At 54.2% G+C, this 57,671-nt stretch carries 52 protein-coding genes (1 of these 52 cut by a window edge); 25 read left to right on the top strand and 27 right to left on the bottom strand.

The features are described from left to right. The 5 genes from XX99_RS20985 to XX99_RS20965 all read left to right on the top strand — a co-directional run. Nucleotides 1-456, top strand: the 3' end of a protein-coding gene (locus XX99_RS20985; RefSeq protein WP_050061368.1) for a hypothetical protein. The gene continues 597 nt to the left of window position 1, outside the view; only the last 456 of its 1,053 coding nucleotides appear in the window; its start codon lies beyond the left edge, outside the window; it ends in the stop codon at nt 454-456. Then, the gene (locus tag XX99_RS20980; RefSeq protein ID WP_050061367.1) at nt 453-1,463 is read left to right on the top strand and encodes a hypothetical protein; all 1,011 of its coding nucleotides are present in this window, start codon (nt 453-455) and stop codon (nt 1,461-1,463) included. Before XX99_RS20985 ends, XX99_RS20980 begins: the two co-directional genes overlap by 4 nt. Nucleotides 1,464-1,762: 299 nt before the next feature. Then, complete coding sequence (locus XX99_RS20975) at nt 1,763-2,050, top strand: hypothetical protein (RefSeq protein WP_050061366.1); 288 nt, start codon at nt 1,763-1,765, stop codon at nt 2,048-2,050. 12 nt (nt 2,051-2,062) lie between these two features. Next, nucleotides 2,063-4,099, top strand: coding sequence for a type IV secretory system conjugative DNA transfer family protein (locus XX99_RS20970; RefSeq protein ID WP_050061365.1), 2,037 nt, complete (start codon nt 2,063-2,065; stop codon nt 4,097-4,099). Next, nucleotides 4,096-5,016 (top strand): CpaF family protein, encoded by a 921-nt coding sequence (locus XX99_RS20965; RefSeq protein ID WP_050061364.1) that lies wholly within the window; start codon nt 4,096-4,098, stop codon nt 5,014-5,016. Before XX99_RS20970 ends, XX99_RS20965 begins: the two co-directional genes overlap by 4 nt. Nucleotides 5,017-5,035: 19 nt before the next feature. On the opposite strand, the gene XX99_RS20960 is transcribed toward XX99_RS20965, so the two are convergent. The 16 genes from XX99_RS20960 to XX99_RS20885 form a co-directional block, all read right to left on the bottom strand. Then, complete coding sequence (locus XX99_RS20960; protein WP_050061363.1) at nt 5,036-5,668, bottom strand: hypothetical protein; 633 nt, start codon at nt 5,666-5,668, stop codon at nt 5,036-5,038. Between the two features lie 56 nt (nt 5,669-5,724). Continuing rightward, on the bottom strand, nt 5,725-6,621 hold the full coding sequence (locus XX99_RS20955; RefSeq protein ID WP_050061362.1) for a LysR family transcriptional regulator: 897 nt from the start codon (nt 6,619-6,621) through the stop codon (nt 5,725-5,727). A gap of 233 nt (nt 6,622-6,854) precedes the next feature. Then, nucleotides 6,855-7,547 (bottom strand): YbhB/YbcL family Raf kinase inhibitor-like protein, encoded by a 693-nt coding sequence (locus XX99_RS20950; RefSeq protein WP_197081918.1) that lies wholly within the window; start codon nt 7,545-7,547, stop codon nt 6,855-6,857. Continuing rightward, entirely contained in the window at nt 7,540-9,696 is a 2,157-nt protein-coding gene (locus XX99_RS20945; protein WP_050061361.1) for an FUSC family protein, read from the bottom strand. Before XX99_RS20945 ends, XX99_RS20950 begins: the two co-directional genes overlap by 8 nt. A gap of 2 nt (nt 9,697-9,698) precedes the next feature. Next, nucleotides 9,699-10,916, bottom strand: a complete 1,218-nt coding sequence (locus XX99_RS20940) for an efflux RND transporter periplasmic adaptor subunit (RefSeq protein ID WP_050061360.1) — start codon at nt 10,914-10,916, stop codon at nt 9,699-9,701. 16 nt (nt 10,917-10,932) lie between these two features. Beyond that, nucleotides 10,933-11,196 (bottom strand): YtcA family lipoprotein, encoded by a 264-nt coding sequence (locus XX99_RS28705; protein WP_050061359.1) that lies wholly within the window; start codon nt 11,194-11,196, stop codon nt 10,933-10,935. Then, nucleotides 11,193-12,551, bottom strand: a complete 1,359-nt coding sequence (locus tag XX99_RS20930) for a TolC family protein (RefSeq protein ID WP_050061358.1) — start codon at nt 12,549-12,551, stop codon at nt 11,193-11,195. Before XX99_RS20930 ends, XX99_RS28705 begins: the two co-directional genes overlap by 4 nt. A 213-nt stretch (nt 12,552-12,764) precedes the next feature. Further along, a complete protein-coding gene (locus XX99_RS20925) occupies nt 12,765-14,084 on the bottom strand; it encodes a threonine/serine exporter family protein (protein ID WP_050061357.1) in 1,320 nt (439 codons plus the stop codon). Nucleotides 14,085-14,151: 67 nt separating this feature from the next. Further along, nucleotides 14,152-14,574, bottom strand: a complete 423-nt coding sequence (locus XX99_RS27810) for an SRPBCC family protein (RefSeq protein WP_184085221.1) — start codon at nt 14,572-14,574, stop codon at nt 14,152-14,154. 251 nt (nt 14,575-14,825) lie between these two features. After that, nucleotides 14,826-15,212 carry a VOC family protein gene (locus XX99_RS20915; protein WP_050061355.1) on the bottom strand — a complete coding sequence of 129 codons (387 nt, stop codon included), beginning with the start codon at nt 15,210-15,212 and terminating at the stop codon, nt 14,826-14,828. A 607-nt stretch (nt 15,213-15,819) separates the two neighbouring features. Beyond that, nucleotides 15,820-16,620: a sensor histidine kinase gene (locus tag XX99_RS20910; protein WP_184085224.1), complete on the bottom strand. Its 801-nt coding sequence runs from the start codon at nt 16,618-16,620 to the stop codon at nt 15,820-15,822. 321 nt (nt 16,621-16,941) lie between these two features. Further along, nucleotides 16,942-17,364, bottom strand: a complete 423-nt coding sequence (locus tag XX99_RS20905) for an SRPBCC family protein (RefSeq protein WP_050061353.1) — start codon at nt 17,362-17,364, stop codon at nt 16,942-16,944. A gap of 71 nt (nt 17,365-17,435) precedes the next feature. After that, nucleotides 17,436-18,080, bottom strand: coding sequence for a UbiX family flavin prenyltransferase (locus tag XX99_RS20900; protein WP_050061352.1), 645 nt, complete (start codon nt 18,078-18,080; stop codon nt 17,436-17,438). Next, entirely contained in the window at nt 18,077-18,445 is a 369-nt protein-coding gene (locus XX99_RS20895) for a VOC family protein (RefSeq protein ID WP_050061351.1), read from the bottom strand. The genes XX99_RS20900 and XX99_RS20895 overlap by 4 nt, the downstream gene beginning before the upstream one ends. Next, nucleotides 18,442-19,557: an LLM class flavin-dependent oxidoreductase gene (locus XX99_RS20890; protein WP_050061350.1), complete on the bottom strand. Its 1,116-nt coding sequence runs from the start codon at nt 19,555-19,557 to the stop codon at nt 18,442-18,444. The genes XX99_RS20895 and XX99_RS20890 overlap by 4 nt, the downstream gene beginning before the upstream one ends. Nucleotides 19,558-19,587: 30 nt before the next feature. After that, complete coding sequence (locus XX99_RS20885) at nt 19,588-21,186, bottom strand: UbiD family decarboxylase (RefSeq protein WP_050061349.1); 1,599 nt, start codon at nt 21,184-21,186, stop codon at nt 19,588-19,590. A 658-nt stretch (nt 21,187-21,844) separates the two neighbouring features. On the opposite strand from XX99_RS20885, the gene XX99_RS20875 reads away from it, so the two are divergent. Further along, complete coding sequence (locus tag XX99_RS20875) at nt 21,845-25,135, top strand: protein kinase domain-containing protein (RefSeq protein ID WP_050061347.1); 3,291 nt, start codon at nt 21,845-21,847, stop codon at nt 25,133-25,135. A gap of 160 nt (nt 25,136-25,295) precedes the next feature. Next, the gene (locus XX99_RS20870; RefSeq protein ID WP_050061346.1) at nt 25,296-26,192 is read left to right on the top strand and encodes a sensor histidine kinase; all 897 of its coding nucleotides are present in this window, start codon (nt 25,296-25,298) and stop codon (nt 26,190-26,192) included. A 132-nt stretch (nt 26,193-26,324) separates the two neighbouring features. Here XX99_RS20870 and XX99_RS20865 read toward each other — a convergent pair whose 3' ends face one another. Continuing rightward, the gene (locus tag XX99_RS20865; protein ID WP_050061345.1) at nt 26,325-27,251 is read right to left on the bottom strand and encodes an AraC family transcriptional regulator; all 927 of its coding nucleotides are present in this window, start codon (nt 27,249-27,251) and stop codon (nt 26,325-26,327) included. 348 nt (nt 27,252-27,599) lie between these two features. Here XX99_RS20865 and XX99_RS20860 point away from each other — a divergent pair, with 348 nt between their 5' ends. The 6 genes from XX99_RS20860 to XX99_RS20835 all read left to right on the top strand — a co-directional run bounded on the left by XX99_RS20860 (nt 27,600) and on the right by XX99_RS20835 (nt 33,360). Further along, nucleotides 27,600-28,445 (top strand): alpha/beta fold hydrolase, encoded by an 846-nt coding sequence (locus tag XX99_RS20860; RefSeq protein WP_050061414.1) that lies wholly within the window; start codon nt 27,600-27,602, stop codon nt 28,443-28,445. A 133-nt stretch (nt 28,446-28,578) separates the two neighbouring features. After that, nucleotides 28,579-29,064: a Dps family protein gene (locus XX99_RS20855; RefSeq protein ID WP_231581542.1), complete on the top strand. Its 486-nt coding sequence runs from the start codon at nt 28,579-28,581 to the stop codon at nt 29,062-29,064. 45 nt (nt 29,065-29,109) lie between these two features. Continuing rightward, entirely contained in the window at nt 29,110-29,718 is a 609-nt protein-coding gene (locus tag XX99_RS20850; RefSeq protein WP_050061343.1) for an FMN-dependent NADH-azoreductase, read from the top strand. An 11-nt stretch (nt 29,719-29,729) separates the two neighbouring features. Next, nucleotides 29,730-30,107, top strand: a complete 378-nt coding sequence (locus XX99_RS20845) for a VOC family protein (RefSeq protein ID WP_050061342.1) — start codon at nt 29,730-29,732, stop codon at nt 30,105-30,107. Nucleotides 30,108-30,274: 167 nt separating this feature from the next. Continuing rightward, on the top strand, nt 30,275-31,066 hold the full coding sequence (locus tag XX99_RS20840) for an alpha/beta fold hydrolase (RefSeq protein WP_050061341.1): 792 nt from the start codon (nt 30,275-30,277) through the stop codon (nt 31,064-31,066). Between the two features lie 398 nt (nt 31,067-31,464). Further along, entirely contained in the window at nt 31,465-33,360 is a 1,896-nt protein-coding gene (locus XX99_RS20835; RefSeq protein WP_156186121.1) for a hypothetical protein, read from the top strand. A gap of 167 nt (nt 33,361-33,527) precedes the next feature. Here XX99_RS20835 and XX99_RS20830 read toward each other — a convergent pair whose 3' ends face one another. From XX99_RS20830 to XX99_RS20795, 8 genes are all read right to left on the bottom strand, one after another. After that, nucleotides 33,528-33,923 carry a nuclear transport factor 2 family protein gene (locus XX99_RS20830; RefSeq protein ID WP_050061339.1) on the bottom strand — a complete coding sequence of 132 codons (396 nt, stop codon included), beginning with the start codon at nt 33,921-33,923 and terminating at the stop codon, nt 33,528-33,530. Nucleotides 33,924-34,066: 143 nt separating this feature from the next. After that, nucleotides 34,067-34,561 (bottom strand): DUF302 domain-containing protein, encoded by a 495-nt coding sequence (locus XX99_RS20825; RefSeq protein ID WP_050061338.1) that lies wholly within the window; start codon nt 34,559-34,561, stop codon nt 34,067-34,069. A gap of 82 nt (nt 34,562-34,643) precedes the next feature. After that, nucleotides 34,644-35,660 carry a ketopantoate reductase family protein gene (locus XX99_RS20820; RefSeq protein ID WP_231581541.1) on the bottom strand — a complete coding sequence of 339 codons (1,017 nt, stop codon included), beginning with the start codon at nt 35,658-35,660 and terminating at the stop codon, nt 34,644-34,646. Nucleotides 35,661-35,673: 13 nt separating this feature from the next. Continuing rightward, the gene (locus XX99_RS20815; protein ID WP_050061336.1) at nt 35,674-36,699 is read right to left on the bottom strand and encodes an NADP-dependent oxidoreductase; all 1,026 of its coding nucleotides are present in this window, start codon (nt 36,697-36,699) and stop codon (nt 35,674-35,676) included. Next, the gene (locus XX99_RS20810; RefSeq protein ID WP_050061335.1) at nt 36,696-37,526 is read right to left on the bottom strand and encodes an enoyl-CoA hydratase/isomerase family protein; all 831 of its coding nucleotides are present in this window, start codon (nt 37,524-37,526) and stop codon (nt 36,696-36,698) included. Before XX99_RS20810 ends, XX99_RS20815 begins: the two co-directional genes overlap by 4 nt. Nucleotides 37,527-37,598: 72 nt before the next feature. Next, complete coding sequence (locus XX99_RS20805; RefSeq protein ID WP_050061334.1) at nt 37,599-38,603, bottom strand: zinc-dependent alcohol dehydrogenase family protein; 1,005 nt, start codon at nt 38,601-38,603, stop codon at nt 37,599-37,601. Nucleotides 38,604-38,666: 63 nt separating this feature from the next. Continuing rightward, complete coding sequence (locus tag XX99_RS28430; RefSeq protein ID WP_050061333.1) at nt 38,667-40,358, bottom strand: FAD-dependent oxidoreductase; 1,692 nt, start codon at nt 40,356-40,358, stop codon at nt 38,667-38,669. 84 nt (nt 40,359-40,442) lie between these two features. Next, complete coding sequence (locus XX99_RS20795) at nt 40,443-41,261, bottom strand: SDR family NAD(P)-dependent oxidoreductase (protein WP_050061332.1); 819 nt, start codon at nt 41,259-41,261, stop codon at nt 40,443-40,445. A 261-nt stretch (nt 41,262-41,522) separates the two neighbouring features. Between XX99_RS20795 and XX99_RS20790 the strand changes: the two genes are divergently transcribed. Both XX99_RS20790 and XX99_RS20785 read left to right on the top strand, forming a co-directional pair. Beyond that, nucleotides 41,523-42,311, top strand: coding sequence for an MBL fold metallo-hydrolase (locus XX99_RS20790; protein WP_050061331.1), 789 nt, complete (start codon nt 41,523-41,525; stop codon nt 42,309-42,311). Between the two features lie 91 nt (nt 42,312-42,402). Next, nucleotides 42,403-42,912 (top strand): nuclear transport factor 2 family protein, encoded by a 510-nt coding sequence (locus tag XX99_RS20785; protein ID WP_156186120.1) that lies wholly within the window; start codon nt 42,403-42,405, stop codon nt 42,910-42,912. 108 nt (nt 42,913-43,020) lie between these two features. On the opposite strand, the gene XX99_RS20780 is transcribed toward XX99_RS20785, so the two are convergent. Beyond that, nucleotides 43,021-43,446, bottom strand: a complete 426-nt coding sequence (locus XX99_RS20780; RefSeq protein ID WP_050061329.1) for a hypothetical protein — start codon at nt 43,444-43,446, stop codon at nt 43,021-43,023. Between the two features lie 433 nt (nt 43,447-43,879). Here XX99_RS20780 and XX99_RS20775 point away from each other — a divergent pair, with 433 nt between their 5' ends. The 10 genes from XX99_RS20775 to XX99_RS20720 all read left to right on the top strand — a co-directional run bounded on the left by XX99_RS20775 (nt 43,880) and on the right by XX99_RS20720 (nt 55,316). Then, on the top strand, nt 43,880-44,479 hold the full coding sequence (locus XX99_RS20775) for a hypothetical protein (protein WP_050061328.1): 600 nt from the start codon (nt 43,880-43,882) through the stop codon (nt 44,477-44,479). A gap of 85 nt (nt 44,480-44,564) precedes the next feature. Continuing rightward, the gene (locus tag XX99_RS20770) at nt 44,565-45,140 is read left to right on the top strand and encodes a hypothetical protein (protein ID WP_050061327.1); all 576 of its coding nucleotides are present in this window, start codon (nt 44,565-44,567) and stop codon (nt 45,138-45,140) included. Nucleotides 45,141-45,206: 66 nt separating this feature from the next. After that, entirely contained in the window at nt 45,207-45,593 is a 387-nt protein-coding gene (locus tag XX99_RS20765) for a nuclear transport factor 2 family protein (protein WP_050061326.1), read from the top strand. A 78-nt stretch (nt 45,594-45,671) separates the two neighbouring features. Then, complete coding sequence (locus XX99_RS20760; protein WP_050061325.1) at nt 45,672-46,496, top strand: SDR family oxidoreductase; 825 nt, start codon at nt 45,672-45,674, stop codon at nt 46,494-46,496. 139 nt (nt 46,497-46,635) lie between these two features. After that, on the top strand, nt 46,636-47,676 hold the full coding sequence (locus XX99_RS20755; RefSeq protein ID WP_050061324.1) for an alpha/beta fold hydrolase: 1,041 nt from the start codon (nt 46,636-46,638) through the stop codon (nt 47,674-47,676). Nucleotides 47,677-47,835: 159 nt separating this feature from the next. Next, entirely contained in the window at nt 47,836-48,747 is a 912-nt protein-coding gene (locus XX99_RS20750; protein WP_050061323.1) for a helix-turn-helix domain-containing protein, read from the top strand. Nucleotides 48,748-48,904: 157 nt separating this feature from the next. After that, nucleotides 48,905-51,691 carry an ATP-binding protein gene (locus XX99_RS20745; protein WP_050061322.1) on the top strand — a complete coding sequence of 929 codons (2,787 nt, stop codon included), beginning with the start codon at nt 48,905-48,907 and terminating at the stop codon, nt 51,689-51,691. Between the two features lie 8 nt (nt 51,692-51,699). Further along, nucleotides 51,700-52,950 (top strand): phthiocerol/phthiodiolone dimycocerosyl transferase family protein, encoded by a 1,251-nt coding sequence (locus tag XX99_RS20740; RefSeq protein ID WP_050061321.1) that lies wholly within the window; start codon nt 51,700-51,702, stop codon nt 52,948-52,950. Then, nucleotides 52,951-53,424: a nuclear transport factor 2 family protein gene (locus tag XX99_RS20735; RefSeq protein ID WP_231581540.1), complete on the top strand. Its 474-nt coding sequence runs from the start codon at nt 52,951-52,953 to the stop codon at nt 53,422-53,424. 1,337 nt (nt 53,425-54,761) lie between these two features. After that, entirely contained in the window at nt 54,762-55,316 is a 555-nt protein-coding gene (locus tag XX99_RS20720) for a hypothetical protein (protein WP_050061317.1), read from the top strand. A 71-nt stretch (nt 55,317-55,387) separates the two neighbouring features. On the opposite strand, the gene XX99_RS20715 is transcribed toward XX99_RS20720, so the two are convergent. Next, nucleotides 55,388-57,671: efflux RND transporter permease subunit (locus tag XX99_RS20715; protein WP_231581539.1), on the bottom strand; the 2,284-nt coding region annotated here is incomplete at its 5' end.

Raw genomic sequence — 57,671 nt, 5'->3', positions numbered from 1 at the left:
CACGACTCACAGATTTATCGCGCGTATCAGAAGGAAGCCGAACGCATCGAGGGCAGGGGCGGCAGCAACCTGCGCGTGCGCCTCGACTTCGAGATCAAGTCTGATGTGCAGAAGGCCATCTATGCCGAGCGCAAAGCCGATCCGAAGCGCGACATGGCAGAGATTAAAGAGGAAGTGGCCGAGCGATTCGAGCTCCCCTTGGTCGATGGAAAGATTCAGATTCCCGACGCGCGGATCGACTACGACCTCCCGCGCCAAGAGGGGCAAGATGCCAGCCAAGGGTCGCGCACCGGCCATGAGGACATCGAGGTTCTTACCGCCGCGTATCACGCGGGTCACCTGCGCGCTAAAGCGCAGGCAGGCTTCCGCAACTACGCCTCGGCCTCCGACCGCGCCTCGCTCACGGCCAAGATCGAAGACGACCACGGTTTGATGGAGGACATTCTGGACCTATGACAATCGACTACGACCCAATCTCATCCCTCGAAGCTGTCGGCTATCTCGAACGCGAAGCATCGTTCCTATATCTGGTCGCCGTACACTCTGGCTACTTCCTGCGGCGGCAGTACAGCCAGTTTGTCCAGTGCGATCGCGGGGCCATGCCCACGCGTTTCCTTGAAAAAGCGTCCCGACTTCACCATCTCCGCGTGATCGAGTGCGGCCAGGGACGGCACATCTATCACCTTGCCTCGAAGCCGGTCTATGAAGCGGTGGGGCGCCCCGACTCGCAGAACCGCCGCATCAAGGGCGATAACTATATTAAGTCCCGGCTCATGGTGCTCGACATCGTCCTCGCACATCTGAGCGCGAACATCCTGGAAGACGAGGCAAGCAAGGTCGATTTCTTCACGACGCAGTGCGGTGTCCGTTCCGAGCTACTGCCCCGGAGCTACGCCGGACGCCTGATGTATTTCCCCGATGGCTTCCCCATCCTGGTCTCGAACACCGGCGTCCCCAGCTTCGTCTTCTTCGACGAAGGCCAGGTGACGGCAACTCGCTTCGAGCGCTACCTCAAACAGTACCAGCCGCTGTTTGCCGCGCTCGGCGAGTTTGAGCTGGTCTTTGTTGCGGACAATGAGAGCAACTCCGCGCGGGCGAAAGCTGCCTTCGGTCGCTTTCTTCCTGCGGACCAGATGCGCGGTGTGACGCCAATGACGCCGCTCGGTGTTGATCACTTCATCCGGTTTCTCGCGGTCCGGCAACAGTCCGAGGTGGGTGGGCAAGGTGTTCTTTCGAGTGATCTTAAGACCCTGCGCGAGGGAGAGGGGCTGTACACCTCGCTCGAACACCAGGCACTCTACGCGGCATGGAAGATGGGAAGCTCCAGTGAGGAGAAAATACGGCAGCGTTTTCTTCAGACATCCATGCGTGCAACGTTCTCCACCGTGGTTCTTCCATATAGCTATCCGACTTCGGCGGTGCAACATAACCAGCCAGTACACGAGGGCGAGTGGGCACGGTAGCGGGCACGCGAACGGACACGCGGGAAAGGAGCTTACTAATGCAGGTACAACGAGTTACGCAGATAGGCGGGGTTAGGGAAAGTATGTGCGTGAGGTGGGAGCGACCCCGGTGCTTCGCACCTCCCGCGTCGGCTCCGCCGCGCTGGTCGCTCCCACCTCACGCACACCAAGTATCCAGCGCAGATATTCCGGTCATCCGCGCTGGATACAAACCGGATCAGTTCAGCATTCGTCGCTGATCCATATCGCAGCCGGAACGGATACATAACAGATTCCAACTTGATCCACAGGAGAACTCCATGAGCAAACTGAAACTGGAACACGGCATCAGCAGGATTCGGCGTGCCAAGCTGCAATCCTCCATCGATCAGACCATCGCCGACGACGTCGAGTTGATGGCCGAGTGGTCGAACAACGAAACCAACTATGTCGTCAACGAGCTGCTGCGCTTCGCACTCACCCAGGAAGAGGACTTCCAGAAGTACAAGGTCAGCGCCTCCACTAATACTTCTCGCCCCGCCGCCATCGCGAAGCCGTCTCCGGCAAAGTCCGAACCGTCGCCAACGAGCGCATCAACCCACGCGTAGGAGGTTCATCATATGCGCGAGTCTCCACGTCTTCAGAAGTTCGTCCGGCTGCTGGTCGAGTATCGCCTGCTGCTCTCCATCGGCCTCAGCCTGGCCTGCGGCATCGTTCTCCATACCCTCTATCCGGCCCGTATAGACGATCCATTGCTGCACCTGATCGCATACGAGCAGCCAACGACCTTCCGCATAATGGTGCAAGGCTACGATCTGTTCCTCTACACCACGCCGTTTCTGTTCTTCTCCCTCCTGTTCTCGCTGGCCTACGTTCACCTCTATAGGAAAGATTCGGAACTGGAGTTTGGGGTCCTTCCTACTTATTCCGATCCCCGCACGCGTCGGAAACTCTCTCTTGTTCTGGGGGAGGTGCATCGGCAGCTCGTGCCCAACCCCGGCCCGTTTCCATACTGGCTCACGATCCCTGAGCGCGGTCTCTACACCGGCATCGCATCCTTCGGCTCTATAGGGAGTGGCAAAACTTATGGGCTGATTTTACCGGCGATGCGCCAGTTGTTCGCATATCGCGCCGACGACCCGGAACGAAAGCTCTCCGGTATCGTCCTCGAAGTCAAAGGCGATCTCTGCCGCCAGCTTCAGCGCATCCTTAAATGGTGCGGACGCGAACAGGACTATGTCGAGGTCTCGCTTACCGGTGACATCCGCTACAACCCGTTGAACAACTCGCTCGATCCTTACGCGCAGGCGTTCAACATCGCCTCCATCATCACCTCGATATGGGGCAAGGGCCGGGAACCCTTCTGGCAGCAGTCCTATACCGACCTCATGCGCTACGTCATCCTGTTGCACCGCATCCGCGATGGATACCTCACGATGGTCGATCTCTTCCGCACCGTCATCAGCGCCGGGACGCTCGAACAGATGCTGAACGAGGTTGGCTCACGCTTCAGCACGGCCAGCTACATCGGCATCAGTAGAGACGCATATCGAGAATATGAATCCTTCCTATCTCCGCTTGGCTTCGAGTGGCGCCAGGACGTGGACCTCTACCTTGTTGGCTGGACCGACGAGTTAGAACAGTTGCTTGTCCAGCAGACCTCTGCGGAGTTCGGAGTCTATACCCGCAAACCATATCGACCGGATCAGCGCGACCGCTTCGAGAGCGTCCGGTATTGGTATTGGGAGCACTGGAAGTTCTTTCGCTCCGAGGTCAAGACCTCGATCATCCAGGGCATCGTCGTCTTCCTCTCCTTATTTGAAACAGACCCGCAGGTACGCCGTGTCTTCTGCCCGCCAAAAGATATGTACGAAGGCAAGCCCTGCGCTGCGGACCCCAATGGTAGGGTCCTTCCAGCGTTCGATGACCTTATCGAATCGGGCGCGGTCGTGGGCCTGAACTTTCCCGTCGCCCTGAACCCGGCACTGGCGAAGACCATCGGCACCATGATGAAGGTGGACTATCAACGGGCTGTGCAGCTACGCATCCCCAGGATGGACGCCGAACCTGACAGGCATTACCGCCCGACCGTCTTCATCTGCGACGAATACCAGAACTTCGCCACGGTCGGCGGCGACAATCCCAATGGCGATGAACGTTTCCTCAGTCTCTCCCGCCAGCCGAAGTGCATCCCCATCGTCGCTACGCAGAGCGTGTCGAGTCTCAAGGAAGCGTTAACCAATGACGGTGTGAAGACTCTGCTGCAGGCGTTCCGCACCAAAGTCTTCCTTACCACCTCCGACCCAGAGACCGCACGCTACGCATCGGAGCTGTGCGGCAAAGAGGACCGCACCCATATCAGTTACATCGTCTCCGAATCCAGCACCAATGCCAATGTCGGTCTGCTCTCGGGCCGGACGTCATCCAGCAAAGGCTCAGTCTCCGCCTCGAAGCAGTACCAAAAACATAAAGAACCGCTCTTCGAGGAAAAAGTCTTCTTCGACCTGAAGAATGCACAATCCATCGTCGTAGCCTTCGACGGCATCAGCCCATTGCCGCCGACCTACTGCTACCTCAAACCCGACTTCCTGCCTATCGATATGAGCTGGTTCGACCAGGAACAGATCGCATTCGACCCGGAGAGGATACCTGCATGAGTTTTGAAATTATCATCCCGTTCCTAAAGCCGATTGAGCATCTGCTGATGAATACGACCATCTCCGAGATCATGGTCAATCCTGACGGCTCGGTCTGGATCGAAGAGAAGGGTCACATTGTGTTGCAGCATGGCGTCCGGTTTGATGACGGAGCGTTGTTAACAGGTCTTGAAGTGATCGCCAATCGCTTCGGCAAGAAGCTCGACGCCGACTCACCTATCATGAACCTACGTCTGCCGGATGGCAGCCGCATGGCGGCGCTCATCCCTCCGGTAGTCAACCCAAGTCCGATGATGACCATCCGCAAGTTCACCTCGCGGAACTTCACCATTGATGACCTGATCAACCGGAAGGCACTGACGGAAGCACAGGCCGAGACTCTGACGAACTCTGTGAAGCGCGGAGACAATCTCCTGATCTCAGGAAGTACCTCATCGGGCAAGACGACGCTCACCAATGTACTCGCCGATTTCATCCCAGACGACGACCGCATCCTGATCCTCGAAGATGTCGCCGAACTATATATAAAGAAGCCGCACGTCATCTCCGCCGAAGCCCAGCTCGATACCCACAAGAGTCAGATTGGATTCGCGGATTTGCTTAAGGCCGCGCTCCGGCATCGCCCCGACCGCATCATCGTCGGCGAGATTCGCGGTCCCGAGGCGCGCGTCTTCCTCGATGCTTTGAATACAGGGCATCGTGGGTCGATCACAACCATCCATGCCAATAGCGCCACTGATGCACTGCGGCGCCTGGCGCAGCTTGCCATGCGTGGTTCAGGAGGAGGTGTTCCCTTGCACGACGTCGAGGAGGAGTGTGACCGGTCCATCGACGTGATCGTGCAAGTGGTGAACCAGGACGGATGGCGTCACGTCGCGGAGATTCGCACGCCGCATGAATTCATCGCCGAGAAGTAAGGTAACAACCGGGTCGATGTCATTGTCCTAGAACTTCCCAGCCTTGATTGGTCAACTGGAGGTCTGCGATTTCGTTCGACCTCGATATTCCATTAATGATCGATCGCATGTCCCCAAACTCGCGCTGTACATCGGGTCGCTCCGCCCAGGGTGCCAGGTCTGCGATTTTGTAGGTGTACGTGACCTCGGTTTGCGTCGCAGCACCCATCGTCACAGGCTCTGTCCATTTCACAATTGACTCGACCGTTTTCTCTCCGTAGCAGAAGCTGGCTGTTTGCCCGAACATGCCGGAGGTCTGCCGGAAATATTTCTGTCCTTCGGATGTGAGCTCGTAGCGTTTAACGGGTTGCGGAGGAGCCAGGCCACGTAAGGTATTTGTCATCCCATGAACGACCGCTGTCGTATTGCTCGAACGCACCAGGCCCGCCTGTTCCAACACTGCCATCTGTGAAGCAGTACCAGCCTGAAGTCTCTGCTCAGTCTCGGTCACATCCACCGGAAACTGCTTACCAGTTTCTGTACAGGCTTCGCCATGTTTCGTCAGATAGCGGTTGATGGCGATTTTGAAGTTTGTATCATTCGGTTTATTCACACTGCTGCATGCGGTTAGGATGAGCAAACCTGCAACAGGGGAGAGAAAGAAGCGTCGCATAGATGTCCTCCGAAGTATTGGTTTAGTTGTCGTTAATTGCAGTTGGACTGCCTGGGTCAATTTGGATTTGCACGCAGAGACGCAGTCTCTGCCCATGCCAAATCCACGAAGTCGCTGATCAGTTTCTGGCTGTGATCTCGGCGAGTGAATATCCCACTCTTTACTGTGAGCAGTCGGTCGGAGATCGGTCTTACCACAACATCGTAGCGATATGCCGAAGCGGAGAATCTTGTCATGAGTGAGATGCCAGTCCCTTGTGTCACGAGCCATAGAGCTTCCTTTACTGAGTAAGCATCAGTTGCGAATTTGAGAGATACACCGAGGCTCTCGAAGTGCGTCACGATGTCCTGATGCCTGCCAGGGAGTCCTTTGCGTGATAGAGACACCAGATTCTCTCTCTCAAGGTCTTCTGGCCGAATCGTCGATCTGGTCGCAAGGCGGTGTCCGACAGGCAGACATGCCATAAGAGGCTCTTCAAAGAGCAGACGAGTTGACAAGTCAGGTTCTAGGACCGGAAGGATTCCAAATCCGACATGGAGGTCTCCCTGTAAAACTCCGGCGACTGCTTGGTACGTCATCAGGCTCTCTCTCGTCACCGTCAAAGAGCCCATGCTTTCTGGTCGGATACGCCGTACTATATCGAGCAGCTTAGTGTTTAGGTACGTCGAGTAGCCGACGCGCAGATCGTTCGTGAGTACCCGGACGAACGCCTGCACGCGATCCATGCCGATCCATGCCTGTCTGACTGATTCCTGCGCCGACGGGAGATAGAGACTGCCAGCTTCGGTCGGCACCATTCGCTTTCCCATGACCCGAAACACAGAAGTCCCAATTTCGGCTTCCACACTCTGAACGCGTTTACGCACGGCGGATCTACCTATCCCGAGATATTTACTGGCTGCTTCGAAGGAGCCTTTTTCCGCTACTGCGAGGACGGCGATCTGACCGTCCATAGTTACTCTTAGCCGCCGCATAATCGGACCCCAACTGCAAGTACGGGCCAGCTACTGGTCTGTCGTAGAAAGGCCCGACATGCTTATCGCAATAGCACGCATAGGCGTTATTGCTCATCATGCAAAGAAATTGCTAACTAACGTGCTCCTACCCGAAATAGGCATCCAATGCTTCCGCATGGAGCCTTTCTTTAGTGGCTGTTTGCTCACTCTGCATCTCTTCGCAAAGGTCTTCAACCTCTCATATCCAGCGTTCGTTGGCTAACCTCCGGATTGAGAGAATAAGTTCCAGTCAATGACGCACTGCCCAAAACATGTCCGTTCAACGCGCTCCGGGCACTCTGCCCGGTGATTTCTCCCTTTATCTCAAGGTGGGATACGTCGAGCGCGAATAACGTGAAAACGTAGTGGTGGATGAGAAGATCATTCCATGGAGGACATGGCCCGTCGTAGCCGTGGTATGCCCCCTTCATGTTTTCATCGGAAGCGAACCACTTCGTGTAATCGTTAATTCCGTGAAGGGCGTTTTGTGGGGCTTCGGGTCCCGGCTTTCCATGTGGAGTGATTCCGTTGCTGTGACTGCCAGCGGGGATTTCGCGTACGTTGGCCGGTAAGTCCACTAGTATCCAATGAAAGAAGGTGTCACGGGGCTGAGAGATTGGTATTGAGCGTCCTTCTTTATTCACGTCCTCGACAAGCACGGGAACATCATAATCGTGACAAATCAAAGCAAAGGACATCGTTCCCGGAGGCACGTCGCTCCACATAAGGTGAGGATTGCGGTTTGCGCTGAGAGCGATATGGTGTTGAGGGTCGATGACCGCAAAGGCAAACTCTCCGGGAATGGGCTCTCCATCTTTGAAACTGTGGCTAATCAATTGCATTTCTCTAATCCTCTCTTTCCTTGGTGATGTGATCTCAGGCATGGGTTTGCTCCGCAACTTCGATGTATTCCATCTCTTGATCGAGAGATCGCGCGATCTCGATTATTCGGCGCGACAAAGACAAGAACGTCTGCATCCGGTTTTCCGTCGAATAGCCGGACTGTTCGGATTGGTATTCACTGACGGCTCGCTCCAATTGCAAAAGAAGCACCTCTGCATCCTCGTCCACGTGATCGGCGCGACCATCGACACGGTCAGCCATAGCCGCAAAGATTCCAGCGATTCTTGCATCGAATGTCTTTTGAAGATTGTCAACAGACGCGGGCAATTCGAAGCCAGGGAGCCGGAGCCGGTATTTCAATAGATTGACACGTGCGAGGAACAATAGACGGAGTCGAAGTTGCCAGCCAAGCAATTGGCGTCTGAGTGCAAGATCACGATCACGCGACGGTCCGAACTCGAGTGTCACGCCGTCCGCGAGCTGCCGCAGCTTCTCAAAATTGGAGTTGATCGTTTCCCGAAGAGTATAGGTTCGTTCTATTCCCTCCCGCCGATCGCTCGTAACAGGCTCCTGCATGAGCTTTCCCATTAGCCTCAGTGTAGAGACAAACGTGTTTTTCATTGCCATTGCAGCCGTTCGGCCGGCCAATTTGTCAAAGATTAACCACATCGCGGATAAACCGAGGAGAATTCCGACGACTCGGTCTCGGGCTACGATCAGCGAAGTCTGGAACCTAAATTCTTCCAGGTTTATCAGGTAGAACGCGATAGTCATCTGGTTCCCAAAGTAAGATACCCGCGGGCTGGCCGTAGCAAACCAAGCGCCCACGATCGATACTGCGATAAACAGCAGGAGAAAACCGGTGATAGAGTCCATTGCTGGCAAAACAAACATCTGGGCACCGAATCCAAGGAGGATTCCGCCTACGATCGCACCGCTGAACCGGAGAACTTGCTTTTGCCGCGACGCGCCAACTGTCGTTAGTGCAGTGAGGAAACAAGTGGTTACTGCTGTGCTGATACCGGCCCAGTCGATTAGGTTGTAGGCGAGATAGCATGTGCAGGCTGCGAGCCCTCCGCCTATAGCGAAGCGGATGTGGTCGGGGTTTGAAAATGCATCAGGTAAGAACAGCTTATGATGTGGTTCATCTTTCTGTATCAGCGCCAAATAATCTGGCGCCTCTGCGCCCGAAAGAGTCTCGATAATCAGTGCCGTAGTAAGTTCCATCTCAGACAGAAGCGGCACGATGTCGGCATTGTCAGTCGTTCCCTGAATTGGTCTCGGCAAGGTGATTGAGTTCCCGAGCAAATAATCGACCATGGTTTGTAGATGACTGGCCAACCTCTTCATCTGCGTTCGGGAAGCTGGGGAAGGATTGCCCAGTATTTGAGGGACGGTCGAGGCAAGGTCGACCAGCCTTCCGACGAGTGCGACAACAGCTCCCATCTGCTGCACGTAGCCCCGGGAGTAACCTGAGCGCTGGAGATCGCGCCGCATACGCGATGTTCCTAGCATGCTCAATCTTTCTACATTCGATTCACTGGGGCTGTCCGAGATGTCCGCGGAAAACGATCGCAATAGGGACGCGGTTCCCTCGAGCCGTTCGATCAGCGACACGGTCACAACGTCGATCGGCTGAAGGCGGGCATAGACTATCTCAATTACAGCCGTGATGATGGTGGCAAAAGAGATGACGCCGATAGCCCAGAGTGTACTTTCCACCTTTTTCTCAGAAGAGACATGTTGATCCCAAAGCGGTGTGGTGATGATGATGAGATATCCGAAGCGAGCAGCCGCGCCGGAATTTGACATCGCGCTGAGAGCAAAGAAAATCAAAAAGAATATACACAGTACCCAAACCAGACGTAATATAGGCTCCCCGGAAACGATGATCGCCCCCAGCAAGACGATCGCTACTGCTGCGGCAAAGCCGAGAACCAAAACCTTGACGGCCTCAACAGTTGTTTCGGGACTTTCGCGCGTAATTGTGAGCGCAAAGATAGCTCCATACGCGCCATAAGGAATGCGGAAGATCATCGTTATCAGCATTACGATGGTAGCTGCAATCACCATGCGAGCCACCAGCGCTCCTCGCCCTGGATAAGGTGCGAGTTCCTCGCGGAGCAAACTCCTGAGCCATGCCAAGGGCGTGGCTTGTGCAACAGCGGAACGTTGTGCATCGACGATCATATTCAGTACCCGCGAATCGTGGTTACTGCGGTTTCCCCGATTCGAAATAGATCCCGGGGTGGATTCTCAACACGTATCCGCACCGGATACCGTGCGGCCAGGTGTACCCAGTTAAGTGTGCGTTGGACGTCGGGTAATCCGGGCCCAAGATGACCCAGCACATCCGCGTCCGGCGTCACGCCGAAGCCGATGCTGTCTACTACACCTTGAAAGCGCTCGTGAGGCCGCGACAAGATATAGACATCAGCAGCCATGCCGGGACGGATGTGACGAAGTTGCCCTTCTCGGAAGTTTGCCAAGACCCACCATTTACGTGCATCGATCAAAACAAAAACCTGTTGCCCAACATGGGCATACTCTCCTTCTGAGATGGTGAGATTAGTAACAAAAGCGTCGAAAGGCGCATAGATGGCGCAATTATCGAGGTTGTATCGAGCAGTTTTTGTTTCCGCTGCACGTTCGCCGCGCTGGCTTATCAATGGATCGAGGGTTAGAACGGAATGTTGTGCTTGCTGATGCTGCGCGTGGCTTTGTTCGACCGCGGCAACAGCGTGCGAGTATTGGGCTGCTGCCGACTTAACTTCGGCCTGCGCCATCACCAGCTGTGACTGAGCTTGCTTCAGCGCTTCTGCCTGTGCGGTCTCAACGCTACGTGCGCGATCGACCTGGTCCACCGTTACGAACTGCCGTTGGAGCAACGGCTCCAGCCGCTGCAGATTGTCACTCGCATAGGTCCATTCTGCCTTTGCCCTTGCAACACCCTGCTCGGCGTGAGTTACGTCGGCGTTGGCTTCCTCGATCGCTGCAGCCCAGTGCTTGACATCCGCTTCGGCAGTGTCAATGCCTGCCTTCGCTACGGAAACGCCACTTACCTGCGCTGCAATGCGGCGTTGTTCGTCCTGAATCTGTCCTTCCAGAATTGCCTGTAGTGACAAAGTACGCTCATATGCATATTGGTACGGCCGTGAATCAATCGCAAAGAGCAAATCGCCCTTCTTTACAAACTGATTGTCGCGGACATTCAGCTGTAGAATCGGCCCTTCCACCTGAGGAGCTATGCCGATGAAGTTGGCGAATACCTCCGCATCATCAGTGCGCGGGTGATGATCCGAGCGCCATAGGACAGTAAGTCCAAGCAACAATGCAAAGGCCATAATAATGAACGTGCCCCATCTCTCGAGTGGACGGTAGGCAGTCTTTTCCAACGTCGGTGGTACCATGTTCCCTCCTCAAGAATCAATAAAAAATCAGCCAGATACCAAAGGTGAAGGCAGCCGCTAGGCAGGGATACGCCAAGAACGGGAAGGGTAGGTTGACTCGCAGTCGCAACAAAATTATTCGTGCGATCAGCGACAGCAGTCCTCCTGTTGCGATACAGACAAGCCACGCTGGAAACAGCGAGCCCATGACGTCATACGCGGGAGCCTGCGAACAGCCGTCGAGACAGACGCAGTAGAAAACTATTACCCAGATCCGCCGTGCCCCCGGTGTTCGCTTCATGGGTGTGACCTCGAGTATTTGGGCTGAATCGTTTCCGCTGTTTCGAAGGCAAGTGCGGCGAGTGCTGTGAGGACCTGCGTGCGTGCAAGCACGTCCGTTGAGCGGGCGCGAGCTAGTGTTTGCTGCGCTTCAGTTACATCGAGCAAGTTGCGGACACCGGCATGATAGGAGGTGAACTCGGCGGTGTACGACTGATCGGCTGCTGTCAACAGAGCAGATGCCGCCTCACGTTGGCGGAATGCGGTCTTGAGATTTGAATAGGCGGTCCAGACTTCGTTTTCCACTTTGTCCCGTGTCACCGCAGCGTTTGCCTGCTCAGCATGAAGCTGAGCGGCAGCTTCTGCTGTCCGGTGCCTGCGCGCGCCACCATCGAACAAGTTCCATTCCAACTGAAAGCTGACATCTCCATTCAAACCAGCTGTAAATCCCCAAGGAAAGGTTTGCTGAAGACTATACAAGGCCTGCGGATCGGGATAGGCGTGGACTCGCAGCGAGGGATAATATGCCGCTCGCGTCTCTTTTAAACGCGCTGTCGCCGAGCGAATCGCTGCAATCCGCTGCATCAGGTCTGGACGTTGCTCCAGCGCGCGATCGATGAGGCTGTCAACTGAACTTTCCACGGAATCTGGAATATTGAGCTCATCGATTGGCTGCACAATGATGGTCGAAGCTGGAGAGTTTCCCAATACGGTTAGGAGGTTTCCGCGGGCTACCTCCTCGGCGCCAATTGCAGCCTGCAAATCGTAGGCCGATTGTGCAGTGACGGCACGCGCTTCGAGCACGTCAGGCGATGTAGCCAACCCGTTTCCCAGCCGAGCCTCGGCTGCCTGCTGGACCGCCTGTGCATTCGCCAAAGCTGCTTGGGCAGCCGCCACCTGCCCGGTCGCGTTGAGTAGTTGGTAGTAAGAAGTCGACGCTTCGTAGATCAGCCGCCTATGCACATCGTTGAACGAAAAGTTGGCCGCTAACAAGTCCCCTCGTGCGGCATCGATACGACCAGATCGTGCCCCAAAATCGAAAATGGTGTAATTCAAATCCAGCGGCACTTCTATGGCCGCATTTGTCTGGCGATAAAAGCGTGTGTCCAGATATACCTGGTCACGGTTCGCATCTGCGATCGCCAGAGTCGCGAGAGTTGGGTAGAGTTCGCTTTTTGCAACTCCAAGTGCCTCTGCCTGAGTACGAGCTCGCTCCCAGGCGAGCCGTGTTTCTGGGTTGTTAGACTCCGCAAGGTCTATAAGCTCAGCAAGCGAGTACGTCTTTTTCGTATCCGGCGCAAGTATGGCATCCGGTGTTAAATGTGCTTGCTTTGCAACACTCAATTCGATCGGTGCGTGCCACGGCGCATTCGGCAATTCGGGTGCACTCTGAGCTATTCCGGACCTAACCATAGCTAAGGCCGCCAGCACGATAACAATGAGTACGCCGCTACCAAACCTACACGTACGTCCTTTGTGAAGCAGTGCATTCATGCTCATAAGTTGATAAGTCCATCACGCTTAGTAAAGAATTCGAGCGTAAGGTCGCCTCGTGTTCTCGACAGCACTGCGGCAAATGCATGGTATTGTCTAGGCCGCATCTACGCTCCGTCCATGGCATTTTGCTTGCGGTGAAAAGATTGGTCGAAATCCATGCGGATGCGGCTTGACAGAAAAGAACAGGGGAATTGCGAGACCGACGGAGATGGCGAGCGCAAGCAAAGCAGTAGTTCCAAGTGCGGCTAAAGTTTCTGCCTGTAATTCGGCGGAGGCGTGCCCTTGCAGGTGCGTGATTTGAAGAAAGCCGATGACAAACCGAAACGCGAATACGCCGGGAACCATGGCAAGAACGGCGGGGAAAGCAAACGTAGAGGCCGGTGTCGCATATTGTCTTGCAAACAACTGTGCCATCGTTCCCGATACGCTGGACGCGACCAGAGTAGCGCACACCATATCCAGACCGACGTGCATCAGGGCGTTGCGCAAAGTGTGCCCACATAGTCCGCAGATAATGCAGCCCCATGCAACGCGGTAGCCGACATTGAATAGAAACACGAACCCAACTGTGGTGATCGCCGTGAACAAGGCATCTTCTAGGAGTGGCAGAAGCGTCATTGAGCCCACAACCGGAATTCGTACTCCTGTAATCCAAGTGGCCACAAAGAGGCCTAAGGCTATACTTCCGGTGACGCAGGTGAAGAACGTTAGTCGAGATTCGGCAAGATGAATATTATTTCCTAGCGCGTCGCGTATTCCATTGATCAGGGGAACGCCGGGTACCAAGAGCATTGCGGGCGCGACAAGCGACAGATAGTCGTTATAACTATGGTGAATGTGAATTCCGATTCCGCCCACGATGCCACTGCTGAGAGCCGCTAAGAAAGGCACGACCAGACCATTAAGACCGAGTTGAACGAATCGTTGACGCACCAACGTTCCAACGGTGGCAGCAATAAAGACAATCGAGAAAATGTACCAGTCTCCTCCGAATATGTGTGAGAGGGATGCAGCAGACATGCCGATCCCAACGGCGATGACATTTGCTGAATAGAGTGCTTTGATATTTTGTAACTTCTCGAGGCGGCATATCACGCTGCGCCACTCAGAGGGATCGTTTTTAATTGTTTCTATTGCTTGATTCACACAATCGATCAGGGTCATGTTGACGATGGGCGCCGGCAAGTGGTGCCCGATCCGAATAGCTGCGACCCCGTCCACCTCCGTATGGACAATCAATGTTTCAAGCGTGATGATGATGTTAACTTCGTAACCTAGAGCACTGCCGGCGTCCGTGAGTGACTTGTAGATCTGTCTCGTCTCTGCGCCATTCACGAGTAGAAGTGCGGCAATCATAAGAGACAACTCTCCCGCTTCAGCTGCTCTGATCGCATTCGCCGCGCTTGCACTCATTTCCGAGGCTCCGATTGAAACAGGGACGTGAGGGAGATAGTGTTTTCCCTTCAGTCCCTTTCGATGTTTAGCTGAATGCGGGGTCCGGGTGGCCCGACTCCGCGTACTGCTTCAGGTGCCCCATGAGAATGCCCCAGAGCGTATTGCACGTCTTGATCGCTCCATGTCCGTCAGGCCAGTTATCGTGGTCGCAATCCACCGAGGCTTGATGGGGACCTTTCTCCTCGATACTGAACGACACCGAGGTGCCACGAGCTGCTCCGGGCCCTTCCAGACACTCCCATTTCACATGCGTAAAAGGCTTGATCTCGACAAATTTCCATCGAAATGACTTCTTCCCGCTGAAAAGAAAGGTGGCTTCCTGTCCTTTGGCCGTATTACCTTCTATTGTTGGCGTATACCATCCTTTAAGTCCTTCAATTGTCGATATGGCGTTGAAGATCTTGGCAGCCGGAGCGTTAACTGTGATTTTGTGCTGAGTCGATGCCATGTGAGTTCTCCTTTGACCTAACTGGTCAGTGTTGGTGTTGAAATGTTTAATCTGTAGAAATTTCGCTCTAGTCCTTGCAATGTGGGTGTATGGCTCGGTTGGAGTACCCGAGACCGACAGACGATGTCCCTCGCCAACGGGGGCCAAGTAGTGATCGAACTCGATTCCGTCCATGTCAGAAACACGATTGACCGTTTGACGACACCTTCCGAATGAAGTGCACTGCTTCACAAAGGCCGAATCACAAAGCATCACCCAGGAACATAGTTCGCAATTTCGATCAAGTTACGATCTGGATCTCGTAGATACACAGAGAGCAGCTTGCCGACAGCACCAATTTGCTCTACAGGCCCCACTTCAACAGACACCCCTTTGGCCTCAAGCTCGCGCCGGACGGTTTCGATTGGAGTTTCTGCGATGAAGCAGAGATCGACAGACCCTGGCGTGGGTGCAGCTGCTTTCGGTTCGAACTCGTTGCCGCGTTGATGGAGGTTGAGCTTCTGCTCCCCAAAATGAAGCGCCGTTCGTCCCTGTTTGAAAACAACAACCTCGAAACCTAACACGTTCTCGTAAAAATCGCAGGTTTGTTGGATGTCTTTGACAGTCAGTACCACATGGTCGATGCGATCGATATTCATGTTTGTCCTCACGGGCTCCTTGACCGAGTTTCTGTGGGTTACCTAAGGGACCAATCAGGAGGCCGCTCAGGAGTGCTTTGCTAAATTGGGTTCTCTTTAAAGAGGTGTGCTACAAGCAGCAAAATCAAGATAGGCGCAAACCTGAGCAAACTCGCCGCCAGCAAACCGGCAGACTCAGCAGCGCCGGTGCAACGTTTTGCCATAGATACCCAAAGAATTCTTTTCTCTCGCCAGATTCGTGGATCTTGAATGGGTCTGTGAATACTCTCTATTGTCGTCACCACAAGAAACCTCCGGCACGTATTGTGGCCTCAGTCTGAACGCGAACTGCGATGAAATAAATGCATCGAAGGTCAATTGAATGTCAAATCGACCTCAACCCATAAGTCATTGATTTAACATGGATTGCTTCGAGATCCATATAAAGCAAGCCCAACTTAGTACATACGAATTAAGCCACAGGCCCGGTTTGGATAGTTCGATCTTGATCGTGAGGAATCAAAAACTATGCTGTATGAGGCAGGTAATAGCGGGCGCAGAGTGTTTCCTCAGTAAGCCATTCAGGGTGCCTCTAATACTGATCGAGGTATCAAGCACGAGGCGTGTTTCAGAATTGGGAAAATCGCTTTAAAAGTCTTAAAGCGAAAATCGTACAACCCGGAGAACTGCTTTCAATACGAAGGCTGCCTCCGTACTCATGTGCGACATAACTTGCGATTGTGATACCCAGGCCAGTACCGTCCTGCTTATCCGACTTCCCAAACGGTTGGAAAAGATCTTGTAGCATCCCAGCAGGAACACCTGGACCATTGTCTTTCACAACAATGCAAACGAATTGATGTTCATCATGAAACGAAATCTCGACCTTCCCCGGCCCACTGGCTCGCTGCGCCGCGAAACAGGCATTTAGCATCAGGTTATAAACGGCACTGCTGACGATTGTCTGGTTGAACCGGGCATAGACCGATGGGGACTCACAAATGGTGATAGTTACCCCCTCCGCATGTGGATGGGGTCGAATTGCTGAAACCGTTCGCTCAATGAGATCGTTGAATGATTCCACGGTGTTCTGCACTGAAAGATCACTTTTTGCGTGAAAGAGGATGAAATCGAGCACCCTTGTTGCATCTGCGATTGCCAGCTTGACTTCTTCAAAGAGCTGTTTGCGGTCTTCTTCTAGAGTTTCCGGCTCGCTCAAGAATTCAGCGTTACAATAGACGACCGTAAGATGATGTCGAATATCGTGTGATAGCAACGACGCTATCAATGTTGCTGAAGATCCGTAACGTGTCGCATTCATGGAGCATCGAGTGTGTTGCATCCCTTCTAACCGCGATACATTGGCGGAGGTAAGGATATTCATGGTATCTAGACTGCTTTTGCCATTGACTGACGTGAGCTGATGCATGGATCGACTCCCTTTGTCAGATCGGCAAGTGTCCAACATTGGAAACCATGCCGTTCAAAACGCTCAAAGAAATTTCTTTTCGCTCGTTCAAGATTCATCCCCACCCTCATATCAGAACCAGCGACCTCGAGAGTCACGGGCCGGATCGAACCAGCGTCCCTGCTCAGCCGGCAAAGCCCTCACGTCTTCCCATCGAATGGCGGGATTACACGACAGTCACATCAACTAAGGCGGCACTATGTGCAACGACATGGCGAGTAGCGTTTATCGCTGAGCGGTGGATGGTGACCGCACCATCCACCGCGTCAAATGGGAATTGAGCTAGTTAAAGGCTGGAGAGGGCACTCTGGTCTCGGAGTATTCCTTGAGGTGCCCCATCAGGATGCCCCAAAGTGTATTACAGGTCTTGAGTGCTCCGTGACCATCCGGCCAGTCCTCGTGATCACATTCGACAACTGTCTGATGCTTGCTCTTCTCCGACACCTTGAAAGTCACGGTCGTGCCCGCCGCTGCTCCAGGGCCTTCGACGCAGGTCCAACGGACCAGTGAATTTGGTTTCAGATCCGTGAATCTCCATTTGAACGGTTCTTTGTCCTTGAAGGTGAAGGTCGCTTCCTCGTTCTTGCCAACGCGTCCTTCTACATTTGGGGTGTACCAGCCTTTGAGGCCGTCGATAGTGGCGAGAGCCTGATATACCTGCTCTTGAGGAGCATCAATGGTAATTTTATGCGCAGTCGTTGCCATGTCCTTGTATCCTTTCGATTGTTTGTTGATTGTTGATCCAGCGATTGACAACTATTTGGGTGGAAATTACATCAGTCCGCAGCTACTGCCGTTGCGGTCTCGCAACAACGGCTCTCGAAGCCAGGCGTCTTCAGTGCTGTGTTGCCGACGGCTCCCTGCCAGCGAGGAAACAAATCCTGATCAAGTTCGATTCCCATCAGATCCAGCGCACGGTTGACGGTTTGGTCGACTACGTCGGCCAGAGTCTGGGGGCGGTGATAAAAAGCAGGGACCGGCGGCATTACGATCGCGCCCATTTCCGCTACCTGCACCAGGAGGCGTAGATGACCGAGATGCATCGGCGTTTCCCTCACGAGGAGGACGAGAGGACGGCGCTCCTTGAGAATGACGTCCGCTGCTCGCAAAAGAAGGTTCTCAGAATAAGAAGTGGCGATGCCTGAGACAGTCTTCATGGAACAAGGCGCAACGATCATGCCAGCTGCTCGAAAAGAACCCGAAGAAATAGATGCGGCGATGTCTCCCGGCTTGTGGACACTATGTGCCATCGCTTCGATCTGCTCGATAGTAAAATCTGTCTCTAGTGCGATGGTTCTGCGTGCTGCAGGAGTTAACACCAGATGTGTTTCGACATCGCGGAGATTCTTCAGTACTTCGAGCAGCCGGATTCCATAGGTCGCGCCGGTTGCTCCGGATATTCCAATAATTACTCGCTTCATGCTGCACCTCCTTCATTCCATTGCAAGAATGTGACGGGTACGCCGTCCGGATCGCGGACTTGGAAGAGAGTAGCTCCCCAAGAGGTAGCCTCAGGTTTAGGTGCGCTGACGGCGATGCGTTCATGTGCTGCTTCGATATCGGAAACTTCGACCACAATCTGAAATCGCTCGCTCGGGTAAAACACCCATAAGGGATGCCGTTCTCTGGCGTTATCCAGAATCTCCAGCCGCATTCCACCGATATCGAAACGATGGCCGCGACCATGTTCGCGGTCCCACTGTTCAACAATGGGAAAGCCCAAGCTCGTCTCGTAGAAGTGCGACACTTCGTCGAAATTGTTGGTAACTAAAGCCAAATAGCTCATGCTCGTTCTCCTGCGAATGCGCTGAAATGAGTGTCCCCTGTCTGGAACCGGGGCAGGACCTCGTCGACGAGAAGACGCAGGCTCCGCTCCCACGCCGATCGCTCATCTCCCGCGTCATAGGAAGTCATCAGCAAATAACCAAAGCCTCCGGTAGCGGTCTGCAGGGTACGAATTCGCTCCGCAACTGTCTCTGGGGAACCGACGAACCAGAGGTGATTGGTCAGGTAGTCAAGATCGATTGCCGAATCGGGCATCGAAGGATCGAGTTTCAGCATTGGACCTAGGCCTAACCCGAGATAGAGGGGGAGCAGAAACTCCTTCCAGCACCGGCCCATGATGCCGTTGATCGCGAGGTCCCTCGCCTCCCGGTCAGTTGGAGCGACATACACGTCGCGGATTACTCTCCATTCATTTCGATCCGCAGTTCTACCCGCGCTCGACGCGCCATCAACTACGGCGTCCCAATGTCGTGCTGTGATGGAAGCGTCGGGGCTAATGCTCAAACTGACAGGGATGTAGCCCTTCTCTCCGGCGAGCTTATGATTTGCCGATCCCGGGGTCAGACCCGCAATGGCAATCGGAGGATGTGGCTCTTGATAGGGCTTGAGGTGATAGCCGAGGTTTCGATAAGTCGTGGCTGGTTCGCCCATCGACCAGAATTCCCCGCGCCTACTGTGAGCTCCCTGTTTCCATAGCTCTGTCATAATCTCAATGGACTCAAAGGTCATGCGCCGGTTCGTTCCTATCGCGCCATCGATATCAAAGAGTTGATGGTCGGTGGGTAATGCACTGATGCCGACCCCCAGCTGATATCTGCCCTCGGCCATATGGTCGAGATAAGCGATACGGTGAGCCAGTTCTACGGGATGGTGGTAGGGAAGAAGGTGCCCAAGAGGACCCAGCCGAATTCGTTCGGTTCTCTGCAGGGCTTGTGCGATCAGCAGATCGGGAGCCGGACAAGGTTCCCAGGCCGCAGTGAAGTGTTCCCCTATCCAAGCTTCCGAAAAGCCTAGGGCATCGAGACGAGTGATCTCCTCGATGTCCCAACGTTGCCCTTCCCGAATGGAACGCTCAGGAGGATGTGAGGGCATCAGTAGTGCTCCGAGCTTCATGCATTCCTCCTGAGTGGTTCCATGGGAGCTTCACTTCTGGCCGTTCCCGTAGACAAAGTTCGTCTCAGCAAATGTGTAGGGGTAGTCGGGACGTAGATCGGCCATGCGTCCAAGCTTCGGTCGAAGCTGACCGAACGCGCGATAGAGAATCGGGTACGGTTGACCAGCGAAATGAGTGGTCAATTCACGCCAAGTGCGAGGTTTCTCTCGAATCAGAGCCTCCATCTCCTTGACCACTTCAGCCTCGCCAAGGACCTTCACATTCGTTGGTTGATCGATCGGGTCGGAAACAGTAGCCGCGGCATATGCGAGTGGATCTACTTGGCCTACGAGAGGAATCGTGCAGTCGAAGCCAATCTTCGAGACGCTCACGGGAGGATGATCGGTTCCGAGACTTGGATCGAGAGGCAGCATGTTCTGATCAGGCAAAATCATGGTTCCTTTCGCCGGGTTGAATCGCCATGCCTGAGCCCACTTGACCCGCTCGTCGTTGTAGATGTCTACGTCGTGATCGAAGACGTAGGCGACCTTAGGCATCCATTGACGTGAACCAGCCAGCATGAGAGCGAGCGCTTGCTTCGCGTCGCCTCCGCCGCGTGTCTTGATGCTTGCATATGCAATGTTTGAGCATCCTGCATATGGCAGATAGACGTTCTGCACAAGAATTCCTGCTCGTTGCATCGCAAGGTAAAGATCGCCTTCGATCGCGGGCTGAAAAGCATACATGTCTGTGCGTCCCGGATGCAGACCACCAATGGTCGCGTACTGATATATGGCGCCTTTGCGATAGGTAATACAGTCCACTTCAAAACGATTGTTATGCGGGAGGCCACCGCCGTAAGTTCCGGTATATTCGCCATACGGGCCCTCATCGTGAATCCAGCCTTCGGTGGTGATGACCCTGCCCTCAATCACGATTTCCGCATTTGCTGGGACTGTCAGGTCATTGGTTTCACATTTCACCAGTTTCGCCGACTCTCCGTAAAAGCCGCCCAGGATATCCCAATCGTCAACGCCTGGAAAGCTCACCATCGAGGCGATTTTGTCGAGTGTCGGACCGCCAATAATGACGGCGATTGGCATGTCTTTGCCCAATTCCCGATAGCGTTTGGCATTGATACGCGCGCCATGTGTGTCATTGCGCATGTCGATGTTCGTCTGATTCTTGGAACGGTACATGAACCGGTAAATGCCCTGGTCGATCAGGCCGGTATCGGGATTCCGAGTTACGACGTTGGTGTCGTTGAGATAGGCGTGTCCGTCACCGGGATGATGATGAAAAAGCGGGAAAATGGTCAGATCGATATCATCGCCTTTGAGAATGACGTCTTTTACGGGAGCCTTATCGACGAGTTGCGGTTTCTCTCGAAGTGCGGAACGTTTGGCGATCTCAATGCCCACATCCTTGTAATCGCATTCAAGGGCGAGCGCATACATCGGACGTACACCGTAACCATTGGCGAAAAAAGGAAATTGGCTATCTTTGACCTTTTCAACCAAAACCGCCACATCCGGGTTGTCTTCCATAATTCGCGGCAGCTCATCCACTCGTTTCTCTTCCTTGATCCGTTTGAGCAAGCCTGCTTTTTCGAGTGCGTCGACATATTCTGATAACGATTGTTGAGGCATTTTCCACTCCTTATCGGTGCATCTAGTGAAACGGTGAATGGTTAACCTGATGGGCCATTTGGCAACCCGCTCAGAAGTGCTCTGCTAAATTGAGTTTTTTGAGAGTTCTGCTAGAAGCAGCAGAATCAAGATAGGCGCGAACCTGAACGATCTCGCCGCCAGTAAACCGATAGAGTCAGCAGTACCGGTTGCCGAGACGAAGACTGTTCTCGCAGTAGCGCGGGAATGTCGGCCGCCGATGACAGCCTGGTTCCCGCTGACTAGAACATGTCCCGCCTTCAGTTGTGCCCTCTGGTACAGAACTTTGTTCTGCTTCGCGAGAGCGCCAGCGAGGGAATTATCCTTCGATCTGAAATGACCCGCTAAGGGGTGCGGTTCCCGTACGATCCAATCAATGGGTTCCGACAGAGGGCCCGAAACACTTCCCCCCTCGCCAGATTCATAGCTTTTGAATAGTCCGTGAATATCGTCTACTGTCAGCGTCATAAAAAACTCCGGCAGATATTTTGGGTCTGAGTGTGAGCGCGAACGAGGGTGAAATAAATGCACTGAATGTCAATTGAATGTCAAATCGACCTCAAATCCCGGAAGTCGTTGATTCTACGGGATATTTTGTCGCCCTCAGGTATATAATCAGCCCCGATTGAAGGTATGCAAAATGAAACCCGATAAGCCAATCCGTGCGAGGTTCGGATCGTTTGAACTTGACCTGAAGAATGGAGAACTGCGTTCTACAGAGGCCGGTAACGGCGCACGCAGAGTGTTCCTTCAGGAGCAGCCGTTCCGGGTGCTCCGAATGCTGATCGAGTTTGAAGGTGAAGTTGTCAGCCGCTCAGAAATCAAGAGGCAGCTGTGGCCGAACGATACGATCGTCGATTTCGATCACAGCATTAACGTAGCTATCGGGACCATTCGTCGTGCGCTGGACGATTCTGCAGGCGAACCCAAATATATCGAAACGGTGCCTCGACGAGGCTACCGTCTGATGGTGCGCCCGCAGTGGGTGGAAGCAGCCGAAGCTCCAATCGAAATTGAGGCTAAAGACACCTCAGCCGCCGATGGGGCGGCAATACGTTCGGCGAATGCCACCATGATCGGCAAAAAAGTCTCTCATTTCCGTGTGCTTGAGGTCATTGGCGGAGGCGGGATGGGAATGGTTTATAAGGCCGAAGACCTGAAGCTGGCCCGCCCGGTGGCCTTGAAATTCTTACCCGAGGAAATGGCGAGCGATCCGGTCGCTCTCAGACGTTTTGAACGGGAGGCGCAGGCGGCATCTTCCCTGAACCACCCTAATATCTGCACAATCCATGAAATCGAGGAATATGAGGGACAGCCTATTATCGTCATGGAGTTGCTGGATGGGGAGACGCTACGCGACCATCTCAAGGCTCTCAGTTCGAAGAAGTTGCCTTTAGAGCAACTGCTTGGCGTCGCACTGCAAACTTGTGACGGGCTAAAAGCAGCTCATTCAAAAGGAATTATTCATCGCGACATCAAACCTGCCAACATCTTCCTTACGAACCATGGACCGGCAAAGATATTGGATTTTGGATTGGCCAAATTGGTCAAAATGGATGAGCAAGAGGAGGACGATCCTCGATCAAGCGGACCTCTCTTGACGTCAAGAGTATCGGTGGCAACGGAAACCGGCCTCACACGCACGGGACGAGCAATGGGAACGGCCAGCTACATGTCGCCCGAACAGATACGGAAGGAAAAGCTGGATGCCCGCTCTGACCTGTTTTCGTTTGGCCTTGTGTTATACGAGATGGCGTCTGGACAGCGTGCATTTGCAGGCGAGAGCATTACTGAGGTATATGAAGAAGTTCTCAATCGGGCCCCAATTCCTGTCCGTCAGCTGAATCCAGGAGTTCCATCCGCCCTAGAAGCGGTTATTGCCAAGGCGCTGCAAAAAGATTGTGTCAACCGCTACCAGTCCGCAGCCGAGATGCGAGCAGATCTGGAATTAGTCCCAACCCCAGGGCTACTGCGGTTTCGCCGTATTCGTAAATGGCTCGGGGTTCTCACGCTAATTCTGGTCGTTGCTGCGGGAGCCGTGGCTTATTGGCGCTATCTTCACCGTTTTCAGCTGTCAGCCAAAGACACCATTTTGATCGCCGACCTTACCAACCAGACCAGCGACCCCGTGCTCGATGATGCCTTGAACACGGCTCTGCCCCTTGGACTGGCGCAGACGCCCTTTCTGCAGGTGCTCGCGCAGGACAAGATACGGGAAACCCTGCAACAGCTGAACTACCCGATGGATGCGAAGGTGACCCCGAAGATTGCGCGAGAGATTTGCCTAAAGACCAACAGCAGAGCCGTGGTTGCCAGTTCCATTGCCGATGTGGGGAACCACTTTCGCATCCAGTTAAGCGGAATCAATTGTCAAAGCGGTCAGACCTTCGCACATGCTGAGCAAGATGTGACTCTCCGCAGTGAGATCGTTCATTCATTAGGCATAGCAGCTGCCCAGTTGCGCAGCAGGATGGGCGAACCTGACTCCACTTTGAAAAAATTCAATAAGCCGTTCGATTTGGAAATGTCGTGGTCACCCGAAGCCATGCAGATGTTGGCCAACGGGTTCAAGCATCATCTATCCCCGGATATCGACACGACTATCTCGTACTACCAGCGCGCCATTGAGATCGATCCATCGTTTGCTTTGGCTTATGCTTCCGTCGGAACAATGTTCCTGGCGCAAGATAAAAAGACCGAGGCGTTAGCCGCTGAGAAAAAGGCCTATGACCTACGCGAGAGATTGGTCGGTCAACTGAGATTCTTGGTCGAGACGCTGTATCTTTCGGTTGGCCTCGGAGATATGGAAAGATCTTACCCGGTTTATCAGCAATGGGTAGATACCTATCCTCTGGATGGAGTAGCACATCACAATTTCGCGGACTGCCTACAGCGTTTAGGGCACTATGATCAAGCCATCGCTGAAGATCGAGAGGCATTTCGCCTCATGCCGATGCGGGGTGTGGGAAGCTATGACAACATCATGATCATGCTGACTACAGCTAATAGGTTGGAAGAGGCGAAGGCCATCTTTAGGGAGGCGAGTTCCAGAAAAGCCGATACCGCGAATACACATGAGTGGCGACACCTTGTCGCATTTCTACAGCATGACGCATCCGCCATGCGTGACCAGGAGACGTGGCTCAGGGATGCCAGGCACAACATCTCATCTTTATCGAAAAAAGCGACGGTTGATACCTATTATGGACAGTTCGATGACGCGCGCCGTCTACTGCAGCAAGCTGAGAACGTCGCAACAAATGCCGACTTGCCGATCGATCTGCTGTTCTTTGCAGTGAATCTCTCACTCCACGAAGCTGAAGCTGGGGATACCGTGGGTGCGGATCGACTAATGAAGGACGCTCTAGATTTCTATCAAAAGCGTTTTGGGCCGGTGCCCCCTGGTCTGCTGTCTGACCGACTGGCAATCGACAAGGATCTGACATTCGCGCGAATTGGCAACATCGAGCAAGCTGAGAAACTGGCCAAGAGAGTCAATCAAACCTCCCCAGAGGACACACTGGTGCAACACTATGGTCTGCCCACAGTTCGCGCGGCAATCAAACTCCGCGAGAATGATCCAGCCAGCGCGATCACGATCTTGCGGCCGGCAGAAAAGTACGATCTTGGATATCCGGATTTCTTCCGCAGTGTTTACCCTGCATATGTTCGGGGCCTTGCTTATCTTCAGTTAGGCGAAGGGCGCTTGGCTGCAACAGAGTTCCAGAAGCTTATCGATCATCCAGCAATCGTCGGAGACGAAGTGACGGGGGCACTCGCGCGTCTGCAACTGGGCCGTGCGCAGGCAATGATGGGCAACAACAGCGGTGCCCGAATTTCGTACCAGGAGTTTTTGAACCTCTGGAAAAATGCCGATCCCGACATCCCCATCTACAAACAGGCCAAAGCCGAGTATGCAAAGCTTCCATAGGGAAAGTTTGTTGGGGAGTTGCCTGGCCGATCAGAGAGATTAGTTGTTGCCTCACCACACCCACTTCTGGCGATTGACGAGATTATCCCAACCCTGCCCGAAATGATCAAGACGGTAAGGCATCCATCCCTGTACATCTAGGAATGACATTTGGGAGGTCATGATGTTTCCTAGTCAGCCATCGATTGCCGCTGTTCCTCAACTCATGCCGAAGACAGACAAGAACCCCAGCAACCTTCCTTTTTCAGTCTTTGGCGATACCCACTCCAACATGATGACGCTGGAAGAGCCTACTGAACCGCGATCATTAGAAACATTCGATAGGATGGCTGGCTTTATCGCTCATGATTTTCGTCATCACCTGTCTGCCATCTATGCAAATGCAGAATTGATGTGCAATACAAGCTATGTGCAATCAGAACGTGAAGAGATGTTTGAGGAGATAAGAACGGCTGTTATCTGTATGACGGAGGTGCTGGACTCTCTTCTTCTTCAATCGAAGACCGGCTGTATGTTTCACCTTCGACTTGAACCTCTCAAGATGATTATTGATAAGGCCGCTCAGATGGTTCGATCACATCCCGATGCTGACAAGGTCGAGTTTATTCAGGGAGACATGTCCCTCCTCGAAGTGTGTGTGGATTCTACTTGGCTCTGCAGTGCAATTTTCAATCTCTTGCTCAACGCGTGCCAGGCTGTTCAGCTTAGCCCTGAGTTGAGAGAGGTCAGGATTGCGTGCCATCACAACCACCACTACGTCTTTATCCGCGTTACCGATAGTGGCCATGGAGTTACCATGACAATTCAGAAGACCCTCTTTCAGCCCTTTGTTAGCTCAGCCGATCGTAAAGGGACAGGACTTGGATTAACGATTGTGAAGAGCATTGTGCGAGAACACGGAGGTGAGGTCTACCTCGAAGAATCGAGACCGGGAAATACAAGCTTTGTTGTGAGGCTTCCCAAGCCAAGTAGGGGCAGACCGGATGCTTTTGTTTCAGAGCCTGACCATCTGACAGTTAACAGAGCAACGCTAATAGCCGAACTCGAAAGTGCATAGGTGAAACAAGCCCTCTTGCTGGCTCGCCGAGAACCTGATTAACCGTATTAGAGGCTTTGCAGAACAGATAATCATACGAGATCAGCTCAGGAATGCTTCGAATTTCCCGTGGAGTCTCCCGGTCGCGTTTGCTTACCGTTGGGCCTTACGTCGCCACGTAGCGGGAGAGCTCCCAACTTTCTGCACAAACACGCGTGTCAGATGACTCTGATCGGCGAACCCACAAGAAGCAGCAACATCGCTGAGTGGTGTGGTGCCTTCATAGATCAGGCGCTGTGCCAAGGCAATTCGCCGGTTTAACACCCAGCGATGCGGTGAAATACCAAGTGAAGTTTTGAAACCGCGGGTAAGCGAGCTGACCGAGGTGGCAGATGCATTCGCCACCTCAGCAAGACCAACATCTTTGCTCAGATTGGCCTCGATGTATTCCAAAGCATGACGAAGCTGACGGGCAGTGAGACCCAACTTGTTACTTGTCGCTTTTGTGTCGAATATGCCGTATGTCGCGGCAATGTGGTCACGCACTGCTAGAAACATGGAATCCAGGTACAGCGCACTGACCTCGTGCGGTCGCTCCAGCGCAGGCATCATTGCTTGCATCATGTGCAGCATGACCGAATCGTAGTAGAGGTCTCCCGTCTCATAGCGCAATTCGAGAAAGGTGCTGCCATGCTCCGTCGCAAAATCACGAAAGCTGCTGATCGGAAGGAAGGCATGCAAGGTATCAAACGGATCTCGAATGTCCGCACACCACGACCTGCGCAAGTCATAAAGATGCAGGGCGCCAGATTTGGATTCTGGTTTTTGCTTGTGATGGCCATCGCAGAACACGTTAATCGGCCGGAAGGGGCGTAGTTCCACCGATACCATGATTTGATCCGCAAGAGGAGTGGGTTCTAGCAGTCCGAGATTCGGTTTGTCGTGTCGAAATCTCGCAACGAAGAGCGGTCGCTCAGAGCGATTTGAAACCGAACGGACATTTTGAAATTCGGGACGGCTCTCGCTTACGAAGCCGGGAACTTCGAACGGTTCTGAGATTTCTTCAGGATTCGTGGTCATCTCTCGTTTCCAAGGACATGGGCGCTTCTCCGAATGTTATACGCCGGGTTATCCAGCGCGCAACGTCCCGATGATCAGTGAACTGAATGTCCTAGCTGTGCCCGAAATGTCCAAGACCGCTAAACATTCGCCAACGTACATTTTGATTTGCCAGGTCGCTCTAGAAGTGACATCTGGGAGGTCAGAATGATCGAAGGTCGGACACAGCCTCAATCGGCACGCGTTAAAGGCACCACCACGCGTCGTGCGTTGCTGTTTGCGGCTGGAGCTGCGGGACTCATGGCATCCAGCTTTAGCAAACGAGCCAACGCTTTATCAACTCGGAAGACGGACGTACAGGAGGGAAATATGAGGACGGGCGGAACGATAACGACCAAAGACGGCACACAGATTTTCTACAAGGACTGGGGTCCGAAGGACGCGCAGCCCATCGTATTTCATCACGGCTGGCCGCTCAGCTCGGATGACTGGGACAATCAGATGCTGTTCTTCCTTGCCAGCGGCTATCGCGTCGTCGCACATGACCGGCGTGGTCACGGCCGTTCCTCGCAGGTGGACACCGGCCACGACATGGACCATTACGCGTCCGACGCCTCAGCTGTGGCCGAGAATCTCGATCTGCGAAATGCTGTCCATGTGGGCCATTCGACAGGTGGTGGCGAGGTGGCGCGCTATGTTGCGAAGTACGGCCAGCCTCAGGGCCGCGTAGCCAAGGCCGTGCTGCTCGCCTCCGTCCCCCCGCTTATGGTGAAGACCGAGTCGAACCCCGGCGGCACTCCGATCGAAGTATTCGACGGTTTCCGGAAGGCGCTGGCTGCCAACCGGGCGCAGTTCTTTCTCGATGTTCCTACGGGACCGTTTTACGGCTTCAACCGGCCTGGCGCGAAGGTCTCGCAGGGAATTATCCAGAACTGGTGGCGGCAGGGAATGATGGGCAGCGCGCTGGCCCACTATGAAGGCATAAAGGCTTTCTCCGAGACAGACCAGACGGACGATCTGAAAGAAATCACGGTGCCGACTCTCGTGATGCAGGGCGACGATGACCAGGTTGTGCCCTACAAGGATGCTTCCTTGCTGCAGGCCAAGTTGCTCAAGCATGGCACGCTCAAGGTCTACCCCGGCTATCCTCACGGCCTGATGACCGTGCATGCGGATGTGATCAATGCAGACCTCCTGGCTTTCATCCGAAGCTGAACCCCTGCGGGGCCCGCATCGCACGGGCCCCTCTCCTTCGCACTTGCAAGCCTCTTCTTGAGCAGAGCAACTACCAAATCAGGAGAGAAGAATGACATCCAGGCAAATGAGAAAGCCCCTAAAAGGAGGAATTGTGAACCTTGATATTCGGACGGATCTTTCGCCGGCTGCCGTCGCGGCAATTTCTGAAATGTTGCGGCAATTGCTCGCAGACGTCTTTGTGCTTTATGTGAAGACAAAGAATTTTCATTGGCACATGAGTGGGCCTCATTTTCGCGACTACCACTTGCTCCTCGACGAACAGGCTGAGGAAATTTTTGCGATGACGGACCCAATCGCGGAAAGGGCTCGCAAGATCGGCGGCACAACACTGCGATCCATTGGCGACATTGCGCAACATCAGCGATTGCTCGATAACAACGAACAATCTGCGACAGCTGAGAGCATGCTCGAAGAACTGGTCGCCGATAGCCGTTGTTTAACGAAGCTCATGCGTGCAGCTCATGATGTCTGCGAAGAATTCAAAGATGTAGCCACGGCAAGTCTGCTCGAAGTCTGGATAGATGAAGCTGAACGCCGCACGTGGTTCCTGCATGAGACGGTGCACGGTCGGAACTAATCTACCGAAAAACCTTCAACGATTAGGAAGAAAGAGGAACCTGAAATGCAGCGAATCTTGATCATCGAATCGAGCCCACGTGAAGCTGAGTCTGCGAGCCGGCGATTGACGGCCAAATTGAGAACCCGCCTGAGAGTCCTATATCCAAATGCCGAGATCACAGAGCGTGATCTGGCAAAAGACCCTCTTCCTCATCTGGATTACCGAACGGTTAAGGCCATCTTTACAAGAGATCAGACGGAAGCTGAATCTTTGCAGGAAGCACTTCGACTGTCAGATCAAGTCACAGAGGAAGTGTTGTCGGCGGATCTTCTAGTTATCGCCTCTCCGATGTGGAATTTTGGACTGCCATCCTCCTTGAAGGCATGGGTGGATCATATTGTTCGGCCCGGGAAGACGTTCCGTTATACAGCAGATGGAGCTGAAGGGCTTGCCCGTGAAAAGAAGGCGATCCTGGTGCTTGCCTCTGGTGGGGTCTTTACTCAGGGACCTTGGAAATCGTGGGATACGGAAGAACCTTACCTCCGCTTGATTCTGGGTTTCATCGGAATCACCGACGTTCAGACTGTGCGCGCTCAGGGCATGAATATACCGGGGCTTTCCGACCAGGCAATTCCCGATGGCGAAAAATCTATCGAATCACTCGTAATTTGAAGGAGAGAACAATGTTGGATCACATCATTTTGACAGTAAGCGACGTCGAGCGGTCGCTGGCCTTTTACGAGGCGGCCCTAAAACCCCTGAGCATCCGCTTCTTCATGCCTTACAAGGGTGAAGATGGTCATCCCGACCTGTGGGGATTCGGTGATGGGGAACGAGCCTGCTTCTGGTTGAAGCAGGGCAAGCCCGATCCAGGATCGATCCATTGGGGATTCAAGGCCGAGAGCAATACGAGGGTCGATGACTTCTATCGGGCGGCGATGGCCGCCGGCGCAAAGGACAATATCTCGCCGCGAGCGAGGGTCGAATACTACCCGGGATACTACGCCGCTGATGTCTTGGACCCGGACGGATATTCGTTCGAGGTTGTTCATAAGAGCTAGTGCCGGATTTGTATTCCCACGGTACTGCAGGGAATAAAGGCCCGCCTTTTCTGGCCGCACACGTTCGCCTGACTCTCTGGTCTGTCTGCGTCTATTCCTTCATTCGGCCTGGACACTGGAGTCACGATCGCTCTTAATCTTGCACTTTAAATTCTGAGGTCCGAAGCGTGGCGATAGTAGAGATAGAAAAGTCGGTAGTGGAATACCTGGTGGATGGCTCAGGGCCGGGACTGGTTCTCGTACACGGGACAGGTGGAAGCGCCGAAGCGAATTGGGGCCATCTCGTTGACCGGTTCGCACGGCACTGGACAGTCATTCGCCCCAACTACTCCGGCTCCGGCAATACAACCGATGCGGGCGGTTCTTTTTCCGTGGAGCAACTGGCCGGGCAGGTTCTCGCAGCAGCAAAGGCGGCGGGCAAGGTGCCATTTGACCTTGTGGGCTTCTCCCTTGGTGCGGCTGTGGCCGTAGTGGTCGCAGCCCGCGCTCCAGACCTTGTCCGCTCCTTAGTCCTTATTGCAGGATTTGCAGATTCTACCGACTCGTATTTGAAGCTGGAGTTTTCTCTCTGGCGTGAGCTGATTGTCCAAAACCGGCCCGCTCTCGCACGTCTGTTTCTGCTGACAGGCGTATCACATGGCTTCCTCGCAAATCTTAGCGAGGCTGAGATCGAAGCAAGCGCATCTTCTATCGTTGCAGAAACGAATTGGGATGGACTTGCACGCCAGGTCGAGTTGGATCTAACGCTGGATGTTCGCGACCATGTTCGATCCATCACTCGCCCGACACTCGTAATTGGATGCACGCATGACTGCATCGTTCCGGTGAGGCACCCACAATTGCTCGCTGCAACGATCCCAGAGGCAGAGTACACGGAGTTAGCAACAGGGCATCTCGCTGCACTTGAGCAACCCGAGGCGTTCGCCACAGCAATCGAAACATTTCTTATGCGGAACTAGCGCGAATAAAGAATGCCAATCGCCGGAAACAAGCTTGTTGTCCCTCGTCTTTGCGATTACACAACTCTGAAGCTGGGTGAAGCCATATGTATGAAGAACCCAGAGGCTGATAACCAAGAGATGGACCAGCGTCACCAAGGTTTTCCGCCGTTTTGATCGGGTTGTCGGCAATACCAATGATTCGGGGGCGAGTCAAACTCGCTTCCTCATGGCGAGGATGTCATTGGTTAGATAACAGCCGCAGCTCCAATTCATAAAAGGTGACGTCTGTAGGGACATATACTGACCGCGTTCCAAAATAATTGTGACGCCACCGATGCGATAGAGGTGCAGCAGGAATGTGTGGACCGCGCACCGGTTGGACGAGCACTGGGCCCTGACAAATTGCGGAAAATCCAATGCAGAGGACCACTGAGATGCCCTGTCCCCGATTGTTCTATGCCCTTTATCTCCTTCTGACTTCTTCTCTCTTCGCATATGCGGATGATTTCTCGAAGCTGCCAAAATGCTCAACCGAGAAAATTAACAGCGAAGATTGCGCGGTCTTCATCGATCGTAAATTTCCCATCATCATGCCGACCTTTCCTATGCGTCCGGGAAAGCACATCGTCGTCGTGCTCTATGACGCCTTTCACTTCGAAACTGTTTCCCTCGATCCAACAACCGCTCAGGCCTTCGAAGGAACGGATCAAGGAGCTGGTCTCGTGACTTCCGCAATTCCGAACTTCAAAGGATTTGTCGGGTCAACGGCCGTTCAGGGGTATGATTTGGCTCTCCGCGATTTTGCATTTGTGGGCCCTAAAGAGGGAGCGCAACTTACCGCTAAACAGGCGGCAGATGCGAAGGCGGCGAAAGCAGTTCAAGATGAACTGGACAAACTGCGGGCCGACCTGAAAGCGGAGGCCGGCGTGGCTGCGACGAAGGTACAAAAACAGATCGACGACGTCACGATCATCTATGCCCAGCTGAAAGAAGTTCAGATCGCCGTGCCGCGCCCGGTTAAGAAGGATAGCGAAGAGGAGAAGAGGGGGCTAGGCGTACCGCGGTGGACACCGAAGCCGTGGCCCTATCAAGGCCAGAACCCTGACGCCAAGATCAATCAAACAATCGAATACAAGAAGTGGCGCGGAACTCTGCTGTATGAGTTAAATGGAGATGACTACGACACCGTTACTCTGGGTCCGATCCCTTCCGATAGCGCTCCGACGAATGCAATAGGCGGAATAACAGCCCTCCAAATGACTTTGCCAATTCCTCCCAAGGATGCGAGCACGCTAGCGACGTGTACAGTGCCAAGTTGTGTCTTCGACACGACAGGCTTTGATACCGAGCTTCCGAAGGCTCAGGCAGCAATCAACGCTCTGACCAATGAAGATGACAAGAAAACCCTTCAGGCTAAGTTGAAAAAACTGACCGATCAGAAAACGAATATCCTGGCTGGACTTCTCGCAGACACGGTGAGCTTTACTAAAGTCTTAGCCGATCTGCAGTCGTATTACTGGAACATTAGTCAATGGACTGGTGAGACAGACCTGACGAAGATCCCGCTTGACTCGGACAAGTTCAGCGACGAACCAATGTTTCTGGGAAGAATTCCTGATCCGACTTCAAAGGATAAGAGCCTCATCCAGTACGTTGCCCCTTACAAAGCGCTCGGGCGTCAGATTACCTATTCCGTGAACGTTGTAAATCAGGTCGCAACGTCATCGGCCTCCGTTGCTACCACGGCTCAAAAGACCGCGATAGTAACAATTACGGCGCTTTATGCTGATCCGCATTTCGAGGTTTCAAGCGGCGCGTTCTTCTCCTCATTGGCAAACCGTTCCTTCGCCAACGTGACGACGGTAAGCATCAGTCCTAACGGCACGCCAACGCCGGTTAATATCAAAATCGTTAAGACCACCACACATCCTGAAGTGCTACCTTATGTCGCCGCAAATTACCGCCTGTTCAGAGAACGCGCGTGGCCCGACCAACGGCGATTCGCAAGTTATGCGACATTGGCCGTTGCACTCAATCCTTACAACACGCTTCCAGAATTTGCTGGCGGTCTTAGCTTCTCCTGGCGGTCTATCATGATTAGTCCTCTCTACCATCTCGGTCATTCCACCCACCTGACGCAGGGAGAAGCGCCGGGGCAAATCTATTGCGTCTACGGCGCTCCGGCGGGAAATGATCCGCCGGCTTGCGCGTCCGCTCCGCCAACGCCGGTGACCAAAACATACTGGACGAACGCCATCGCGCTCGGCATCGGTGTCCGAATTCCTAATTTGTTCAGCAGCACAAACCACTAGTCAGCATTTGAATATCGTTGCAGAACGATCTTCCAAACAACCGCAGATGCAAGACTAGGATGGCCAGCATTTCGCTCCCATTGCGCTGAGAACGTGGTCTGCTAACCCGTTCATAGAACTTTCGAGGCTTGGGCCAACTCTCACGCGCTTCCACACCGGATATCCGGTCAGGATCGATGTGCGAATGCGGCAGACGGACCGGCGATAGAATCGGCCTCATCTCCAAGGTCCATGGCTGCAATGAGACCGCTCTTCACGGTGAACACGTGAAGAACCTCGCTGTCCGAAAGAACATCACCTTGAAGGCTCTTGACGAGTTGGTGCACCCTGACGCGGGTCTTGCCTCCGTCTTCCTCGGTGATTGCCAGCGGTTCGACGTGGGGATCGAACTCACCCCATTGTCGAATCCAATAGTCGCGGATCTCTTCTTTTCCGACGACCTTGCCGCCCTCCGAAGCTTTGGGCCAGCTCACGTCCTGCGTCATCAGTGCTAATGCACCGTCGATGTCCCGCTTGTTGAATGCGGAGTACGCCTGCTCAATAAGGGTCTTAGTGTCTGCCATTCATCCTCCTACAACGCTTGCTATGCACTCGGTTCTCGTTATCCGGTTGGTTCAGATTATCGCTGACGAGCTTCAGCAAAAGGAAGGGCAAAACGGCACCGTGTTCATCCTTCCTCTATCGGGAGAGCATCGTCCTTTCTTGGCTATGAGCTGATTCTTTCGATGAGGGCAATCAATCTCGCATCAAGCTTCTTTGCCACCTCATCGATCTGTGCATTCTGGAACAAACCGACTTGGGTTGATGGCAGATCGTATTCAAAGTTCGTCCCACCGCTGGCATTTTCATAGACGGCCAGGCGGAGTGGAGCATAGAGTCCCGCGCCAAATGAATGTTGGGTCATTCGGATAGCCATCAAGACGTTCCCGATGTGATAAACGACACCCCGCCGCCGCTGCTTACCAGTCAGCGCGAGCCAGTCTCCATGCGTCGCAACGTAGTGGATCATAAGGCCGTGTGGACGGGAGGCTTCTTCTAACTTCTCTCTCAGTTCCTCGATCTTGTTCTCCGCAAGCAATCGGCGGAAGCTGTCATCCAGACGATGAACTTCAGCTTCGATTCTCGTCTTAACGGATTCGTACTGCATCTCTGTCGATACGGTAACGTGTCTAACCTGGCTTTCAACTGTGACGGTCTGCATGGTGTCTACCTATCTCTGAATGAACGAACACTCGAGTTCTTTATGTGGCGTGTGTGACGCGCGTGTTTCAGCCGAAAGCAAACTATGCTTTCCGAGGCGATTGCTGCTTACTGCTTTCGTATACCGTGAGATGGGTATAGGCCGCGCGCAATAACGGCGCCTCAACATTGTGGGCCTCCGCATGTTTGAGGAGGTCTCCGAGAATGGTGTCCACCTCGATACGATTACCCCGGAGGAGGTCCCGGTAGAGAGATGTCGTGAATGTAGAATCCTCTGCCGTCAACGTGGTGATCTGTTGCTGCTGAAAATGCGGTGAAGGTCTGTGCCCGCAAACAGTGGCGATTGCTATGCATTCCAAGAGGATCGCGCGGGAAAACGCAACGCCTCCCGGCGCTCTCGCAACCTCGCCAATATCACCGCGCATGAGGCATGTGATCGCTCCTGCTGCCGCGAGCTGCACCCACTTCTCCCACATGTCTTGGACGATATGAGTGGACAATTGAGTATCAAAGCCGGCGTCTCGAAACACCTCGTCCGCTTCTTCGATTCGGGGAGTGAGCTGTCGATTGAGCTCTCCGTACGAGAGCTTTTGCACTTCCGACAACTGCACGATCCGCCCGTTCTTGTCCATTTCCATCGACACCATACAAACTCCACCGATGAGAGACTCCCTACCAAATCGGTTGCCCAGAGTCTCCATATGACGCATCCCATTGAGGATCGGCAGAATCGTTGTATTGGGGCCAACGGCTGCCGCAAGATCATTCATAGCTTGGTCCAGCGCGAAGCCTTTCATGCTCAGAAAGATGATGTCGAAAGGTTCCCTGAGTTCGTCGGCTACTGCGGCTTTTACTGGCATTGTGAGATCGCCATGGGGGCTCGTGAGACGTATGCCGTCGGCCTTCAATTGATTTGCACGCTCACCCCGGACGAGAAAGGTGACGTCTCGTCCCGCCTGAGCTAAACGTGCACCGAAGTAGCCACCCACTGCACCAGCACCTACAACTAGAACTCGCATCAATTTACCTCGGTCAATACCTTTGCAAACAGATTGGTAACGTTCGTGAATCGCTCCTGCGAAGGATGTCCGAATGCCCATCCAGCGACAAACATCACCGAGCCACATGGACTAGGAGTTTGCCGAAGTTCCGGCCTGCGAGCATCCCGATAAATGCTTGCGGCGCGTTTTCGAGACCTTCGACAATGTCTTCCTTGTACTTGACCTTGCCTTCGGCGATCCACGCGGAAACATCTTTAATGAAATCGTCGTAATACCGTTCCGCTAAGTCATAGTTCAAAAATCCCTGTATGACCATCCGCTGATTGAGGATTTGCCGCATTGTTGCCGGCAAATAGTCACGGGCTAGATCGCTATTATTGCCATCGTATTCAGCCACAAGTCCACACACCGGTATACGGGCGAAACGATTAAGAAGGGGAAGGACAGAATGCCATATCCGTCCTCCGACGTTCTCAAAATAGACATCGATACCAGAGGGGCACGCGGATGCGAGTGCCTTATCGAAGTCTTTGGCCAGGTGATCGACCGCGGCATCAAAGTGGAGCTCGCTGCGAAGATAAGCGCACTTTGTGCTGCCGCCCGCGATACCGACTGCGCGAGCTCCAGAGATTTGAGCAAGCTGACCCACTAACGAACCAACCGGCCCACTTGCGGCCGCTACGACTACGGTCTCCCCTCTGGCGGGTTTTCCAATTGCCATCATTCCAGCGTAGGCGGTAAACCCCGGCATTCCCATGACACCGAGCCTTGTGGTCACTGGGGCCAGCTGAGGATCGATCTTTCGTACACTGTCTCCCGATAAGACTGCGTGCGTCTGCCAGCCTGTATGGGCCAGGACGAAATCGCCTGCATGATAAGCAGAGTTCTTGGAGGCAAGCACGGTGCTGACACTTTCACCTCTCATTACTTCGCCGATCTTCAACGGATCTGCGTAAGATTTCCTGTCGTCCATGCGACTACGCATATAAGGATCAAGCGACAGGTAGTTCACTTCAAGCAGAAGCTCGCCTGCCTTCAGATCACGAGGTTCAAAAGCCTCGGTGCGGAAATCATCAAGCGTAACCGTGCCGTGAGGCCTGGCGGCCAGAACAATCCTGTGTCCCATGGTGTTTGTCATTCGATGCTCCCGTTGTTCTGCGGTTTCGCTGATAGGTTTCTAGGCTGGCTAAACTCATGCTTAGGAAACCGCCTGCCTTCCTTGGCAGCTGCAGCAGCGCCTTGTAGAACCGCCTGAACTTCCTCCGTCTCGAACAGAGGCATAGAGACGTCGTACAGAATCGACCTCGCCGCAGCGATCCCGCCCGCGGCCCATGTTCGCATCAGAAGTTTCGTCGTGGCGTAGGCAGCTGGAGGCCCCGATGCAAGCCTGTCTACGAGGGCTCGGGCTGCGTCTTCGAGCTGCTCGTCAGGAACAACGCGATTGATCAAATCGAGTCGCGCCATCTCGTCCGCCCCATATGGATCACTTAGAAATGCAAATTCAAGCGCCCGCGCGCGACCGATGCGCTCTGCAAGCTGGATGACTCCACCCTGCAACGTAACGATGCCTAGCAATGCTTCTGGGCAACTGAACACTGCGGATTCCCCGGCGACAACCAAGTCGCAGCTCAGGATGAGTTCCAGGCCGCCTCCCATGCAGCGTCCCTGCACGGCTGCAACTGTCGGAATCGATAGTCCCTCTAGCTGATTCAATGCCTCCGCAAATGTCTCGATCTTGGGGCGCAACTCGCGTGCCGGAATGCCCAGCCAATCACGCACATCGCCACCTAAACAGAAATCGTCGCCTTCTGCACGGATCATAAGGACGCGAGCATCGCTGTCCGCGACCTGGCGAATTGTTGCGAGCAACTCTTCTCGCATGGCGAAATTGATACGGTTGCCCTTCGGATGATCGAGAGATATTGTGGCGATCGAGCCGCCAATCGCTAGATGCGCAAACGGCATACGGTAACCTCCGGGATACGGTGCTGGACGGCGAAGACCGTCATCATTAGGAGCCTGTGGGTTTCGAGATGCTCAGAAGCGTACCAGGATCTTTTTGTCTCCCGCTTCGCCATCTGCGACACGTAGCGCGGCTCGATACTCGCTAACTGGAAACACGTGCACCTCTGGGACCGTGAGTGTTCCGGAGCCGAGCAAAGATAGAATCTCCCCGACACAAGCTCGCAATACAGATGTAGGCTGCGCAGCGGTCCAACGTACGATCCACCAGCCTTGCACCTTCGCGGTGGTGTAGATCAGTTTGGGGCTGAAGATTGGCATCGTGAATTTGGCCGGATCAGTCTGTCGGTGGGTAGATAGTGCTCCATAGACAAGGAGTGTTCCTCCGGGAGCAAGACCCCGAGTCACTTCAGCTCCGAGTTCTCCGGCGACGCAATCAATCGCGTGGGTAACACCGTGGCCATCGGTCAATTCAGTCATGCGGCTGCGCAAATCCTCGTCCGCGGTACAAACGACTTCGTCCCCACCTAAAGACCGGACGATCTCTTCTTGTTCTCGCCGACGGACCACATTGATCGTCCGGAACTTGTGAACCTGAGCTAGCTGTAGGACGAGCTTACCCACGCTTGAGGCAGCCGCCGTCTGAAGGAGCCAATCGCCTTCTTGAAGACTATGGCTGGAGCGAGTGAGCGCCCATGCGGTCACAGGGTTGGTATATGCGATAGCTGCGGTCTCGTCAGACAAGGTCAGGGGAATTGGAAATAAGTCCTCCGCTCGACATATGACGAGCTCTCGCCAGAGGTTCCATGTACGAAGAAACATTACCCGGTTGCCGGGAGCAAGAGTTTCGACCCCCTCCCCGAGTCGCTCAACGACTCCGACGCCCTCCGCGCCTGGGCTCGCTGGCAATTCCGGTTGATAGCCATACCGGCCCCGAATCATATGAAGATCGGATGGGTTGATAGGGCTGAGCACCATACGGACGAGCACCTCTCCCTTTCCGGGTTTGGGGTCAGGAAGCTCGCCAAGTTGCAGTACTTCGTGGGGATCGCCGGTGTTGCTAAAGATGAGTGCTTTCATTTCCTCTCCTGAGAATCTTTTACCGTTAGTGGGTGCGAATGGCAGGCTTGAACTGCCGCGTGTCTAAATTTTTCCCGCTGCAAACTGTTGGCTCGCTTCAACCGCCGAACTATTGGCGGTGTCCGCCGTCTCGGCCAGGAAGCGATGCACGAGATGAATTGCGATAGATCCTTCACCAACTGCTGATGCCACGCGCTTCACATTTCCCGACCGACTGTCTCCAACCGCGAAGACACCAGGCATACTTGTCTCCAACATGTGCGGAGCCCGCGGCAATGACCACAGAGCGTCGGAGCTGCCGGCGTGCAAGTCGGAGCCGGTCAGCACAAACCCTTTCTCATCGAGAGCAATGCAGTCCTCCAGCCATTCCGTACGGGGGGACGCTCCGGCCATCACAAATACATAGCGAAGCGGATGGCTGCTTACTGCCCCGGTCTTTCCATCTCGCCAATCGACCGATTCAAGATGGGCGTTCCCATGCAACCCAATGATCTCAGTTTGATAGTGGATGTCGATCTTGGGATTCTCCTCGATACGATCAACCAAATACTGTGACATCGAGTCTGCTAATCGCTGCGACCGCACAACAATATGGACGTGCGCACACGTTCGCGCGAGAAAGATAGCCGCCTGACCCGCGGAATTGCCACCGCCGACAACGACGACCTCTTCCGAGGTGCAGAGCTGTGCTTCCATATAGGTTGCGTTGTAATGAATACCCCTGCCTGTGAAAGCCTCAATGTTGCCGATGGGTAGGCGGGCATACTGTGCCCCGGTAGCGATGATGACCGCACGCGCGCCGAACTTCATACCGGAGTCGAGGACGACGCGATAAGGGTTGCGGTTGCAGTCGAGGTGTACGACGGTTTGAGCAACCATCAGTTTCGCGCCGAACTTGATGGCCTGCGCTATTGCTCGATTTGCCAATTCCTGTCCCGAAAGTCCCATGGGGAAGCCGAGATAGTTTTCAATCTTCGAGCTGGAACCAGCTTGGCCCCCCGGAGCGTTCTTTTCGATGACCAGGACGCTCAGACCCTCCGATGCAGCGTAGACCGCTGCGGCAAGTCCAGCCGGACCGGCGCCAATCACAATCAGATCCCGGACAGCATTTTGATCGATGTTGCTATTGAGATCGAGGCATTGGGCAAGTTCTCGGATGGAAGGGTTTCTTAGCACATGCCGGTTGTTGCAGACTACGATCGGAATATCTCCCATGCCCACAGAGAACCTGCGCAGGAGGTCGCTAGCCGAACTATCTGTTTCGAGGTCGATGTAAGTGAATGGGTGTCCATTCCGCGTGAGGAACTCGCGGAGTGCCAGCGTATTGGAAGAATCCGGTGTCCCAAGGAGCACGACGTTCCCGTCTCCTCCTTCTATCAATGTGGAGCGGCGCGTCACGAACGCTGCCATGATTAGCTCGCCTAGTTCTGCATCTCGTGAGATCAACGAACGCAGTCGATCAGCGGAAACAACGAGCAGTTCGGCCGCCTCTGTCACCCGACCCCGAAAGATCGACCTCCGTCCTGAGATCATCGTCATCTCGCCTGTAAATTGGCCGGGCCCTCTGGTAGCCACCTTCTTCTCCTCGTCTTCCAGAGGCTGCACAATCGCGATGCTTCCACTGAGAACAAGGAAGAACGGTATATCAAGGTCTGAGGTGTCAAACAGGATCTCTCCCACCTCTGCTGTGCGGTGTGTTGCAAACTGCTCGATGCGCGCAATCTGTTGCGGTGTAAGGATCGGATCTTCCTGCATGTCGAACTCCTCAGCGAACGGGTTGATGAGCGGGGTCTGATTTATGCCTGTAAGTTGGGCGTGAACCGGACGCTTGCGCGGAAGTTAGGTCTGCGGTGCGCTTCGGTAGCGCTCCGCTGGCTCTGGACGAAGGAGATTCGGAATCATTCTCTGGCGAGCTGCCTCGTATTCCTCCCACTCGGCCTTATCAGGCAACGACGGGAGAGTAACGAGTTCCCCTTGATCGAGTCCGGCGAGCGCAGCATCGACGAGGTCTTCGGGTGACATCAAGCGATTGCGTCGTTCCTCGGTCATCGTTTCGATAGGCGTTCCCGCGACCGAAAAGAATTGCGTGCGAGTCCCTGGCGGCAGTACCGCTTGAACGCGAACACCTTTTGCCTGCAATTCATGATGCAGAGATTGAGTAAAGGCGAGCACAAAGGCCTTCGAACCGCCGTAGACGCCGTTCAGAAGTTCGGGCGCAATCGCGACGATGGAAGAGATATTGATGATCGTCCCGTGCCCGCGTTGGACGAATTGAGGAACTGCTGCGTAGGTAAGCCGCGTAAGCGCGGTGACATTGAGGTTGATGAGAGTCTGCATCCGGTCGGCATCTGCTTCCAAGACTGAAGCGGTCGACCCGAACCCAGCATTATTGACCAGCATCGTGATCGAAGAATCGGACCGAAGCAACTCCTCAATGCAGGTGATGTCATAGCATTCAGTGAGATCGGTGGGCAGGACTCGCACGGATCGGCCCGTGCCGTTAGCGATGTGCGTCGCGCCTGATTCCAGTTTGACCCGGTCTCGGGACACCAGGATCAGATCGTATCCCCGCTGTGCCAGCCTCTCGGCGTAGACTGCGCCGATGCCCGACGATGCGCCTGTGATGACAGCTGTACCGAGAGCACTTTTGTCTACCATTGTCAGTTTCCTTATGGAGGCTCGTAGGAACGGAAGCCTTGAATGGAGTCTGACCCTGCACTACTGCCATCCAAGGGAAAAAAAGCGCAAATCTTTGTTAACGGAGCATTCGGCGAGACCCGCTCGGCGATTCATTCGGATCATCAGAGACAACGGTTGCTGCTTTACAAGAATTTGCGTTTCTTCACGAGCACCGTGTCGGTTGATCGGGCACTATGTGCTCAGTGACGCACAGTTCAATGGCTCTAGCAGGAGAAAGTGATGCATGGAAGCGTAACCACCATTCAGAGGAACGGATTAAAGGTGCATACCTATGCGGCTCCAGAAGCGGGCTGGGTCGTGAACACTCATATCATTGAGCTAGCGAGTCAACTTCTGGTAGTCGATGCCCAGTACACTCTCGACTTCGCAGAGGAAGTTGTAGCGTTTGCGGCTACACTCAACAAGCCGATAACGCGCCTCTATGTCACGCACTATCACCCAGATCACCTCCTTGGAGCGGCTGCCTTCGGGCTGCCGATTCATGGGCTTGCAGAAGTCGCGCGGAAAATCGATCAGGTTGGAGACCGAGTTGCCGGCGAGGAGCGCGCCAAGGTTGGGGATCGGATTCCAGACCACGCGGAACGGATTTCCGAGATCGTACAGGAGGGAGAAGAGCGGATTGATGGAACTCTCCTTCGACACGTCGCACTGCGCCATGCCGAGACCGCAGACGCGCTGGTAATTGCACTTCCTGAGCATGACATTCTGATCACTCAGGATCTTCTTTACCATCAGGTCCATGTATTTGTAGGCGAGCTTGCCTTCGAAAGCTGGCGCGCAGCTCTCTCGACCTTCTCGACTCTTAATTTCGGCACGCTCCTACCCGGCCATGGGAATCCTGGCGATGCAGCACTCTGGACCCATATGAGGGACTATCTGGATGTCGCCGAGCGGACATGGAAGACGTCCGACGGCGCGGAAGCCTTCCACAGGCAGATGGTCGCACTGTTCCCAGATCACCGCGGCGCTCGGCTTCTGCAACACGAAGGCCGCTTTCTCTATAAATAGCCCCTACGCCTGTCATCCGTGATGGCTTGACAAGTAATGAACCCTAACCAACAGCAAAGAAATAGAACCGTAACGACATGGGAGCTCAATTATGAAACGTTTGATACGGCAGTGCGTGTGCGGCGGCCTCCTCATGGGGGTGCTCTCGGCTTTGGCAATGGCTCAAGACGGTAGCTCAGAACCCGATGCTGCTGTCCGCAAGGCTTACAAAGATCTGATCGACGCCGAGAATCGGCACGATTTGTCAGCGGTCGAAAAGCTCGTATGGAATTCTCCGAACACCCTATTCGTTGCCAAGGCGCCTGTCGGATGGAAAGGGTACTGGGGTAAGGATGACGTGATGCAGCACTTTCACGATCTTTATGAAACCCACTTCCAGATCGATCCTGATTATCCGAACGAAAAGATCGTGCATCTGACACCAGATGTCGCCGAAACATATGTGCCTGTAAACATCACGGCAGTCTACGGCGGATATCCCAAGCCAGCCCCATTCATCATGGTTCTGCTTTGGGTCAAGGTGGAGGGTGGGTGGAAGATGGCCACCGATCTTCCCATCCCGGTGCCACCGGAGGCAGCGAAACCAGCAGTTACAAAGTGAACCTTGGCTGCAGTGATACTCAAGCGAGCTTGCTTTGTGAGTCGCTCCGATTGACCGACATAGTTGCAACAACGTCGATCAATCGGAGCGGAGTGGCTACGGAATTCGCTATGCTTGTCCTGCATCTGCCGGCGCATAGTCCCACATGTCGTCAGGCAGCCTTCCAGCGTTAAGGATATACAGCTTATCCCTCAGAAGCTTGACCGCAGGAAAGGGCCGGTATGCGATCGTTCGCTCAATGAGCAAACCATTTTCGTCATCGGTGAGCAACTCCAGGCTCTCGATCTCATGTCCCTCGACCGTGCCTTGCCATCTGAGAAAGGTAGTTCTCTCATCCAGTTTTCCCTCGTAAATATACTTTCCAGGGTTATCCCGGCTCTTTGATGAGTTGGAGATCGTGAAGGCAACGTTCGCTCGTCCTTCAATGGCCCGGATGAGCATGGGGCTGTGCATTACGACGTTTTCCGCAAGTATTGCGGCGACTTGCTCGGGGGTGGGGGGACCAGCTTCACGTAACTTGCGCAGAGGGTGCATGGTTGATTCCTTTCTGTGTCGTGCGTGTTGTCGATGGCCTTTGCCTGTTTGTGGTCCCCGCGTCAAGCCTTCAACGGTGAACCTCCAAGAGAGGCACGCAGCCTCAGTGTGCTCCCAACGTTCGGTCCTCCCGATGCAAAGCGAAGCAAATCTTTGTTAACGGCCTTGGCAGTGCAACGATTCGAGCCGAGACGTTCCAACTCGTTGCGATTCAGTTGAGTCGGCAGCAATAGTGCGCCTACGGGTGACAAGTGGCGAGCGATCGCTTCGTCCTTTGCACTGATTAACGATGATTTTCAGGGAGACCTATTGTGCAGTGCTGCAAGATAACTTTCGGAAGCACGGGGCGCAAGCGATGAAGGCCGCGGATGTGCTCACACGGAACACTGATGTTCTCAACCAAAACCGATGTAACAAGCAAAGGAGTACTGTCATGAAAAGAATCGCCGCCCTCGCCATCCTTTTTGCCTCCGCATGCGCTATCGCACAGACCGATATGAGTATGCCGAAAGATTCACGTTCCGACGCCGACAAGATCGCAGACGCGCTGAAGGCCGGCCCTGAGTTTGTGACCAAGGATGCAACCGTTGTCGATTGGCCCAAAACAAAGGATGGAGAATATCGCGTTCTTCGTCCCGGAACGAATGGATGGACATGTCTGCCTGGACTTGGCGCGGCTCATCAGGACGAGCCCGGCTGCTACGACGCGGCGTTCTTTAAGTGGATCAAGGACACCCTGGCGGGAAGAACACCGCATCTTGACCGAGTCGGGATGTCCTACATGTATGCCGGCAAATGGCTTGGGACCAAGGACCATCCCAGCCAGGACGATCCCCATGCCTTTCATGTCGGTCCGCACATCATGATCGTGACCCCGGATTCCAACGAGCTGACGCTGATGAATCGCGATGGTACGGGCGGCCTGGCCTATGTGAATGGTCTTCCCGGACGTCCAGGACTCTTCCTCGTCATTCCGATCAAGCAATGGGGCGATCCCTATGTGACGAAGCCAATGGAGCCAATGAACCACTAAGCATCCGTCGTCTGGAAGTGGTGAAAGGCAGACCCTTTCTACAGATGAACGGAATGCTCGCAAGAGAGAAGAGATGAGGTGCAACTTGAAGATACACAAATCAGGTTATGGGATTGTCGTTGCTGTCTGCATCGGAGCGCTTGCACTTTACTGTGCAAGCACCCGAACAGCGGTACACGCAGCGAATAACAATGACGCATCGACCCAGGCGAAGATAGCAAGCGCGATCTCTGCCGGGCCGGAGGACATCACCCGGGACGCGACCATCGCCGAGATGGATGCCAAAGGCAACATGACGGTCATTCGTAAGGGGACAAACGAGTGGACCTGCATGCCGGGAGACCCAAACAGTATCGCCGATCCGCCGATGTGCGAAGACAAAGCCTCCATGCAGTGGGATTACGCGTTTCGACGGCATCTGCCGAAACCGCTCAACACGGTTCCAGGGATCACTTATATGCTTGCGGGCGCAGAGCAGCGCAGCGATAGCGACCCCTATGACAAGACCAGCCCACCGATCAAGATCGGGCCGCATTGGATGATCATGTGGCCCTTCGATCCCAAGCTAACCGGACTGCCGACGAAGCACAAGCCTGCCGGTGCTTACATCATGTGGGCGGGTTCGCCCTATGCCCATGTCCACGTCATGGGTAGACCGTAACAATTTACGCTCCGATGTCGATCGAGGTGATCGGCACCGGACACGTATCAACTTAGGAGAATTGTCGTGACGGAAGAGAAGAAGAAAGAGATTGCCTTGACCTTTCTGACTGCTCTGCAGACCAGAAATGCGATTGAACTACGGTCCGTCCTCACCGACGACGCTGTATGGAGCCTACCCGGAACCAGCGCCGTTGGCGGCGAAGCAAAGGGGGCTGAAGCTGTCGTGGCCAAAGGCCAGTTTCTCGGCAGCCACGGAGTCGATTTCGCCCTGCTGCATGTTCTCTATGGCTGGACGGATGTGGCCATCATGCTGCATAACACGGGCCAGCACGGGGACAAGATTCTCGATGAATATCTGACGTCCATTTTGTCTTTACGCGGAGAGAAGATCCAGCGCATCGACACATACATCTCCGATGTGCCGATGTTGGATCGTTTTGCGGGTGCGTAGCGTTCTCGCGACCATCGGTGCGGATCGAGATCATAATTCGGACGATCACGTCCGTCATAACCACAAGGAGAATTGCTAATGCCGCAGACAGTATTGATCACAGGTTGCTCCTCGGGACTTGGCCGGGCGACAGCGTTGGATTTTGCACGCAAAGGCTGGAACGTGGTTGCCACCATGAGACAACCTGATGGTAATTCCGACTTCGCCGGCCTCGATAATGTTCTCGTAACCGAACTCGATGTGGAAGACGAAGGTAGCATCCAGGGCGCTATCGATGCTGGAATCGGATGTTTTGGTGCCATTGACGCTCTTATCAATAATGCAGGCTTTGGCCTCTTTGGTCTGTTTGAGTCAACTCCCGTGGAGAAGATACAACAGCAGTTTGAAGTGAACGTCTTCGGCGCAATGGCAACAATACGAGCGATTTTGCCGCACTTCCGGTTTGCAAAGGCTGGCATCATCGTAAATATCACCTCGGGAGCGGGAGTATTCGGCCTGCCTGCGCTTTCTCTGTACTGCGCCAGTAAATTCGCTCTGGAAGGCTTCTCCGAAGCACTCTCCTATGAGCTTGCTTCCCTGGGAATCAAAGTGAAGATCATCGAGCCGGGCGGAGTCCTCTCGACAAGCTTCGGCAAACGTAGCGGAGACGAGGCGGCTGGGAATAATTCGCTGCCGGATTACGCTGCCTTCATGGCCCACACGGCGACCCTGTTCGACAACATGCGCTCCGGTCCAATGGGCACGGAAGAGCAGGTCACGGAGTGTATCTATACAGCAGTCACCGATGGAACAAATCAACTGCGCTATGTGGCCACCGATGACATCATGCCGCTGATCCATGCTCGCCGCGAAACCTCGGAGACGGAATACATGGCTCTGATGCGATCGTTTTTCGCGGGATAGATGGGGATACGAACCACGCCGGAGTTGCTAATTGAAATTTAAGGTCAGGTACTTCGTTCCAATATCCAGTGTCGTCGTCGCGTTAGCTGGCTTCATCGTTAATGTGGCTTGGTCGCAGTCTACGGAGGAAGGCACTCCTATGCAACAGAATGCTATGGCATCCCCTTGGCAGGCCGCACGTAACGATGGAGCGGCAGAATCCGACGCGGCCTTCAAGAACTACAGGTTTCGTGATGGCGAAGTCCTACCAGAGGTGCGTATCCACTACGCTACGCTCGGTACGTCCCACCGAGACAATTCCGGACAAATTGACAATGCGGTGCTCGTTGTCCACTGGACAGGTTCAGACGGCAACGCGCTTCTGAGTAAAAATTACATGGAGGCGCTGTTTGCCCCCGGCAAGCCATTGGATGCGTCACGTTATTTCCTGATCTTTCCCGATAATGTCGGACACGGTCGTTCCAGCAAACCGAGTGACGGTCTGAGAGCGCAATTCCCGAAGTACGGGTATGGCGACATGGTAGACCTGCAATATCGTTTGCTCACGCAGGTGTTAGGGGTGAAACATCTTCGCGCGATCCTGGGCATGTCGATGGGCGGAATGAATGCCTGGCAGTGGGCCGAGAGTCATCCTGATTTCATGGACGGTATCATGCCAGTCGTCTCGATGCCGATTCCGGTTTCTGGAAGGAATCTGCTCTGGAGGAGGATCGTCATCAACTCCATTCAATCCGATCCCGACTATAAGGCAGGCGATTATTCGAGTCCTCCGGCCGGCTGGATAAAGACTTTTCCGCTTATGAGAATGATGCTCGACGGCGTCCCCCATTTGCAGGAAGTCGTGCCCGACCAGGCCGGAGCCGATCGATTCATTGCTGAGGCGCAAAAGCAAGCGATGCCCACCGACGCAAACGATATCCTCTACTCCCTCCGTTCGTCCTCCGACTACAATCCAGAAGCTGAACTGCACTCCATTAAGACCATCGTCTACGCCCTAAACTTTTCCGATGACGCATTCAACCCAGCAGAACTTCAGAATATGGATGGTCTCATCGCAAAGGTACCGCACGGGCGCTTCGTACTCCAACCAGGATCTGCGCAGACCTTTGGTCATTTGACGATGGCTCATCCGGAACTGTGGGCAAATCACGTTGCCGAGTTCATCCGATCTCTTCCGTAGACGCCTTGCCCATCCCCAGCGCAAGGCGTCGCACACCGAGTTAATCCTCATTCGGGATTCTGCGATGAGATGCTGGCGCAATCCTAAGGCTTTGCGCGAAAATAGAGGGAGGCAGTCACAAGCCTGGCGCAGCAGGCACCCGGCCCGGAGTTAGACACCATGATCGACACAGGAGCTTATGCGGAACGGATGGCGAGGTACTTACACCTCGAAGATTCTCCCGTACACGCGACGCTTGGCTCTGGTAATTCCGCACTTGTCGTGACTCGCCTGCATGCCCCCCGTGGATTCGCTACACCGACAGATCCGATTCCGGTCGAAAAAGCATTCTCAATTCATCTCCATCTTCGAACCAGCCTGGGGGGTCAATTGTGGTTGGGTGGAAAATTAGAGCCCACTGGAAAGCGGCCGTCCGGGGGGGTAACGATCCTAGACCTTGAGCACGAGCCGATTGCGTTCTTTCCGAACCCGATTGAGGTTATACAGTTTTACATACCGCGAGTCGCTTTAGAGGAATTCGCTTATGAACATTACCTGCCCAAGCTCGACACGCTACGGTGGCCTCATTGCGAAATGGATACGACCCTAAAGCATCTTGGAAAGTCGCTTCTGTTCTCTATTCAACAGTCTCATCAGACCCCCAGACTTTTTCTTGACCACCTGGGCCAAGCGGTTCTCGCGCACGCTACATTCGCTTATGGCGGAATCCGCAGCGGGTTGAAATCGGATCGAGGACATCTGGCTCCGTGGCAGACCCGTCGTGCAAAAGAACTTCTGAGTGCTAATTTGAATGGCGACATCTCCCTATCTTCGGTCGCAGCCGAATGCGGCTTGTCGGTAAGCCACTTTGCTCATGCCTTTCGAAAAACATTCGGACAACCCCCGCATAAGTGGCTGATGGAGCAACGACTAGACGCCGTCAAAAACCTTCTGCTGACCTCCCGGTTATCGCTTGCGGAAATCGCGTCTCAATATGGTTTCTCCGATCAGCCCTCCCTAAATAGATTCTTCAGAAGATTTGTGGGCGAAAGCCCCGGCGAATGGCGACGCAGCAGAAAAAGCCATCTTTGAACAGTCTTCGCCAAGACACTCCCGGTCCCCCTGGCCTACGCTTTGAAAGCATGGTAGATGCGGGAGTTGACTGTGTTTTGCCCGCGCCTCAATTCATTTGTTTCTGAGCCCCATACGCTTTGTGGCGAATGTCTTGCGGTCGCGCAATTTGGGAGCGATGAAACCATCTTCTTGTTTCGGCACGTTCGAATTGATTCCAGAGCGCAGCGCTCTGCTGTGTGATGGGGAAGCTGTGCATCTCGGCAGTCGGGCGTTTTCGCTGCTTAGAATCCTCGTAGAGAATGCAGGGAAAGTGGTGAGCGGGGCTGAATTGACCGCTCAAATATGGCCGGACACAAGCGTTGGCGAAGCCAATCTGAGAGTGCATCTAGCCGCCGTTCGAAAAGTCTTATCCGAAGGCGGCTGTCCGGATGGATGTATCGTGACGGTTCCTGGTCGCGGATATCAGTTTGCGATGCCGGTCACGCATCGGAAGACAGAGAATTATCAAAAGAGTTGGGTCAATGTTCCACCTCTACTTGCGAAACTGATAGGCCGCGATCAAGTCATTCAGGAGATTCTTTCGGATCTGGCCGATCGTAGGCTCATCAGCATTGTGGGCAGTGGTGGGATTGGCAAGACCAGTGTTGCGTTGGCGACGGCTGGAAGAGCTATTGAAATCTATCCGGACGGCGTGTTCTTTGTAGATTTCACGTCTCTCACAGTCTCCTCGCCGTTGGCCTTTGCCTTGACTAGCTCTCTCCGACTGCCGGCGTCATCGGGCATTGATGAAATGGCGGTTTTCGATTATCTGGGACCGCGTGAAACGCTCATTGTCTTCGACAATTGTGAACATGTAATTGAGGCTGCCGCCTCATTCGCGGAGAAGGTCTTGCGCGAATGCCCGAATGTCCATCTCCTTGCCACAAGCAGAGAGCCGTTGCGAACCGAGGGAGAGTTCGTGAAGAGGTTATTACCTCTTCAAGCGCCGTCGCTCGGAGATGCCTCGCTCACCGCTGTCGAGGCTCTAGCCTTTCCGGCAGTCCAACTCTTCGTCGAGCGAGCGTCTTCAGGCGTTGCGGGCTTCTCACTCACGGATGAAGATGCACCGGCCCTGGCACTTCTCTGCAACAAGCTCGACGGAATTCCCCTCGCTATAGAACTAGCCGCTGCCCGCATAGATCTCTTTGACATCCGAACGCTCACCAATCAACTTGAAGATTGTCTTGAGCTCCTAACCCGCAATCGACGTACGGCGCAAGAGCGTCATCGCACGCTGCGCGCCACGCTTGATTGGAGCTATGGGCTCCTTTCAGACGGCGAACAGCTCCTCCTAGCGCGATTGAGTGTCTTTCGAAGTGAGTTTGATCGCGATGCAGCCCTTATGGTCGCAACGGATCACGCCATGACGAAGGGCAGAATTTGGGAGTCCCTGCCCAACCTTGTCGCGAAGTCTCTTCTCGTGATGTCGAACCAGGGCAGCACGCCCGTATTCCGGCTCTTGGATTCCACGCGCGCGTATGCCATTGAGAAGCTTGGGGACGGCCCTGGCGCGAACTCTGTCCGTCGCTTACATGCCGAATACATTCGCGATAAAACTCTAAGTCTCGCGCCAAAAAATGGATTTGTGGTGAAGTCTCACCAGGAATCCCATAGCAAGATGGTGGATGAACTCCGTGCAGCTATTGTGTGGGCTTTCTCAGCGAAAGGCGACCCAGAACTCGGAATTGAGGTTATAGCCTCCTCGGCATATCTCTGGTTTCAGCTATCTCTCTTTGAAGAGTTCAAAGTTCACGCTGATCGCGCATTAGAAGCCATGAGCGGCACGCCGAATGCGTCTAGGGCTGAACTTCGGCTCTTGCTCGCGAGGGGGCCCGCGCTCTACGAAACCCTCGGAGCGGTACCGGAGCTATTTGGTACTGCAACTCGGGCACTCGAACTCGCCAGACAGTTGGATGATCGGCTAGGAATCAGCGGAGCCCTTCATAATCTGTGGCGTTATCACCACGGCCTCGGAGAGTATAGCCAGTCGCTCGACGTTGCACTCCAGATCGAGGAGTACGTCGGCGCTGATTCTCAACACGTATGGTGGAATCCGCTGAAAGCTCTGTCGCTCTTGTATCTGGGAAATCTCAAGGAGTGTCGGTCTGTTCTGTCCGAAATAGAAGATCAGGTGACGATCTCCGATGACGGCATACGCGGAGCCTATGACTATAACTTGGCAGTATTGGTCAAGGGAACCCTGGCCCGCGTTTTGTGGCTTCAAGGCTTTCCGGAAGACGCTGTTCGCGTCGCCGAAGAATCGGTGGCTGCCGCATTGGAAACGAAGCAGTCGGTCGCGATCTGTTTTGCACTTTCCATTGCGGGATGCCCAATCAACATTTGGAATCGAAATCTGGAGGACGCAGAGCGCAATCTGTCCCTATTGCAGGAGCACGCCCGTCTTTCCAATTCTCTGTATTGGAAGCAGTACGTGGATGTGTTCCGTTTGGGCGCCGTAGCAGCGAAAGGCCAATCCACAGATCGTCAATTCAAGGCAGGAAGGCAACAATCTCATTGGGATTATCGACATTGGGAAAACTTCAGTGTGCTCGGGCTGGGTTTTGCACCCGTCCTCCTAGTGCAGCGGGCGAAAAGCGACCCTTCGTGGTGGTGTGCCCCCGAAGTTCTGAGATTAGAAGCCGTGCGGATGCATGGTGAGGGCGAGTCGCAGGCTAGAGCTGATGTATGCCGGCTGTTGCAGCAGTCTTTGGAGATTGCGCAACGTCAGCAAGCGCTCTCGTGGGAATTGAGGACAGCAACCACACTCCTTGAGCTGGCTCAAACTGGCGACGAGATCACGCAGGCGAAGCGCCTGCTCAAGGAGACGATGAGCGACTTTGCCGCCGGATTTGATTCGTATGACTTTCGCAGAGCGGAGGCCCTCCTTGAAAAGTCTCCTCGTTTTGCAGGTGCATCCCTGTGACGGAAAACATGAACTTCTCCGAAGTTGACAAGAACAGGGTGCTGAGGCAACTGGACTCCTTTGAGGAACACTTCTGGCTGATGGAGCGGGTTGCTCGACGCGGGCATGTTCTCGCGGCCGAGATCAGCGGTCAGACAAAAATCGAAAACTGGCACGAAGCACTTCGGGAATTGCAGAAGGCATATCCGCTTTTACAAGCGTCGATCGGCAAGGTTGAAGGAGAACGTCCGTTTTTTTATAGCGTTCCGGAGCGGCCTATGCCATTGCGCGTGGAGCCGCTTACGTCATCGTTTTCAGTCACGGAGGCAATCGAGAAGGAGCTCTCGGACCCCTTCACGGACGGCGAGCCGTTAACGAGGTCTGCGTTGTTTCATCAGGGAAATAAGTGCGTGTTCCTGATCGCCTCACACCATGCTTCATTGGACGGAAAGTCTCATCTCTTCCTGCTCCACGACCTGTTGTGTTTGCTGACGGAACGCGCGTCGCAAAAACCGCAGCCGCTCACCCCATCTGTCGCTGAACTGTTCGGTCGTGACAGCCCGGAGTATCGAACAACGGAACATTTTTCCGAGGTTTCAAATGAGGCAGTTCCCGTGCATCCGGCAACTGCCGTCCACGTCACCCGTACAGAATTGTCGAGTGCTGAGACGGAGGCTCTCGTAGCCAATGCCAAACGGCGGGGTGCCTCTGTTCACAGCGTCGTTTTGACGGCGTTGGCTCTGGCAGGACTTCGGTCAAGCGTAGTTTGGCGGACTGATGGTATTCGTTGTCTGAGCCCAGTCGATATACGCCCGTTTCACGGGCTGACCGATCAAGTGGGGCAGCTGGTCGTTCTCCACCGCTGCCTACTGGAAGAACTACGCGAAGATCAGTTCTGGGAGATTGGAGCGCGGATCACCTCTTCAATGAAGTCAAGTTCGCTTCGCAGCAGCATCGACGAATTCCTGAGCCAAGCCAGTTCCTTGGTAGAGGACGAGCATTCGCCGCAAACCCATCTAAGACTGCTACTGAATAGCGGGTTCGTGCACGATCTCATGCTGACGAGCTATGGCTCGTATCAAGTGCGTACACGTTTCAGGGGACTGCAGCTTGACCAGGTCTTCACTGCTGGGTTTGTCGGGGGGCCAGATACACAAAAGTTTTCCACGATGACGGTGAATGGATCGCTTGGAATTACGCATGTCGCCCATCATCCGTTTCCGGAGATGTTGCAAACCGTAAAAGAGATCTTGACCGCCGCACTAGCAACAAGCTCATAAATGATCGTGCGAGTCTCAAATGCCAGACTCGTGAAAACAAATGTTGGATCACCAACGAAGGGAAAACATATGAGCGATACAGATGTTCTAGCAAACAAAGCTCTCGTCTTGACGGCCATGAAAGCAGTCTTTGTGAATCGGGACTTGAGTGCTTTCGATAAGTATTGGGCCGAGGACTACATACAACACAACCACTACATCCCCCCGTTTCGAGAAGGGCTGCGCGAACTCGCTGCCAACGTGCCGGCTGACTTCAAGTACGAAGCTGGAATGATTATCGGAGAGGGCGATCTCGTCATGATCCATGGACGATATTCCGCACACGGCCCTTTTAGCAAACCCGTCATTGCTGTGGACATCTTCCGAATCGAAGACGGATTGCTCGCAGAACATTGGGACGTTCTCGAAGAAGAAATATCCGCCGCCCAGACAGCGAGCGGTAACGAGATGTTTACGAATCCGCAGGCTTCTTAGTTCGATCAGCAGACTCCAGATAGGAGTTTCTGATACGTGGCACCGTTCAATTTGGTTGTGCTGTGAGGCCGAACACTTATCAGACTTCTCCCAAACCCGACGCAGGAAACGAGCGGTTGCACCTCTTAGTAGCCGCTCAGATTTGTCCGATCTGTGGGCGGCAACTGACCGGAATTAGATTACCTATGAGAGGAAAATCCGCAATGCGAGACAAATCCGTTGAGTATTCTTGTGCTGCAGAATTAGCGGTCAGCCCCTTCATGGAAAGTGGAGGATACAGATTCTGTGTGTCATACGGGTGGTCCGATACGCTTTGGTCAGCCGGGACGCCTTATCCCTTCAGCCTCAAGAAAAGGATTGGCAGAAAACCTCAGAAAGCTTCAGTCCGCGGGTTGATCGTGAGAAATGATCCGAGCAACCATATTCTCTACGTTGAGTATGATCTGGCGGAGCCGGTAAAGGCAGCCACTTACGAGCTGCTCGACCAACTAGCGAAGTGGGGAACGCGTATGAAGGCCATGATTCGAACCATCCTAAACCGTAGCAAAAGGTGAAAGCGGATGTAGCAGGTGGGATTGGTTGCAAATTGTCTCAACGTTGCCGAGACAATTTATTGGGCATCTTCGACAGGGCGTACATGAAAGCCTGTGTCCCTTGGCCCAAAATATCGCTGTCTAAACCAGAAGCCACGTTGACCAAGCCGATCAATGCTGGCACCTCTATGAGTGGACCTATGACGATGGGGTGTGGTGACAAGTGCACGTATGTTCATGGTCTACGGAGAGATGATTGGCCGATCCGCAATCCTAAAGGGCTTACGCCGGAGGAGGTACGTATTATCCGAGATGAGATTAAGGAAAGAGTGCAATCGCTCATTGCGAATTTCGCGGCAAGCACAGTGGCCACTGGTGATCTAGCCAGCCAAGATTTATCGTAAGAAGCATGAATGGGCCCATCACAACACGAGCCTGCGTTATTGCATGGCTGTTGTGCGCGGTGGTGGCTTGCCTGGCAGTTCACTCGCCGCATTGCGATTTGTGCGATGGACCGTACTTTGTTGCCTCGTCTTCGCACCAATCTCATGTCAACCATCCGCTACCTGCCACGCCGGGTAACTGTAATGGAATCTGCTCGTGCTGTGGGTTTCGCAGGATCCCGAATGCACGTCCTGTCCTGGATCTGGCGAACGTGGTGACCACAGGTGTTTGGCCTGAATCGCCTTCACCTGTCCCTGGGCCGCGCTCGCCCATATTTCGACCACCCCGCATAGCAATCTCCTCTTAGCTTGACGTCTCTGCGCCCCTTGGCGCGAACAAACTTCACTCTGGAGATCTGATATGCGTATACGGTCGTTCACGCTCGCTGAAGCGTGCCTGTTTCTGTTTTTGTGTCTGCCCGCTCTTGGGCAGACTTCCCCTGGTACATCCTCCCCCGATTCACAAGCGGCCAGCGAGGATAAAGACCCTGTAGCCATCCTTGAGCTTGGCGCCTCCACGAGCTGGAACTTCAGCGGAGGCGCGGCGACGTTCGCGCCGAACCTTGCAGCGGAGATTACCCCGATAGAGAATTGGCTGGAAGTTGAGGCAGGCGTGTCGCCCTTCTACGCTCACAACTCTACAGAGTGGGACACCGACCTGCTCTTCAAGAAACCGTGGACACTGTCGCGGACGGCAGAGTTCATGCTGGGCGTCGGTCCCGAGTGGGTTCACCTCAACCAGAATGGAAAGGCTAGCAACTCCATAGCTGGAGAGGTGGCGGGAGACTTTATGTTCTGGCCAAAGAGAAAACACCGCTTCGGATGGTATCTTGAACCGGCTTACGACTACAGCTTTGCAGGAGGTCACCAGCAATCCATCGGTATGAGCGGCGGTCTTCTCATTGGAATCCCGTGATCTCCAGAGGCGATGGAAACGCTTAGCGGTGTGAAGGGAGAAGGCCCCTCAGGGGCTTCCTCCCCCCTCTTCTAAATGCTCTCTGAAGTCCGTGGCTGTAGATGTCCCTTCCGCAATGCACGTTCCTTCATCATCACGAAGAAGACGGGCACAAGGATTAGGACGTGGATAGTGGAAGTAATCATGCCGCCGACGATAGGCGCGGCAATCGGCTTCATCACATCGGAGCCGATGCCGGATTCCCAGAGGATTGGAACGAGACTGGCAAGCACAGCGCAGACGGTCATCAACTTTGGCCGCAAACGGTGGACAGCCCCTTCGATGGCCGCGGCTTCCACATCAGCGTTGGTCAACGGCTTTCCGCTTTGCAGTCTGTATTCGAGCGCTTCATGGAGATAAACCACCATAACGACACCCGTCTCTACTGCGATTCCAAAGAGCGCAATGTAACCGACCGCCACGGCGACGCTGAAGTTGTAGTGGAGAAGCCATTGCAGGAGCAACCCTCCACTCATCGCATAGATGGTTGGGAAGATGAGAACAAGCGCTTCGGCAACCGAGTGAAAGATCAGGTACAGCAACAGGAAGATCACAAAGAAGACAACTGGCAGAATAAGTTGCAGTCTTTGCTTAGCGCGGAGTTCAAGTTCATATTCTCCCGACCATTGGAAGGTGTAATTTGCAGGCAAGGCCAGTTTGTCGTGAATGAGTTTGTTGGCCTGTGCGACGAAGCCGCCGTAATCGGAGTTCTTGAGATCGATATAGATGTATCCGGTTAGCGCACCGTCTTCGTCCCGAATCATGGCCGGACCATGCGTGAAGGAGATCTTCGCTACTTGCCCCAGCGGAATCTGCGCTCCCGAAGGAGTTCCGATCAGCACGCTACGCATCTTCTCGACATTGTCGCGGAAGTCCCTCTGGTATCGAACATTGATGGGATAGCGTTCGCGCCCCTCGATGTTCTCAGCAATATTCTGTCCGCCGATGCCCGATGAAACCGCTGTCTGCACATCCGCGATCGTGAGGCCGTAGCGGGCCGCCTCCTCCCGCTTGACCTCGACATTGATATAGAAACCCTGCGCGACCTTTTCAGCAAACACAGATCGCGTCTGCGGAAGCCCGGAGAGAACAATCTGAAGCTGCGAAGCCAACTGCTGAATGCCGTCCACATTCGGCCCTTGCACCTTCATGCCCAGCGGTGTCTTAATGCCGGTCAACTCCATGTCCAGGCGATTTTCGACCGGACTTGTCCAGGTATTCGATAGACCGGGAAACTGTAGTTTGTCATCCAGCAGATGGATGAGCTTCTCGTAGGTCATCCCAGCGGGCCATTGCTCCCGTGGTTTGAGCATCAGCGTGGTGTCATACATATCCAGAGGCGCATTGTCGGTTGCACTGTCCGAGCGACCGACAGCACCGAATACGCTGGCAACTTCCGGGAAGCTGCGCAGGATGCGGTCCTGCTGCTGCAGGAGCACCTTCGCCTGCTCGATGGAGATGCCGGGGAGAGCAGTCGGCATATAGAGAGTGGAGCCCTCAAATAGTGCCGGCATGAACTGGCTGCCCAAGCGTGTTGCGAGTGGAAATGTGACCAGCAGAAAGATCAGATTGACCACGATGGTCTGCCAGCGGTGCCGCAGGCAGAATTTGAGAATGGGCAGGTAAATCGCCTGCGTGACGCGGGAGATTGGATTCGCATTCTCCGGCTTGAGCCGCCCTCGAATCAGCATCACCATCAAAACAGGCACGAGGGTGATCGCAAGAATGGAGGAGGAGCCGACTGCCAGAGTCTTGGTCCATGCCAGGGGGCGGAACATGCGTCCTTCCTGCGCTTCGAGCAGGAAGACCGGCATGAAGGAGACAATGATGATGATCAGGGAGAAGAAGAGCGCGGGACCGACCTGCTTGGCCGAGTTGATAAGAATGCTTTGCCGCTCTAGCTCTGATACCGGGTTAGCGTCGTTTTCCTGCCGTTCCGACAGATGGCGATAGCCATTTTCGACCATCACAATAGAGGCATCGACAAGCACACCAACGGCCAACGCGATGCCGCCCAGCGACATGATGTTTGAGCTCACGCCCAGCCAGTACATCGGGATGAAAGACATCAGTACCGCGATGGGCAAGGCAACAATTGCGATAAGCGCCGAGCGGAAATGAAAGAGGAAGATGATGATGACCAGGCTCACGATAACTGCTTCTTCGAGCAGATCGCGCTGTAGCGTTTTGATCGACGCGTCGATTAGATCAGAGCGATCGTAGCCCGTCATGATCTGGACGCCGGGCGGAAGTGACGGTGCAATCTCACGCAGCTTCTGCTTGACTCCGTTGATGGCCTTCAGCGCGTTCATGCCT

The organism is Silvibacterium bohemicum, from assembly GCF_001006305.1.
Taxonomy (GTDB): Bacteria; Acidobacteriota; Terriglobia; order Terriglobales; family Acidobacteriaceae; genus Silvibacterium; species Silvibacterium bohemicum.
This window is presented reverse-complemented; position numbering and strand designations above follow the sequence as displayed.

Excerpts from the sequence above, each read along its gene's own strand:
- XX99_RS20980 (WP_050061367.1), top strand. The coding sequence starts at position 453 with ATGACAATCGACTACGACCCAATCTCATCCCTCGAAGCTGTCGGCTAT.
- XX99_RS20975 (WP_050061366.1), top strand. The coding sequence starts at position 1,763 with ATGAGCAAACTGAAACTGGAACACGGCATCAGCAGGATTCGGCGTGCC.
- XX99_RS20970 (WP_050061365.1), top strand. The coding sequence starts at position 2,063 with ATGCGCGAGTCTCCACGTCTTCAGAAGTTCGTCCGGCTGCTGGTCGAG.
- XX99_RS20965 (WP_050061364.1), top strand. The coding sequence starts at position 4,096 with ATGAGTTTTGAAATTATCATCCCGTTCCTAAAGCCGATTGAGCATCTG.
- XX99_RS20960 (WP_050061363.1), bottom strand. The coding sequence starts at position 5,668 with ATGCGACGCTTCTTTCTCTCCCCTGTTGCAGGTTTGCTCATCCTAACC.
- XX99_RS20955 (WP_050061362.1), bottom strand. The coding sequence starts at position 6,621 with ATGGACGGTCAGATCGCCGTCCTCGCAGTAGCGGAAAAAGGCTCCTTC.
- XX99_RS20950 (WP_197081918.1), bottom strand. The coding sequence starts at position 7,547 with ATGCCTGAGATCACATCACCAAGGAAAGAGAGGATTAGAGAAATGCAA.
- XX99_RS20945 (WP_050061361.1), bottom strand. The coding sequence starts at position 9,696 with ATGATCGTCGATGCACAACGTTCCGCTGTTGCACAAGCCACGCCCTTG.
- XX99_RS20940 (WP_050061360.1), bottom strand. The coding sequence starts at position 10,916 with ATGGTACCACCGACGTTGGAAAAGACTGCCTACCGTCCACTCGAGAGA.
- XX99_RS28705 (WP_050061359.1), bottom strand. The coding sequence starts at position 11,196 with ATGAAGCGAACACCGGGGGCACGGCGGATCTGGGTAATAGTTTTCTAC.
- XX99_RS20925 (WP_050061357.1), bottom strand. The coding sequence starts at position 14,084 with ATGAGTGCAAGCGCGGCGAATGCGATCAGAGCAGCTGAAGCGGGAGAG.
- XX99_RS27810 (WP_184085221.1), bottom strand. The coding sequence starts at position 14,574 with ATGGCATCGACTCAGCACAAAATCACAGTTAACGCTCCGGCTGCCAAG.
- XX99_RS20915 (WP_050061355.1), bottom strand. The coding sequence starts at position 15,212 with ATGAATATCGATCGCATCGACCATGTGGTACTGACTGTCAAAGACATC.
- XX99_RS20910 (WP_184085224.1), bottom strand. The coding sequence starts at position 16,620 with ATGCATCAGCTCACGTCAGTCAATGGCAAAAGCAGTCTAGATACCATG.
- XX99_RS20905 (WP_050061353.1), bottom strand. The coding sequence starts at position 17,364 with ATGGCAACGACTGCGCATAAAATTACCATTGATGCTCCTCAAGAGCAG.
- XX99_RS20900 (WP_050061352.1), bottom strand. The coding sequence starts at position 18,080 with ATGAAGCGAGTAATTATTGGAATATCCGGAGCAACCGGCGCGACCTAT.
- XX99_RS20895 (WP_050061351.1), bottom strand. The coding sequence starts at position 18,445 with ATGAGCTATTTGGCTTTAGTTACCAACAATTTCGACGAAGTGTCGCAC.
- XX99_RS20890 (WP_050061350.1), bottom strand. The coding sequence starts at position 19,557 with ATGAAGCTCGGAGCACTACTGATGCCCTCACATCCTCCTGAGCGTTCC.
- XX99_RS20885 (WP_050061349.1), bottom strand. The coding sequence starts at position 21,186 with ATGCCTCAACAATCGTTATCAGAATATGTCGACGCACTCGAAAAAGCA.
- XX99_RS20875 (WP_050061347.1), top strand. The coding sequence starts at position 21,845 with ATGAAACCCGATAAGCCAATCCGTGCGAGGTTCGGATCGTTTGAACTT.
- XX99_RS20870 (WP_050061346.1), top strand. The coding sequence starts at position 25,296 with ATGATGTTTCCTAGTCAGCCATCGATTGCCGCTGTTCCTCAACTCATG.
- XX99_RS20865 (WP_050061345.1), bottom strand. The coding sequence starts at position 27,251 with ATGACCACGAATCCTGAAGAAATCTCAGAACCGTTCGAAGTTCCCGGC.
- XX99_RS20860 (WP_050061414.1), top strand. The coding sequence starts at position 27,600 with ATGAGGACGGGCGGAACGATAACGACCAAAGACGGCACACAGATTTTC.
- XX99_RS20850 (WP_050061343.1), top strand. The coding sequence starts at position 29,110 with ATGCAGCGAATCTTGATCATCGAATCGAGCCCACGTGAAGCTGAGTCT.
- XX99_RS20845 (WP_050061342.1), top strand. The coding sequence starts at position 29,730 with ATGTTGGATCACATCATTTTGACAGTAAGCGACGTCGAGCGGTCGCTG.
- XX99_RS20835 (WP_156186121.1), top strand. The coding sequence starts at position 31,465 with ATGCAGAGGACCACTGAGATGCCCTGTCCCCGATTGTTCTATGCCCTT.
- XX99_RS20830 (WP_050061339.1), bottom strand. The coding sequence starts at position 33,923 with ATGGCAGACACTAAGACCCTTATTGAGCAGGCGTACTCCGCATTCAAC.
- XX99_RS20825 (WP_050061338.1), bottom strand. The coding sequence starts at position 34,561 with ATGCAGACCGTCACAGTTGAAAGCCAGGTTAGACACGTTACCGTATCG.
- XX99_RS20820 (WP_231581541.1), bottom strand. The coding sequence starts at position 35,660 with ATGGGCATTCGGACATCCTTCGCAGGAGCGATTCACGAACGTTACCAA.
- XX99_RS20815 (WP_050061336.1), bottom strand. The coding sequence starts at position 36,699 with ATGACAAACACCATGGGACACAGGATTGTTCTGGCCGCCAGGCCTCAC.
- XX99_RS20810 (WP_050061335.1), bottom strand. The coding sequence starts at position 37,526 with ATGCCGTTTGCGCATCTAGCGATTGGCGGCTCGATCGCCACAATATCT.
- XX99_RS20805 (WP_050061334.1), bottom strand. The coding sequence starts at position 38,603 with ATGAAAGCACTCATCTTTAGCAACACCGGCGATCCCCACGAAGTACTG.
- XX99_RS28430 (WP_050061333.1), bottom strand. The coding sequence starts at position 40,358 with ATGCAGGAAGATCCGATCCTTACACCGCAACAGATTGCGCGCATCGAG.
- XX99_RS20795 (WP_050061332.1), bottom strand. The coding sequence starts at position 41,261 with ATGGTAGACAAAAGTGCTCTCGGTACAGCTGTCATCACAGGCGCATCG.
- XX99_RS20790 (WP_050061331.1), top strand. The coding sequence starts at position 41,523 with ATGCATGGAAGCGTAACCACCATTCAGAGGAACGGATTAAAGGTGCAT.
- XX99_RS20785 (WP_156186120.1), top strand. The coding sequence starts at position 42,403 with ATGAAACGTTTGATACGGCAGTGCGTGTGCGGCGGCCTCCTCATGGGG.
- XX99_RS20780 (WP_050061329.1), bottom strand. The coding sequence starts at position 43,446 with ATGCACCCTCTGCGCAAGTTACGTGAAGCTGGTCCCCCCACCCCCGAG.
- XX99_RS20775 (WP_050061328.1), top strand. The coding sequence starts at position 43,880 with ATGAAAAGAATCGCCGCCCTCGCCATCCTTTTTGCCTCCGCATGCGCT.
- XX99_RS20760 (WP_050061325.1), top strand. The coding sequence starts at position 45,672 with ATGCCGCAGACAGTATTGATCACAGGTTGCTCCTCGGGACTTGGCCGG.
- XX99_RS20755 (WP_050061324.1), top strand. The coding sequence starts at position 46,636 with ATGCAACAGAATGCTATGGCATCCCCTTGGCAGGCCGCACGTAACGAT.
- XX99_RS20750 (WP_050061323.1), top strand. The coding sequence starts at position 47,836 with ATGATCGACACAGGAGCTTATGCGGAACGGATGGCGAGGTACTTACAC.
- XX99_RS20745 (WP_050061322.1), top strand. The coding sequence starts at position 48,905 with ATGAAACCATCTTCTTGTTTCGGCACGTTCGAATTGATTCCAGAGCGC.
- XX99_RS20740 (WP_050061321.1), top strand. The coding sequence starts at position 51,700 with ATGAACTTCTCCGAAGTTGACAAGAACAGGGTGCTGAGGCAACTGGAC.
- XX99_RS20735 (WP_231581540.1), top strand. The coding sequence starts at position 52,951 with ATGATCGTGCGAGTCTCAAATGCCAGACTCGTGAAAACAAATGTTGGA.
- XX99_RS20720 (WP_050061317.1), top strand. The coding sequence starts at position 54,762 with ATGCGTATACGGTCGTTCACGCTCGCTGAAGCGTGCCTGTTTCTGTTT.